Source organism: Rikenella microfusus DSM 15922 (genome assembly GCF_000427365.1).
In the GTDB taxonomy this organism is placed as follows: domain Bacteria; phylum Bacteroidota; class Bacteroidia; order Bacteroidales; family Rikenellaceae; genus Rikenella; species Rikenella microfusus.
In genome coordinates this window covers 230,686-288,356 of record NZ_KE386488.1, presented here as the reverse complement: position 1 = coordinate 288,356, position 57,671 = coordinate 230,686, and the positions used below count along the sequence as shown (strand labels likewise).

Here is a 57,671-nt window from a genome sequence, read left to right as displayed (position 1 = left end):
TTGCAGCCGCTGAGCCGGCTGGTGGCGGGGGCGTTCCGTTTCCGTCCGCTCGGGGCGAGGCTTTACCTCAGCCTGCTGCTATGGTGCTACGGCATATTCCTGAGCTTTAGAAAACAGCGCGGAAAGGCATGATACGGACAGGCATCGTAATCGTCAGCTATAATACGTGCGACCTGCTGCGGGACTGCCTGCGGTCGGTATTCGCACAGACAGACAGACAGAAGGAAGGCGGGTTCCGGGTCGTCGTGGTGGACAACGGTTCGGAGGACGGATCGGCGCAGATGGTGCGTCGCGAATTTCCGGAGACGTTGTGCGTGGAGGCGGAAGAGAATCTGGGTTTCGGGCGGGCCAACAACCTGGGGGTCGAACGGCTCGAAGCTCTTTACGGCCGGGCGGAGTACCTGTTTTTCCTGAATCCCGACACGGTGCTGCTCAACGACGCCGTGGGGATATTGGCCGGCTTTCTGGACCGCCGCCCGGAGGCGGCGGTCGCGGGCGGGAACCTGTACGGAGCTGACGGCGTGTCGCCGGCCCAGTCGTTTTCGCCCGTGCACGGCCTGGGCTGGGAACTGACGGGGCTGATGCCCGAAGGTTTCAAACGGTTGGTATGGCCTGCCGGAACGTGGTTCAATTACGGTACGGAGCCGCGGCGGGTGGGCTACGTCTCCGGAGCGGACCTGATGGTGCGGCGGGAGGCTTTGGACGGCAAACCGGCGTTCGACCCGGATTTCTTCATGTATTACGAAGACATGGAGCTGTGCGTGCGTCTGCGCCGGGACGGGTGGGGCGTGTGGTCGGTGCCGCAGGCGCGGATCGTTCATCTGGCAGGGCAGTCCTGCGCGGTGTCGAAACGCAAGTTCCGGATGTTGTCCGAGGCGAAGTACATCTATTACGGGAAGGTGCGCGGCCGGTTTTACGCGCGGGCGGTTTACGCGCTGACGCAGGCGGGGTACCGGTGCCACGAACGGCTGGGACGGCTGACGCGGAACGCGGCCAAAAGCGGGCGGTACGGAGAGTGGGCGGCGGCGAACCGCAGCGCGTGGAGACATTTTACCGAAGGGATCTAAATACCGGGGATTGCCGATGTCGAGGGTATCGTACAGCATCAAGAATGTGAAGGTGTCGCTGACGTTTTATATGTTGGTGCTGCTGCTCAATTTCTTTTCGCGGCGTATTTTTCTCGAGACGCTGGGCAACGATCTGGTGGGGCTGTCCGAAACGGTGATGGGGTACATCGGGTTCCTGAATCTGGCGGAGATGGGGATTCCGGTGGCGATCGCCAACGTGCTGTATGCCCCTCTTTTCCGCGACGACCGGGAGCGGGTGACCGAACTGGTGTCGCTGCTGGGATGGCTGCTCCGTCTGGTCGGGATACTGATCGCGGCGGCGGGCCTGGTTTTCGCCGTTTTCATTCCGTGGATTTTCGCCAGGGAGATCGCCGCGGGCCTGGACGCGGGGGTGATTTATGCGGCTTATTTCACCTTCCTGATCACGACGCTGTTGAGCTATCTGGTCAATTACAAGCAGAACCTGCTGGTGGCGGACCAGAAAGGGTACGAGGTGGCCAGGGTGTTCAACTTGTGCCTGATCGCGAAAGTGCTGTTGCAGATGGCCTTGCTGAAATGGGCGGGAGCCGGTTACCTGTCGTGGCTGTTGCTGGAGGTGGTGTTCGGGGTGGTTTTCGCCGTGTGGCTGGAAGCGGTGATGCGGCGGGTCTATCCGTGGCTGCGTTCGTCGCCCCGGCTCGGCCGGGGCGTGGTGCGCAAATACCGGGAGGTGTTCGCAGGGGTGAAACGTATCTTTTCGCACCGGATCGCCGGTTTCGTGCTCACGCAGTCGGACAAACTGGTGGTCGCGCAGACCCTCTCGCTGACCGCGGTGACTTTCTATACGAATTATTCCCTGATCATCAACCGAGTGACGGCGTTTATCACGGCGACGCTGCAAAACAGTTACGCGGGGGTCGGCAATCTGGTGGCCGAGGGGGACCGCGGGAAAATCAAACTGGTATTCTGGCAGTTCAATGCCATGTATTTCTGGTTGGGGGGGACGCTGGCGTTCGGGTTCTACATGCTGGTCAATCCGTTCATCGAACTGTGGCTGCCTCCGGACAGGTACGAGCTGTTTTCGGGGTTGATCGTGCTGATGCTGGTGGGGACGCTGTTCGTCGGGCTGGTGCGCCAGACGGTGCAATATTTCCTGAATGCCTACGGGCTGTACCATGACGTATGGGCGGCCTGGACGGAGGCGGGGTTGAATGTGGCGGTGTCGGTCTGGGCCTGTCTGCATTACGGCGTGGCGGGGGTGATCGTGGGCAAGTTGCTGAGCACGGGGTTGTTCATGCTGTTGTGGAAGCCGTATTTCCTGTACCGCAGGGGCTTTAAGGAGTCGTCGGCGGAGTATTGGCTGACGCTGGCCAAGTATTTCGCCCTGATTGCGGGGACCTGGTTGCTGGTGGGGTGGGTCGTCGGTCTGGGCTGGCTGCCGCCGATGACCACGTGGGGCGGCTGGGCGGTCAATGCGCTGGCGGTTCCGCTGCTTTACGGGCTGGTCTGCGGGGGGGCGATGTACGCCGGCTCGGAAGGAATGCGTTGTTTCGTCAGGCTGGCGGCGGGGCTGGTGCGGGGCGCCGTGGCGAAACGGAGACGATAAGTCGTCCTTCTCTTCTGCGGGCGGGGCGCCGCCGTTTTTTACGATACGGCGTTTCTTTGCCGCCCTGCGGACGGGACGGCGATGGCATGGTCGGTACGTTCGTTGCGGGACTTCCCCGCTCAGAATTGTATATAGTTGCCAAAAAGGTATCTTTGCAGAATAACTTTCGCGGGGGACAGAGATGTTTCTGGAACGGATTTCGATACTGAATTTTAAAAATATACCGGAGGCGGAGCTGGAGTTCTCGGCCAATGTGAATTGCCTGGTGGGGGACAACGGCACGGGGAAGACGAACCTGGTGGATGCGGTGTGGTACTTGTCGATGAGCAAGAGCGCGGTGGGGCTGACCGACGGGCAATCGATCCGGCACGGGGAAGATTTCTTCATGCTGGACGGCCGCTATTCGCTCGGCGGAGGAGAGCGGCGCGAGGCGGTGGTGTGCAGCTTCAGGCGGGGCGGCGGCAAGGTCATCAAACGGAACGGCAAGGAGTACGACCGGGTTACGGAGCATATCGGACTGCTGCCGATCGTGATGGTATCGCCGGGCGATACGGCGTTGATCCACGAGTCGGGCGAGGAGCGCCGCCGGTTTCTCAATTCGTTCCTTTCGCAGACGGACCGGGAGTACCTGACGGCGATGGTGAAGTACAACCGGCTGTTGCAGGAGCGCAACCGGTTGCTCAAAACGGGGCCTCTGACGGGATTCGACGAGATTCTGGAGGTGCTGGACATGCAGCTGGAGCAGACGGGGACGCTGGTGTACCGCAAGCGGGCGGAGATGGTCGGGAGGCTGGCGCCGAAGGTGGCGGAGTATTACGCGGTCTTGTCGTCGGATCGGGAGGAGGTAGAGGTGTCGTACCGTTCGGAGCTGGCGGAGGCGCCTTTCGGGGAGCTGCTGGCGGCTTCGCGGGAGAGGGACCGGATCTGCGGGTTCACGAATTGCGGGGTGCACCGCGACGACATGAAGCTGGAGATTATGGGGTTCCCGATCCGCAAATACGGTTCGCAGGGGCAGCAGAAGTCGATGTTGCTGGCGCTGAAGCTGGCACAGTTCGACATTATCCGGGAGTTGAGGGGGGTAAAACCGATCCTGCTGTTGGACGATGTGTTCGATAAGCTGGATATGGCACGGGTGGAACAGCTGATCGGAATGGTGTCGTCGGATCGTTTCGGCCAGATTTTCATTACGGACAGCAACAAGGTGCGGCTGGAGGGGATTTTGGCGAAAATGACGGAGAATTACAAGCTGTTCGGGGTCGGCGGGGGAACGTTCACTGAGTTGTAGCCGCGACGGGCGGCACGGTGTGCGGCAACTGAGGCGTGTCGTTATTCTCCTGCGGCAATTTTATGGCGGTTCGGAATCTCGCCTGTGCCGACATATGACGGCAGGATTTTCCAGACGGCTCCCTTTTGTCTGGCCGGTGCCGCCTCCGATGAAGATATGCAGGCTGTCCTCGCTGGCTCCGGCCGGTGCGTATCATCCTAAGATGAACCGACGGACAGGTCGTTCTCCTGATAATAAAAGTCCCGTACCGCAAAAGACCGACCGGAAACTCTCCCTGTCGCAAAGGGGGGCGGCATGGGCCGAAAAAGCGTCGGCGAAAACGATCGGTATATCGGAACATAGCCGGGAAGCCCAAATGATCCCCGCCCCCGGACAAATCCCCGTATATTCGGACATACCAAGGTTTCCGACTATATGCCGGTACCCGGTCCCGCCTCTCCTGCAAAGCCGTAAAGCTGTGCGATTTCGTCGGGCCAGCGGCTTTCGTCCGGCGTTTCGAGGATCAGCGGCATGTCGTCGAAACGGGGGTCGGCGGCGATGTAGCGGAACGCTTCCAGCCCCAGCGTCCCTTCGCCCAACGGAGCGTGGCGGTCTACGCGGCTCCCCTGAGCTTTCATATCGTCGTTCAGGTGCATACCCTTGAGGTACTTCAGGCCCACCACCCGGTCGAGCTCGGCGAAAGTCCGTTCGCAGGCCGCGGCGGTACTGAGGTCGTAACCGGCCGAATAGGCATGGCAGGTGTCGATGCAGATGCCCACGCGGCTCTTGTCCTGCACGCGGTCGATGATGTAGGCGAGGTGTTCGAATTTCCAGCCGAGGTTGGAACCCTGTCCGGCCGTATTCTCGATCACGGCCGTTACGCCTTCGGTCGCTTCCAGAGCCAGGTCGATCGACTCGGCGATCAGCGAGAGGCACTCCTCGTCCGCGATCTCTTTGAGCGAACTGCCCGGATGGAAATTGAGCCTGTCGAGGCCGAGCAGCTCGCAGCGTTTCATCTCGTCGTTGAACGCCTGGCGCGATTTTTGAAGTCCGGCCTTGTCGGGATGGCCCAGGTTGATCAGGTAGCTGTCGTGGGGCAGGATCTGGAACGGCCGGTAACCGGCAGCCTCGCAATTGGCCCGGAAAGCGTCGATTTGCGCGGCGGAGAGAGGCGCCGCCACCCATTGACGCTGGTTTTTGGTAAAGAGGGCGAAAGCCCCGGCTCCGATTTTCCGCGCGTTGAGGGGGGCGTTTTCGACCCCGCCGGATGCGCTGACATGTGCTCCGAAATATTTCATGGCTATCGGTTATTTTTATAAATTTGCATTCGTACGGTTGCCGGGGACTTGCTGCCCGTCTGAAGATTATGATTACAAAGCTACACATTCTGCTTAAAAATCCATGGCTGGCGGCGGCATTGCTGTTTCTGGCGGCAGGGCCGGCGTCGGCGCAGTTCAATCCGAAGAAACAGGCCGTACCGCTCGAAACGGTGCCCGACACGCTGATCAAACCGGCCAAACCGACCACGGAACTGAGGTTCGAGCTATACAGCGATGCTTACGACAAGTATCTTCGCAAATTGCGTTCCAAACAGCGGAACAGTTATACGATCAAGCCGGGCCTGAGCGTCACGCAGGTCAGTTTCACCAATTGGCAGCAGGGGGGCGACAATTCGTTCTCGGGACTGGCTTCGCTTATTTTCGAACATAACTACACGGCCCCGGTGTTCAGTATCAAGACGGTATTCGACGCCAAATACGGACTGATGCGCACGACGGGAGAAACACGCAAGAACGTGGACTACTTCAACCTGTCGGTCACCCCGAGCTGGAATATCTCGGAACGCTGGAAACTCTCCAGCTCGCTGATCTGGAAATCGCAGTTCTCCAAAAGCTACGATTATCCGAAAGATGCGCCCAAAGTGTGGAAATCGTCGTTCATGGCTCCGGGCACGATCGAAATATCGGGCGGTTTCACCTATGAACCGCCGAGCAAAAAAATCAATATCTTTTTGTCGCCCATCGCCGGTAAATTCATCTTCGTGCTGAACGACTCCCTGGCGCGCAAAGGGGGGCTCGGTATCGATCCGGCCAAAGAGAACCCGAAATTCAAGGCCCAGATCGGTGCGCAGGCACGTATCATTTACAAGACCCAGTTCGCCAAGAACAAAATCGAGTACGCCACGCAACTCGACGGGTTCTGGAACTATGAGCTGCCGCCGTCGGCTACGTGGAACAATACGGTGAACTTCAAATTCACGGACGTGATCACGGCGTCGGTGATCGTCAATATGATCTACAACGACCAGATCACGACGCCGAAGGCGCAGGAGAAACGCGACCAGGGCCGGATTCCCAAACCGTGGGATTATTTGCAGATCTACCAGTCGGTGGGATTCGGGCTGAATTTCAATATCGCCTCGAAGCCGCACAAACCGATCCAGGAAAGTACGATCACACGTTCGCGGTTGAAATACAAGCAGTGAGTCCGGCTCCGGCAGGCAGGGGGGCGGAGGTCGGGACGGGGGGAGGGTCGTTCGGGACGTTCCCGCTTTTGCGTCCCGGAATCGTATGCGGCACGTCCGGGCGGAGCTGCCGGGAGGTGCCGGCGCGAAACCCGGACAGACAGGTATCGGGCGGGAAAAGCGGACGGGCCGCCGGGGATAATTTCGGAGGAATTCCGGGGACAGCCTGCCGGGAAAATCCGTATATTTGCGTACCCGAAACCGGACGTTTTATTTTGGGTAACGATATACGATTTTACCCTGATTGGCATGCGTACCTGATTCTCCGTATGTTTAGGCCCGCGCCCGCCTCCCCTTAAGCAGAGCAAAGCCCCAGTCCCCCTGTGCCGGGCGGTACCGCAGGGCCGGGTGGGAAGATCGTCGCCTGAGTTCGGGTAAAGTCGTGTAGAGTGACCGTATTTTTTAAATCCATAGCTATGTTAAGCACCAAAATGCAGGATGCGCTGAATGCGCATATCAATGCCGAATTGTGGTCGGCGTATCTTTATCTTTCGATGTCGCTCGATGCTTCGGCCAAGGGCTACAAAGGGATCGCTAATTGGTACGCGATCCAGTTCAAGGAGGAGCAAGACCATGCTCAACTCTTCATCGATTATGTGCTGGCCCGCGGCGGCCGTATCGCGCTGTCTCCGATCGCCGAAGTGCCGACCGAATGGGAGTCGCCGCTGGCGATGTTCCGCGACACGCTGGCGCACGAACAGAAAGTTACGGCGCTGATCGACGGGCTGTGCCGTATCGCGGATGAGGAGAAAGATTTCGCCACGGCCAATAAGTTAGTGTGGTTCGTGAACGAGCAGGTCGAAGAAGAGGAAAACGTCCGCGATATTCTGGACCAGCTGAATATGGTAGAAGGCAGCAAAATGGGGCTGTATATGATCGACAAGGAGCTGGGCGGGCGCGTTTATGCGGCGCCGGCGGCCGAATAAATCCTCCCTTCCGCGGATTTCGTGCGGGCCGTGCTCTGATAGCAGCACGGCCCGTTTCGTATTCTTTGCCGAGAGGTATGCCGGGATTGCCCGTATCCGGGAAAACGACGGCGCCCCTCAGATGAGGAGGATAAGAGAACTCCGGCAAGAACAGACGCGGACGGCGTCTTGTCTAATTCCGACTACGGTTTCGAAAAGCGGTGCGGCTCTTTCGGGATACGGACAAAGGGCCGAACCTTTTTGTCGAACGAGGAACCGAAAACGGGTACGGCATTTCGGATCGGCATCCCGATTCCGCGAGTGCCCCCGGTGCCACATATCACGAAATCCGCGGGAGGAATAAAACGGATAAAGGGATTGCGTTTTTCACGCAATCCCTTTATCCGTTTAAGCAGCGGTACGTATGCAGGATTTTCCCCTGTTCGATATGCACACCTGATATTCAGTCTGTCTCGGCCCGCGCCCGCCTTCATTAAGCGCAGAAAAAACCGGTTCGAATGCCGTTCGGCCCCGCGAGCCGATTCGGGGAGACGATTACCCGATTTTGGGCAAAATCGTAATAATCCTGCCCTGTATGGCCCCGATCGTAATCTTCTTCGGCCGACCGATTCCCGGCTGCGGCAAGTGGTGTTTGGAACGATCTGCGCTTTGTTCGAAATCGAATATGGCGGCCCGTCGATGGCCCGTTTCCAGGCCGCATGCCGCCGCAGGACCGATTCGGAGATCGTTGCCGGGGCGGAGCCGAAGTCGTATCCGATGATCAGGCCCCTCCGCCGATCGTATCGGTCAGTTCACGACGGCGCGGGCCGGGGCGGGTTCGCCGTTGTCTTCCATCTCCATCTCGCGTTGCAGGGCGACCATTTTGATAGCGGTCGCAGCGGCTTCGTCGCCTTTATTGCCGAGCTTGCCGCCGGCGCGGTCGAGGGCTTGCTGCTGGTCGTTCGTGGTCAGCACGCCGAAAGCGATGGGCATGTTCCAGCTGAGCTGCATCTGCTGTACGCCCATGGTGACGCCCTGGCATACGAAGTCGAAGTGGCGGGTGTCGCCCTGGATGACGCAGCCGAGCACGATGACGGCATCGACGTTGGTGTATTCGGCGAAGTATTGGGCGCCCATGGCGAGTTCGAAAGTACCGGGCACCCATTTGACGCTGATCTTTTCGTCGGGGCAGCCGGCGGCGTGCAGGGTGGCGACGGCGCCTTCGAGCAGGGCGCTGGTGATGGCATGGTTCCATTCCGCCACGACGATACCGAACGACATTTCGGCGGCCGAGGGTACGGGCCGGTCGAAAACGGAGAGGTTTTTCAGATTAGAGGCCATTGAATATGCGGTATGTTAAGTGTATGTGTGTATGCCGGAACCGGGTGCGGAAACGCAAATACGGCCCGGCCGTCTTGAACCGTCCGGGCCGTATCCGTCGTCCTTGCGCCGGGGGCTTGCGGCTCTCCCCCCTCTCTTCCTTTGTCTCCCTCTCTTTTATCACCCCCTCTCTTTGTCCCCTCTCTCCGGCCGGCCCGGCCGGTTAGAGCTGTTGCTGTACGCGGGCGATGAATTTCTCGATGTCGCGGGCCTGCATGCTGCGCGGGTAGTCGTTGCGCACGGTTTCGTATTGCTCGAGGGCTTTTTGCAGGTTGCCGAGTTTTTCATTGACCAGGCCCGCTTTCCGCAGATAGACGGGAGCGGTGGCGAGGTTGTCGCTGTAGGCGGCGGCGCGTTCGTAGTATTTCACGCCTTCTTCGAGCCGGCCCAGTTCGACGTAGGCGTCGCCTGTCAGTCCGATGTTCTGGGCGGCGATCAGGGTGCCGGCGGCGTTGTCCGTCACAGCGTCATAGGCCTCGAAAGCGTCGATGGCCTTCTGGTATTCACCCAGGTAGAGGTGGCACAGACCGGCGTAATGATTGGCCAGATTTCCCTGCGGGGTATTGCCGTATTCATCGGCGATGGTCTGGAAACCGTCGAACGAGGCATTGCCGTTCAGAGCCAGGGCGAAAGAGTCGCGTTCGAACTGGTGCTGGGCTTCGAACATGGCGGCCGACGCCTTTTCGGCCCGGGGGGCCAGATAGAGGTATTTGTAGGAGAAGTACCCGCCCACGAGGACGATGATGGCACCCAGGGCGATGAGCATCGCTTTCCCGTTGCGTTCGATGAAGAGTTCGAAACGGCCGAGCCCCTGTTCGATGACCAGTTCGGGATCCTGGGTACGCCGGTTCTTATTGGTTTCTGCCATGGTTTGTGTTGTATCGGTTTTTTGAAACTGTGGGCAAAAATAGTGTTTTTTTCCGGAAGTAGGAAACCCGGTTGCGGTTTTTTCGGCAGAGAAACCGGCCTGCACGGTATTCGGTCGGGCGGGGCGCATTCCGGACCGGAGGCGGCGTGCGGGGAACGGCAGGATTCCGCCGTCAATCGTCCAAAAACGGGTCGTTCCGATGGCCGGGCGCCCCTGTAATCCAGGTAAATATTGCCCGGCTCTCAAGGCCCGACGGCATCCCTCCCTCCTCTGTGGGAGAGTACACCCGTTCGCCGGAACGGAAACTTGTTTTTAATCGTATGGCTATTTTCGTCCGGGCGACCTCCCAGGCGTCCGTGGCTAAATGAATCCTACGGTTAAATGGCAGGGATATGCTTTGCGACCTTAAGGTCGCGCGGGCCGCAGCCTCGCCCCGCGAAGGCCCGCTCGCTCGCAAGGCTCGTTCACGGTCTCCGCAGGCTGCGACCCTTGGTAAATAACTGTACTATTAAAATAAGCCCGATTATATACACCGATATACCAGATATGACCGGACACATACTTCCCCGGTCGGCTCGGCGCCGGACGGCACGAGGCGGTGCAAACCCCGGGCAAAAGAGGCGCGAGCCGAACAAGTATCGACGCAAACGAATGGGTATAGCGAAGTATATAATCGGGTAAAATGATTCCCCTTTCTCCGAAAAGACGACCGGAGTCGTATCCCCTGTACAGTCGAACGGAGATAAAAGATGATAAGGCCGTGTGCCCTGCCGACGAAAGATGCGGCTCTGCAGGGAAATAGTTCCCTGCGGAGCCGCATCTTTCGTCGGACAGGCCGGGTATTACAGAATGCTGTACGCCACTGTCAGCCCCGCCATCACGATAGCCACCATGCTCATCAGCTTGATCAGGATGTTCAGCGACGGCCCGCTGGTATCCTTGAACGGGTCGCCCACCGTGTCGCCCACGACCGTAGCCTTGTGCGCATCCGAACCTTTGCCGCCCAGGTTGCCCTCTTCGATATATTTCTTGGCATTATCCCATGCTCCCCCGGAGTTGGCCATGAAGATCGCCAGCACGAAGCCCGCGCCCAGACCGCCTACCAGCAGTCCCAGCACGCCCGCCACGCCGAAGACGATCCCCGTTACCACCGGAGCCACGATAGCCAGAATCGACGGCAGCAGCATCTCGCGCTGCGCCCCTTTGGTCGAAATGGCCACGCACCGCGCATAGTCCGGCGTCGCCTCGCCCGTAAGGATGCCCTTGATTTCGCGGAACTGGCGCCGCACCTCCTCGACCATGCTCTGCGCCGCGCGTCCCACCGCGTTCATCGTCAGGCCGCAGAAAACGAAAGCCATCATCGAACCGATAAAGACCCCGATCAGTACCTTCGGATTCATCAGATTGACCTGGTAATACTCCATGAAATCGGGCAGCGTGGCCGTTTCGACCGGCACCGCACGGCCCAGCACCTCGATGGTCTTCACCCCGATATGCTGAAGGCCGATTTTGATCTCTTCGAGGTAAGAGGCCATCAGCGCCAGCGCCGTCAGCGCGGCCGATCCGATGGCGAAACCCTTGCCCGTCGCCGCCGTGGTATTCCCCAGCGCGTCCAGCGCATCGGTACGCTTGCGTACCTCCGGCCCCAGACCGCTCATTTCGGCATTGCCGCCCGCGTTGTCCGCGATCGGGCCGTAAGCGTCCGTCGCCAGCGTGATCCCCAGCGTGGAGAGCATCCCCACCGCCGCGATCCCGATGCCGTACAGCCCCAGCGACAGGTTCTGCGCCGTAAGCATGTTCGCCACGTCGAAATGGATGGCGCACAGGAAAGCCAGCACGATCGCCGCCGCGATGGTGATGACAGGCACGGCGGTGGAGAGCATTCCCAGCCCGATGCCGGAGATAATCACTGTCGCCGGTCCCGTTTTGGAACTTTCGGCCACCTTGCGCGTCGGCTTATACGACTGCGAGGTGTAATATTCGGTCGATTGGCCGATGATGATGCCCGCCACCAATCCGGAGATGACCGAGAACGAGATGCCGACCCAGTTTTCCAGCCCGAGCAGCCAGAGGATCACGAACGTGGCCGCGGCGATCAGTACCGAACTGGTATTCACACCGAGCCCCAGCGCCTTGAGCAGCGATTTCATCGTCGCCCCCTCTTTCGTTTTGACTAAGTAAATCCCGATAATGGAGAGCAGTATCCCCACGGCGGCGATGAGCATCGGCGCGAGCACGGCCTTGAGCTGCATCTCCGGCGCGATGGCGAAGGCCGAAGCCCCCAGCGCGGCCGTCGCCAGAATCGAGCCGCAGTAGCTTTCGTACAGGTCGGCCCCCATACCGGCCACGTCGCCCACGTTGTCGCCCACGTTGTCGGCGATGGTCGCCGGGTTGCGCGGATCGTCTTCGGGAATCCCGGCTTCGACTTTCCCCACCAGGTCGGCCCCGACGTCGGCGGCTTTGGTGTAGATGCCGCCGCCCACGCGCGCGAAGAGCGCCTGCGTGGAGGCTCCCATGCCGAAGGTCAGCATGGTGGTGGTGATGATGACCAGTTTCTGGGTCGTGGCCACGTCGTCATAGAACCATTCCAGGGCCAGGTACCAGGCCGAAATGTCCAGCAGCCCGAGGCCGACGACCACCAGCCCCATCACGGCCCCGCTCCGGAAGGCGACTTTCAGCCCCCGGTCGAGCGACTCGGAAGCGGCCTGGGCGGTACGTGCCGAGGCGTAAGTGGCGGTCTTCATGCCGATATACCCCGCCAGGCCGGAGAAAAAGCCGCCGGTGAGGAAAGCGAACGGCACCCACGGGTTCTGCACCCCGAATCCGTAGGCCAGCACGGCGAAAAAGGCGCAGAGAACGAGGAAAACGATCCCCACGATTTTGTACTGTTGGCGGAGGTAGGCCATGGCGCCTTTGCGGACGTGGCCGGCGATGGTGCGCATGGTCTCGGAGCCTTCGCTCTGCCGCTTCATGCGGACGAAGAAATAACGCGCGAATCCGAGCGCGATGAGCGCGGCCGCGGGTACGAGCCAGAAGATCATAGGAATGTTCGAACTCATAAGCGTTTGGGTTTTAGGTTGGTTTTTCCGATGAAAGATAACGATTTTTCCGATACGACGCCTGGCCGATTTCCGTTTTTCGCGTTATTTTTGCATGAACGACCGTCGCCGGGGTCGTTTTGTTTTCCGCCGTTCCGCCCTGCGGCGGACACCGGGCGACGGGCACCGAAACAGAGACGACATGCAGAAAATAACGAATGAAGAGCTGGGGCGTCCCACGCCCGAAGAGTTCGCGGCGCAGGAGAAACTGCCGGTGACGGTGGTGCTGGATAACGTGCGGAGCGCCAACAACGTGGGGGCGTTTTTCCGCACGGGCGACGCTTTCGGCATCGAACGGATCGTGCTGTGCGGCATCACGGCGACCCCTCCTTCACGCGAAATACACAAGAGCGCGTTGGGCGCCGAACTGACCGTAGCGTGGGAATACGCCCCCTCGACCGTCGAAGCCGTCGCGCGGCTGCGCACGGAAGGTTACGCCGTGCTGGCGGTCGAACAGGTGCGCGGCGCGGTGCCGCTCGACCGGCTCGACGGGGCGGATTTCGGCGGCAGCGACAGATTCGCGCTGGTTTTCGGCAACGAAGTGGACGGCGTGGGGCAGGAGGTCGTGGACCTGTGCCGCGGTGCGGTCGAAATCCCGCAGGTCGGTACGAAACATTCGCTGAACGTAGCCGTAAGCGGCGGAGTGGTTTTGTGGGAGTTTTTCCGCCGGCTGGCCGGATCGCGGTGAGGGGATTTCCGGGCGCGTTTCCGGCGGATGCTCCTGCGGAGCCGCCCGGTCTTATTCACACCGGGGGCGGAAGGAGCGGTAAAAACGGAACCCGATCAGGCGACTATATACGACTGTACACCGGTTTTCCGGCATCCCCGTTTCGGCCCGGACGGCATAAGGCGGTGCAAAACTGCCCAAAAGACCCGGAGGGGCCGTCGCGGGTCGAAAAAATAAAGGAATCATCCTCTTGGGGGGGTAAGATTAGCCGGTCCGCAGCCGGCGGAGGATGCGAGCTGGCGCAAGCGGGCAGAGCGGCCCTCCGCATCGGGCGGCTGCGGGCCGACGCTCTTCGGGGTATCCCGAAGAGCGCAACTTTCCTGCAACAACACGAATTGGGATAGTACCCCAAAATAATGCGACATGAAATAGTATATAATTATCTTCAATTATGTGCTGTTTGTGCGTAATTATCAGCGTTGCTTTCGACTCCGCGCCGAACGGCATAAGGCGGCGCAAACCCGGGCAAAAGACGCGGAGGGGCCGTCGCCGGGTCGGAACGAGGGGGAATGACCGCCGAACGGCTCCGGTATGCCGAAGCGCATAGTCGGGAGACGGAGAATCGAACGCAGCGCAAGGGGCAAAGGGCGTACAATATATTTAGGTAAGTATATACGACTTTACCCTATATCATATGCACACTTGATTTTCAGTATATTTCGGCCCGCGCCCACCCCTTTTGGGCAAAAGCGGCTCCCGGCCGGAGCGCCCGGCGGCACCGCAGGGCCGTTTAGAGAGATCATTGCCCGATTTTGGGTAATGTCGTATATACTTACCTATATTTACATGGAACTTTTCTGATTGTTATGGCAGACGGAATCCGGATAGACAAATGGTTGTGGGCGGTACGGTTGTTCAAGACCCGCAGCGACGCGGCGGAGGCCTGCAAGAGTAATCGCGTGCTGGTGAACGGGACGACGGTCAAGCCTTCGCGCGAGGTGCGTACAGGCGAAGTGGTATCGGTACGCCGGATGCCGGTGGTGTACAGTTTCCGGATTCTGGAACCGGTCGCCAACCGGCAGCCGGCCAAAAACGTGCCGCGGTATATCGAAGACGTGACTCCGCAGGAAGAGTTGCTGAAACTCGAAATGGCCCGGGCGGGAGCTTTCGCCGTTCGGGACCGGGGCATGGGCCGGCCGACGAAAAAAGAGCGGCGCGACATAGAGGAACTGCTGGCGGAGTTCGGCGAGTTGCCGGATATGGAAACGGACGAATAAAATCAGGTTCCCCCTATCGTACTGCCTCGGAGCCGATTTTCCGCTATCGGCCCGCGACGGCCCCTCCCCGGGGCTTTCCTCCGGGCTTGCGTAACCTGATGCGGCAGGGCGCCGAGCCGACCGCAATCCGGGTTCGCGATTCGGAACGCATTCGGTACGGCGGTGCATAACCGGGCGGAAACAGATCCTGCGCGGGACGATCGTCCGCGACATTCGAAAGAGATTCAGTCCCGGAGCGGGGCGACAGCGCCTGCCGGAAACCCGTTTATTCCCGACGGGGAACATCCTTGCCGTCCGACTGTGCGGCACCTTCCTCCCGCTGCGGCGTACCTGCCTTTTCCGGAACCGCTGCGTCCGCAGGCAGGACAGGTACGGTTTCACGCTCCGGCACGAAAGCGCCCGCCTTTTTCAGCTGCCGTCTCTCGAAACGTTTTTCCTGACGCACCGCCCGTCTCAGCCGCGCCGCCTCGCGCCAGCGGCGGTAACGTTCCTTCAGGTCTTTCCAGCTCTGGAACTCCTGCCGGTAATAGACCCCCACCCCGTTGTCCTGCAACCCCTGCGATTCGTCGAAACGGTCGATCGTGCGCGTGAAACCCTTGACCTTCAGCGAACCCGATTTGTTCAGCACCCACGTTACGTAACCGTCCACCGAGAGGGGGTTGTTCGTGGTCGTGTAAGCTCCTTTCTGGCCCACATCGTAATTACCCCCCACTTCGACAGACAGTTTGTTCGCGATGATGTCCGCCCCCACGTCGAAAGTCACCTCTTCCGAGGTCAGCTCGCTCGACGGCCGGTAACCGAACCGGATGTTGTAGTTCGATCCCGAAATCAGGTTGCTGATCTGGTTCGAGAGGAACTCCATGCCCGCGATCCCCGCCAGCGAACCGCTCATCGTGCCGATCGCGTTGGTCTGGTCGTCCGGCATGAAACTGTTCGAGAGCATCAGGTAGGCGAACTGCATCGTCGTCGATTCCTCCGTGTTCAGCAGGTTGCGCAGCAGGTTTTTCGTCTCCGGATCGGCCCCCGGCGCCGTGATGGAGAGCTGTACCGTCGGGTTGAACAAGTGCTCCGTCAGGTGGATGCCGCAACTCACGTTCACGTTGCCGTTTCCCGTACCGTTCCCCTGGGTGTTGCCGAGCAGCGGTCGGAGCGACGTCCGCACGCGGTACGCCGCATCGACATTCACCAACGGGTCGGCCGGGTCGCCCGTCCACTGGATCGAGCTGCCCGGCTGGATCACGAAGTATTTGTTCGCCAGCACCCCGTACAGCGTGAACAGGTACGTCCCCTCCGAAATGTCGAACTGGCCGTCCATCGTGAAAATGTCGCGGTCGGGCACGATATTCATCCGGAAACGGCCGTTTCCGCGTCCTTTGATCGCATCGCCCAGCCGAGGGTCCATTACGATCTGCCCTTCGGTATTGGGCAGTACCGACAGGTTCAGGTCCACGTTCAGTTCGCTTTTGGCCCGCTGGCGGCGTGCCTGGCGCAGCTGCTGACGGAACGACTGCACGCGGTCGGCCGGCCGCTGTCGTTCCCGCGGCTGCACGAACGAGATGAAATCCGCTTCCGAAATCGTCGAGACATCCGACAGCGGCAGTACGAAAGTCGAGCTTTTAGCCGTTTCCGCCCGCACGTCCAGCATCGTCTTGCTGTCGTCCCCCGTCACCGAGAAAGTCCCCGTACCGTACATTTTCCCGTAAAAGTCCGGATTGTCCGCCTCCGTCGTGTTCAGGCACAGAAAATCCCGGAAATCCGCCTTCACGCCGAACCGCAGGTGCCTGAAATACCGGCTGTCGAACCAGGCCGAGATCGTCCCCGCCCCGCCGTCTCCGTCCGAAAGCGGCACCGGAGGCAATTCGAACCGGTTGCCGGTTACCGTTACCGGGCCGGCCAGCCGGTAACGGGCCCGCGTATAAGCTACCGTGGCCTCGTACCGCTCCACGTCGATCGTTCCGTTCAGTACCGGCCCCCCTTCGGGGCCGCCCGTCATCACCAGTTTCGTGCGTGCCGTACCCGTTGTCTTTTCCAATACTCCTTGCAGCAGCGGTTCCAACAGGCACATGTCGAAACGCGGGAAATCGAAATCGACGCGGTAGCGTTTCCCGCCGCTGTCGTAAACGCCCCGCACGGGCGTTTCTCCCTGCGGCGTGGAGGCCTCGAAACGCACCCACCGGCGGGGCCTGTCCCATGCGCTGCGGAATCCGACGGCGCCCAGCGCATAGTCGTTCAGGGCCAGCGAATCCATCCGCAGGTCGGCCCCGAACTGCAAGGCGCCGAACGGCGCCACCAACGTCGCCTCGCCGCCCATGCGCCCGGCGATGCGGTATCCCTGCCGCGCCACCAGCTGCGTCAGCGGCGACATATCGAAATTCCGCATCCTGACCCGCAGCGTGTCGCTCTCCGAAGCCGAGGCGCGGCCGTCCACGGCCAGCTCCTGCCCCTCGCCCCGAAGCCGGAAACGGCGGAAGTCGATCCCCAGCGAATCCAGCACCACATGGCTCGGCGCGATATACCATAGTTGCCCGCCGACCGAAAAGGTCGTGGGATTCAGCGCCACGTCCATTTGCGGCGGCCCTTCCGCCGGACGGACGAAAGTCGTGGTGGTGCTCACCAGCGCGTTCGACCCGTTCTCCGGGTTGTGGAACCGCGTCGCCAGCGAAATCCGGTTGTCGCGGATACCCCCGACCACCGACAGGTTCGGCAGATCGGCCGTCCCGATTCCGAACTGTTCGGCCGAAGCGTAGATCGACACCGAGTCGCCCTGGTTGCGGCACTCCACCATCAGGCCGCCCGCGTAGAAGTTCCGCCGCAGGATATAATCCGATTTCGCGCTCAGACTGAAGTCGTTCAGATAGGGGTTGAACAGGAAAGCGAGCGACGAACCCTGAGCGATCTCCAATCCCGGCACGAAGATCGCGGCCACGTTGTTCGCCTCTTTCACGTCCACTTTCACCAGGTAGTAGCTGTTGCCGGAGACCGTCCCCGCCGAGTCCGGCGCTTCTCGCGCCGAGGCGCGTGCCTGTGCCTGCGGCGCGTCCCCGTCGGCGCCGGCCGAGGGCATGGAGGGCAGGTAGCGTTTCAGGGACTGGCCGAAGAAGCGGAAGATATTGCTGTAACTGTCGCTTCCTCTCAGCTCCGCGTCGGCGAAGTCCGACCGCATCGTCAGCCGTTTGCTGCGCTCCGTATTGCGGGCTTCGAAACGGATCGTGCCGGTACGTACCGTGTCGATGTGGTTTACGTAGCTCAGGCTGTCGATCGTGGCCGAACCGTCGATGTCGTCGAGAGTCGTGCCTGCGGCGTGCGCCCTGAAACGCATGGCCAGCCGGGAAACCGTGTCCCGGCGGTTCAGCCGGAGCGCCGCGAGGTCGGCCCGCCGCAGATCCATCTCGAAATCGTAGGCGGGAACTTTCCCGCTCAGGTCGAACCGCCCTTCGGTCGTGAAGTCCAGGTTCGGGTCGGACGAGCTGATACGTCCGTCGAACGTCCGGCCGGCGAAACGGCCGTTCATCCGGATGCCGTTGTAATCGTATTCCCTGAATTGCAGTTGCCTGATTTCGGCGTCGGTGGTCAGGGCCAGTTCGCCGGGCGCCGCCACTGCGTCCACGCCGGCGACCAGCGAGACGCTTCCCACGCCGGAGGTGCCCAGCAGGGCGCCGAGGCCGAATCCTTCCGTCTCCACGCGGCCGAGGAAGCGGATGGCGCCGCGCCGTGCCGCCGGCATGAATTGCAGACGGCCGTCCACGGCTCCCTGGTCGGTGGTCAGGCGTCCGGTAGCCGTGAAATCCCGCAGCAGGCCGTCGAACGTCCCCGAAAAACCGATCCGCCCGGCCCGTTCCAGCATCGGGCGCAGGTTTTCGAGCGATTTGCCGCCCGAAAGGTCGGTATAGGTCGTCAGGATGTCCTGCGCATCGGTTTCGAGCCGTCCGAGTTTCATCCGGAACCAGGCCTGGCTCGCGTCCGGCAGCCCGGAGATGTCGAAGTCGGCATCCAGCAGGGTACCGCCCCAGCGGGCGTTCCGGATCTTTCCTTTGAGGGCGGCCACCGGCCCTTCGACCGTCGCGCCTTCGAACCCGACGGCCGTCCGGATCGCAGCGGGCCGGCGCGAGAAGGCCGCGACGGTACGGTAGGCCAGCGACGAGGGGCCGAGGGCTGCGTCTATCCGCACGCGGTGCGTGAAGTCGCGCCAGGCCGACCAGTCGTCGCTGAGCAGTTCCAGCCGGTCGAACTGGAGCATCGACAGGGCGGACTCGATCCGCAGTTCCGCGAAGCGCAGCCCCGTGCCGCTTATGGCCGCTTTCTCCGTAGCCAGATGTTGCAGATGGAAGCCGCTTTTTTCCCGGAAAGTCAGGTGTTCGATACGACAGGCGACCGAATCGTTCCGCACGGCGATTCCGCGGGCCTGGAAATGGATTTGCCGCAGGTCGAGGTCTCGGAAATCGACGCCGTGTTCCCGCGCGGGCGGGTCGAATTGCCGGAAGGTGAAACGCATGCCGACGAGGTCCAGCTCCCGCGCCGAGAGGCGCAGGTTGATTTTGCGGGGCTTTTTCGCCCGAAACCGTTCGGTGATGCGTCTGAGGTTGGTGACGCCGGTCGAATCTTTAGCGATATGCAGCACGCCGTCGGAGAGCGATACCGCCCCGAGTGCGATGTTTCCGTTGAAGAAGTTGATGCCGTCGATCCCGACGCTGAGCCGGCGGGCGTAGAGCAGCGTGTCCTGCGGAACGGAGGGGTCCTGTACGTAAATACCTTCGAGGACGGCCCGGTTGAAGAAGCCGATATCCACGCGGTCGATCGAAATGGCGGTGCCGCCCTTTTCGGAAAGCCACTTCGTGAGCTGTCCGACCGCATAGTTCTGGATCACTCCGACCTGCAACAGCAGTCCGGCGAGGATCGGCAGCGCTACCGCCGCGATCACGGCGGTGGAGAGCACTGTCAGGAGCAGGCGGACGGTTTTTTTGACGATACGGAGGATCACGGAAAGGAAAATCTGGTCTGCGCCGTCTCTCTGCCCGCAGGTCGTGACAGACAACGCCTTGCAAATTTAACACTAATTCCCGGAGGTCTGTCTGCCAGCTCTCTTTTTCCCACTTTTTTACGGCTCCGCGTGGGGGCTGTTCTTGTCTTGTGCCGACGTGTCTTGTGCGGGCACGGATCGGGGCGGCCGGGAGAGAACGGACAGCGGGCCGTCCCTTTCTGATAAAAGGGACGGCCCGCTGCCCGGAATCGTGCGGCGGTCAGTATTTCAGCACCGCCAGTACCGGCATGTGATCCGACAGGTAGGGCACACCGTAACCGGACGTGATGATTTCATACGATTCCGGCACGAATTTCTGGCAGAAAATGTGGTCGATCAGTTCGCCCGGTTCGCCGTGCCCGAAACCCCGGTAGGTTACCTGGGGCAGCGAGTCGCCCTGAGGTCTGGTCCGGGCCGATCCGCGTACCTCGCAGAAGGTCGGGGCGTTCATGAGCGGCGCCAGCGACGAATCGGTCACCGGGAAGTTGAAATCGCCCATAATGACGGTCGGGATCGAATCGCCGAATTCGTGTACGCGGTTCAGCAGCAACTTCGCGCTTTGCTGCCGCGCCACGACTCCGACATGGTCGAAATGCGTGTTGAACACCAGAAACTCGCGTCCGGTGGCCTTTTCCTGTAATTTCACCCAGGTGGCGATACGGATGCACACGGCATCCCAGCCGAGGGCCGCGCTGTCGGGCGTCTCGCTCAGCCAGAAGTGGCCGTCGGCTACCGGGGCGTACAACGAGTCGTCGTAGAACACGGCCGCGTATTCGCCCGCCTGCCTGCCGTCGTCGCGGCCCACGCCGACGTACGAGTAGCCGGTCAGGGCTGAGTCGAGGAACGCCACCTGGGGCGCCAACCCTTCCTGTATCCCCATAACGCCGGGTTTGATCTCTTTCACCATGCGGACGACGGCTTCGCGGCGGTTGTCCCAGTAATCGGGGCCGTCGTCCGGATTCGCATAGCGGATATTGAAAGTCATCACACGCAGCTGCGAGGAGTCGGCCGTCCCGTCCGCAGCGGGGGCTGTCCCGCACGAAACGGCCGTAAAACATGCCAGCATAGCGGCTGCGGCCGCGAATATCCGGGCCGGGGTAAATTTTCCTGTCATAACGGTTGGTTTTGGTTAGTAGTCGGTTCGAAATTCCGGTAACTGTATCCGCCCCCGGAAGGCCCGATGCTGTTCGGCCGGTGTCCGTCTCTGCGAGGCCGGGCCGGGCTGTCTGTCGGGACCGGTTCGGGAGGCCGTCCGGAACTGTTGCCGGTTCGGGGGCGAAGCCGTACTAAGTTACCGAACTTTAAAGATAACTGAAATTTTCGTCCGTACCAAGTTTTTCCGTCGCAGACGACACGTGTCGCGCTCGTGCTTCCGAGGGGGCAGGCCGCAGTACCGGGCGGGCAGGGAGAATTTTACGACCCGATTATATAGATATACCGATCGTTTTTACCGGCGTTTTTCGGCCTGCGCCGAACCCTCCGGGTCTTTTGCCCGGGTTTGCCATATTCGATTCGAGCGGCGCCGCGGTGCCGATAGCGGAAAATTACTGCCGAACAGGTTCGGGTACCGAAATATATGATCCGGTCCGGTTTACGCAATCGTATTTTTCGACTTTGCGTTCGTCCTCGAAAAGGAGAGCGCAACCCGAACGGGCGGCAGCGAGCCGGGGCTGCGGGGCGGACGGGAGCGGCAGAAGGCGGTTTGCCGCAGGCCGTTATCGTCCGTGTTCCGTCTCGTCGGTATTCCCGGTTTCTCCGCCGGCGGAAGACGACGAATCGGGAAGAACGTTGCCGTCCGCTTCTTCCGCCGTCTCTTCGTCGTCCAGCGGCGCCAGCGCGGCCGGCATCTTCTTGGCCGCCTTGACACCCAGCTTGCGCAGCGATTCGGCCCGTCGCACGAGGTTGCCGTTTCCTTCGCGGAGCTGCCCGAGCGCGGCGCGGTAGGCTTTGTCGGTGCGGCCCAGAGCGTCGCCCACGGCGAGGAAGTTTTCGGCGAACCCGACGAATTTGTCGTACAGGGCGCCGCCCTGCCGCGCGATCTCCAGCGCATAACGGTCCTGGCTGTCGCGCCGCCAGAGGTCGTCCACGATCTTGAGGATCGCGAACAGGTTGGTAGGACTGCTCAGGATCACCTTCCGGCGGTAGGCGTCGTCCCACAGTTTCGGATCGCTTTGCAGCGCCACGAGGAAAGCCGGCTCGTTGGGCACGAACATGATGACGAAATCGGGCGAGGCGGAGGTCAGTTTCTGGTAGCTTTTCCCGGCCAGTTCGTCGATGTGTTTGCGCACCGAGGCCACATGGGCCGCGAGGGCCGCCTTGCGGGCGATCCCGTCGGCGCCGTCCGCTTCCGCGTAGGCGGCGTAGGCCGTCAGCGATACCTTCGAGTCGATGACCATCTGTTTGTCGCCGGGCAGCAGGAGCACCACGTCGGGGCGCACGTGGGCGCCCTCCTCGGTGCGGAAGTCTTCCTGCACGCGGAAGTGGATCCCTTTTTGCAGGCCGGAACTTTCGAGCAGGGTTTCGAGGATCATTTCGCCCCAGTCGCCCTGCGCCTTGCTGTTGCCGCGCAGGGCGGCGGCCAGGTTGTTGGCCTCGCGGCTCACCTGGTTGCTCGTTTCGTGCAGCCGCCGGATTTCGGCTTCCAGCACTTTGCGCTCGGCGGCTTCCTGTTCGATGCGCTGGCGGAATTTTTCGAGATTCTCGCCGAGGGGGCGGAGCAGGTCGCCGATGTTTTGCCGGTTGGTTTCGGTGAAACGTTTGGTTTTGTCTTCCAGAATGTCGTTCGCAAGGTTTTGGAAATAATCCGTAAACTGTTTTTCGAGTTTTCCGCGTTCGGCGGTCTGGGTTTCGAACCGTTCCGACCAGATGCGGATTTCGGCGCGGGCTTCGGCTAACCGTTTGTCGGCTTCGGCGCGGGTCTCGGCCAGCTGCCGGGCGGCTTCGGTTTGCGCTGCGGCGAGGGTACGGTCGGCGGCGGCCTGCTGTTCCGCCGACCGGGTCCGGGCCTCCTGCAAGGCCTCCCGGCATTGTTCTTTCTCGCTCAGCAGGCGTTCGTTCTCCTGAGCGGTGCGCCGGGCGGCGGCCTGTTCCGACCGCAGTCTGGCAAAGAGGGCGGCGGCTATGGCCGCCAAAGAGACGATCGTCGTAATCGCTATGATATCCATACGGGGCTGTCGTTTTCAGGTAAGCCGTATCCGGGCCGTCCGCCGTCCGGCGGCATTCTGGCGGGCTTCGTCTGCAAAAGTACGATTATAATCGCAATGGCAAGCGCGCACGGCCCCCGTCCGCATGCGATATTTCAGCCGAAGGTGCTATTTTTGTACCGATTGGCGGCGATTGGAAATATGGACCTGAAATGATGATTTATCCGAAAGATTTTGAGCAGCGGATCGGATTCGACAAGATCCGGGACGCCGTTTCGCTTTTGTGCGGAACCGAAGCCGCGCAGCGACTGGTGCGCGAAGCGGCCTTCACCTCCGACCGTACCGCGCTGGCCCGGACGCTGGGCGAAACCGCCGAAATGCGGGACGTCCTGATGCTCGAAAGCGACTATCCGGGCAGCGGATATACCGATATGAACCGATTCCTGCGCAAGATACGCATCGAAGGCACCTATCTGGAGCCGGCCCAGATGACCGACCTGGCGAAAGCGCTCGAACTGCTGGCGGGGCTGACCGCTTTTTTCCGGGGCAAACGCGCGGAGGGGAACGACCCGTATCCCCTGCTCGGAGCATTGACCGAACCGGTGGAGGATTTTTCGGCCGTGCGGCGCGAAATCGCGCGTATCCTCGACCCCGATACGGGAACGGTGCGCGACAACGCCTCGGCGGAGCTGGCGCAAATCCGCCGGACGCTGCGCGAAAAGGCGGGACAGGTGGACAAACGCCTCCAGGCGATCCTGCGGCAGGCTCAGGCGGCCGGGCTGGTCGATCCGGACAGCGAAATATCGGTGCGCGACGGACGCACGGTGATCCCCGTGGCGGCGGTCAATAAGCGTAAGATCAAAGGGCTGGTGCACGACGAATCGGCGACGGGGCGCACGGCCTATATCGAGCCGATCGAAGTGGTGGAGCTGAACAACGAGCTGCGGGAGCTGGAGAACGAAGAGCGGCGCGAAATCGTCCGGATACTTACCGCTTTCGCCGACCTGCTCCGCCCGGAGCTGCCGCTGCTGCTGGCTGCGGGCGAATACTTAGTGCGGATGGATTTCATCCAGGCCAAGGCGCGTTACGCGCTGGGCATGGACGCCGTGCTGCCGGAGCTGGCCGACGGCCCGCAGATGCGCCTGCGGCAGGCCCGGCATCCGTTGCTCGAAAAAGCGTTGAAGAAGGAGGGCAAACCGATCGTACCGCTCGACCTGGCCCTGACCCCGGAGAAATATATCCTCCTGATTTCGGGGCCGAACGCCGGCGGGAAATCGGTCTGCCTCAAGACGGCGGGCCTGTTGCAATACATGCTGCAATGCGGCTGGCTGGTGCCGGCCGACGGCGACTCGCGGATGGGGATTTTCGACAGCCTGTTTATCGACATCGGCGACCAGCAGTCGCTGGACAACGATCTTTCGACCTATTCGTCGCATCTGATCAACATGAAAACGATCCTGCGGCATGCCGACGACCGGTCGCTGGTGCTGATCGACGAGTTCGGTTCCGGCACCGAACCCGGCACCGGCGGGGCCATCGCGGAAGCGGTGCTGCAACAGCTCGAAGAACGGCACGTGCGGGGCGTGATTACGACCCACTATGCGAACCTGAAATACTACGCGGCGGGGGCGCAGGGGATCGAAAACGGCGCGATGGCGTTCGACCTGCAAAATATCCGTCCGTTGTTCCGGCTGGAGATGGGGCGGCCCGGCAGTTCGTTCGCGTTCGAAATCGCGCGGAAAATCGGGCTGCCCGAAGCGATCATCCGTTCGGCGGAGGAGAAAATCGGCTCGGCGCAGGCCAATGCGGAAAAACACATCCGCGAAGCGGCCCGCGACAAACGGTACTGGGAGTCGAAACGGGAACGCATCCGGCTGGCCGAAAAGAACATCGACCGCACGGCGGCGCAGTATGAATGGCAGTTATCCCAGATACAGGCCGAAAAGACGAAAATACTGGCCGAAGCGCGGGCCGAGGCGGAAAAGCTGCTGGCCGAAGCGAACCGTAAAATCGAGAACACGATTCGCGAGATCCGAGAGTCTCAGGCCGAAAAAGAGCGCACGCGGACTGCGCGTACCGATTTCGACGAGTTCCGCCGCCTGATCGCCGGGAGCGAGACGGTCTCCCTGTCGGAAAGAGAGGATGCGATCGAGCGCAAGATGCGGCAGCTGCGGGAGCGCGAAGCGCGGCGCAAGGAGCGCAAAGCGCAACGAGCCTCGGAAGAGGCGGACCAGCAGGGAGATGCGGTGTCTAAAAAGCTGGAAAAACCGCGTGAAATCGAACCGGGTTTCCACGTCCGGCTCAAGGGCCAGCAGGCCGTCGGAGAGGTGCTGGCCTTGCAGGGGACGAACAAGGCGACGGTGGCGTTCGGCCATGTGACGACGGTGGTGGACAAGGCGCGGCTGGAAATCGTGCCGCATGCGGAGTTCAGGAAGATCCGCCGGAACGGCGCGGCTGCGGGAAGCGATTCGTTCGGGGCGTTCGGTTCGGGGGGCGGCTCGGCCGGGGCCGAAAGTTACGATACGTCGAAACGGCGGCTCAATTTCAGACAGCAGCTGGATATCCGGGGTATGCGTGCGGCGGAGGCGTTGCAGGAGGTGCAGTCGTTCGTAGACGAAGCGATCGTACTCGGTTTCCCGCAGGTCACGATCCTGCACGGCAAGGGCACAGGGGCGTTGAAAGAGGAGGTGAGGCGCTATCTGAAAACGGTGCCGCTGGTATTGTCGGCCGCGGACGAACACGAGGAGTTCGGCGGGGCGGGGATCACCGTCGTGAAACTGGATGTCTGAACGGCTCTTCGGCGGATTGCCGGGCGGGATACGGCTCGACAATGTATTTTTACAGGATTCTTTTTGGTAATTATATACTATTTTACACGGCATGATTTTTCGGCTCGCACCGGACCCTCCGGGTCTTTTGCCCGGGTTTGCACCGCCTCATGCTGTCCGGCGCAGAGCCGAAACGGGGTTTGTGTAAAGTCGTATATAGTCGCCTTCTTTTTTTCAGCCGGAGGCCTGTCCCGGACGATAGGCGACGCCGCGAAGCCGTCCGGCAGCGGCCCTGTTTTTGTACCCGGATTGTAAACCGGAATTCGTAACTTGCTCCGGATTTCAGCTAAAACCACGGAGATGAATCATCGTTTGCTTCTGACAACTTTCGGCGCCGCCGCACTCCTCGCCCAGCCCGCCGCCGGCAAAAACCGTACGGCAGGAACGCCCGCTCCCCGGCAGGGCGAACGCCCCAATATCCTCCTTTTTCTGGTGGACGACATGGGCTGGCAGGACACCTCGGAACCTTTCTGGAAAGACACCACGCCGCTGAACCGAACCTACCGCACGCCCAATATGGAACGGATGGCCCGCCGCGCCGTCAAATTCACCGACGCGTACGCCGCCTCAGTCAGTTCCCCCTCGCGGGTGAGCCTGCTGACCGGCATGAATCCGGCCGCCCACCGCGTCACCAACTGGACGCTCCGCAAGGACGAAGGCCCCGACCCGGAAAACCCCGTACTGGAGTGGCCGGCCTGGAGCGTGAACGGCATCGCCGCGCAGCCGGGCGTGCCCGGAACCACCTGCGCGACTCCGCTGCCCGAATTGCTGCGCAGGGCCGGATACCGCACTTCGCTCGTCGGGAAAGCCCATTTCGGAGCGCTCGGCACCCCTGCGGCCGACCCGCTGACCCTGGGATTCGACGTCAACATTGCGGGCCATGCGGCAGGCAGCCCGGCATCGTATCTGGGCGAAAAGAACTTCGGCAACATACCTGGCTGGGAAGAGCAGCCGCTCAACGCGATACCGGATCTGGAAGCCTACTGGGGCGAAGACATCTTCGCTACCGAAGCGCTGACGCGCGAGGCGAAAAAACAGATCGACACGGCCCTGATGCTGGACCGGCCGTTTTTCCTCTATATGAGCCATTACGCCGTGCATGTGCCCTTCGACCGGGACATGCGTTACTACCCCGCTTACATCGAGCGGGGACTCGACCCGACCGAGGCGGCCTACGCCGCGCTCGTGGAGGGAATGGACAAGAGTCTGGGCGATCTGAGGGATTACCTCCGGGCGAAAGGCATCGACCGAAACACGGTCGTGATCTTCCTCTCGGACAACGGCGGCCTCGCGGCCTGGGGACGGAGCGGCAGACCGGGGACCCAGAACCGGCCGCTGCGCAGCGGCAAGGGTTCTCCGCTGGAAGGGGGCATTCGAGTCCCGATGATGGTCGAATGGCCGACCGTGGCGGATGCCCATACGCATTGCACGGTACCGGTCGCCATCTACGACCTGTTCCCGACCCTGCTGGAAATCGCCGGAACGGAGAAAGTCCGCACCGTACAGCGGATCGACGGGCAAAGTCTCGTACCACTTATCGGGGGCGATGCGGCGATCAGGCGCAAACGGCCGCTCGTCTGGCATTTTCCGAACATGTGGGACGCCGCGGGAGACGGTATCGGGCCGTACAGCGCGATCCGGCAGGGCGACTGGAAACTCATCTATTATTACGATACGGGGCGGACGATGCTTTTCAACCTGCGGGAGGACATTTTCGAGAAGATCGACCACGGGGCGAATCCGACTCAGGACAAACGGCGCGAACGGATGGCGAAAAAACTGACCGACGAGTTGAAGCGGATGGACGCCCAGGTACCCCGTGTCAAAACCACGGGCCGCTGGTGCCGCTGGCCGGACGGTTCGCCGTACCGCGTGCCGCGCCGCGAAAAGTCGGGCAAAGGCGATGGCATTCATTTTTAGCGGCCGGGGCCGAACCGCTTCCCGGCCGTTCGTACGGGAAATCCGCCGCTCGACCGCTAACGCGAAACCGGCGCTGCGATTTTAGCCGGCGCCGTCCGTGCGGGATGGCCGGCTTCGCATCCGGGGCGGCAGAACGGGACGGGAAACTATCGCCGGTCGTGCGGCCGATGCTGCGTTCGCGGCGATATTTTCACCCGGCAGCGCCGCCGACAGCCCTGTCAGCGAAGGGAAGAAGAGGCTTTCTCGAATCGTCCGGCGGCGGCTTCCGTCCCGGATGCGGGTTTGTAGATATCGACGATCCGCAGCGAGTCGTCCAGCAACAGCAGAATCGGAGTGCTGACGTATCTCAACTCCCGCCGCAGCAGATCGTTGCGGTCGGTGTAGATATAATCGCGGTAACGGTAACGTTCCTGCGCTACCGACGGATTCGCATCCGCGGCCGCCACCGTGCAGGGCATACCTGCGCCGCGCAATCGCAGTAACGATGCGAAACCCGCGTCCAGACAGCTGCCGCAGTCCATGCCGTGGTAGATCAGGAGCACGCTCGGACCGTGCGGCAGGGTATCCGGGGCGACGAGCGCAGCCAGCGAAGCGACCCGTTTCCCGACCAGAAAGTCGCGGATCATCGTCTCGTATTGCGCGTATGCCGAATCGGCGCGGCGGGCGGCTTCGGCCTCCGGCGAAGATTTCGGCGTGCTCGTAGAAAGATTACCGCAGGCCGCCAGCAGAAAGGCGGCGAGTACCGGATATATCTTGCGCATGGTCGTGTCTCGTTTAAGCGGGCAGGGGGTAGCGTTTGATCGAGGAGCTTTGGGGAACGAATCCATAGATATAATCGTCCGTAATACAGAATCTTTGCACGAAATCAGGGAAGTCATACTGGCGCACCCATTCGGCTCCGCCGTTCGAAAGGTCGAATTCGAGCAGAGAAGAATGGTCGAGCCTTTCGTTATTGTAAACGCTTGAGAGGATATACAAGCGGTCGCGATATACATACGAGTCGAGAAATATTTGATAAGCCATATTCGGAGATTCAGCTATCCTACGATCATTCGTCATTTTATAATACATATCCTTTACGATCGGGATTCCGGCAATGTCCGCAGATCGAAGCGTATTGCCTTTTAAATCGTAAATTTCGATGACGGGAATAGAAGTCGGCACAGTTACCAAAGTATTGTTATATAAATGAACATGACGCGCGTTTTGGCGTTTGGTTTTGTGCGGATGCCCGAAATCAGTGGCCTGCCCGAATCTCCGGAGTTTATTTGCAGTCGAATCGCGACAATAGTCCACCATGGATTTATCAGGTATCCCCTCGTTACGTGTGTAGTAAATATGGTTATCATCCATGGTAAAGCGGTAGTTGAGGGGGATTTTTTCGTCCGGATTTTCCGCTCCGCAGAATTGCCCGTCGGTGGAAAAGCGCAGAATACGCATTTTGGTCACGTCGCCGACGAAAATCGTATCCTGGTGGATGACGAAATTTTCGATATAGCCGAAGTCCTGGGGCCCGTGTCCCTCCATGCCGATCGTCCTTAGCAGGTTCAGGTTGGAATCCAGCCGGAATATCTGGCACCGTTTCTGGTCGGACATATAGATATCCCCTTCGTACTCGCTGATACAAGCAACATGGTTGAAAAACGAGGAGTCGGAGAGTTGTTGCATCGTTTTGTCCGAAAACAGTTCGACATATTCGATCTGCGTTTTCGGAGCCTGGGAACATGCCGTCAGACCCGACAGGGCGATTATTGCGAGGTAAAGATTCAATTTCATAATCGTATCTGAAAAATTATGCTCCCGTTCGCAGCAAAACGGGAGCAAAGCGAATTATTAGAGACAGGAAGCAGACATATTGCCATCGCAGATTACAAATTTCAGTCCGTCGTCATCTTTGCCACTCGAACACGAAGATGTGCCTGTACAAAAGATTTCAGCACCGTTGCTGCATGTTGTACGTGCTTCGCAGTTGTCTCCGGGTTGCCACAAATCGGGTTCGATCGGTTCCTCGAAAGCCATCGCTTCGAGATCGGCCAAGGTCAGGTTAGAGGCGATCTTTTCCGTTTGCGACATGCGGTAGTTCTGGTAGGCGCCGGCGAGTACCGCAGCTCCCAATACTCCGAAGAGCAGGCTTTTGGTCGATTTTTTCATGGTGCTTGTTTTTAATTAATGAACGAACCCGGCACCGTGTCGGATTTCTGTCGAAATAGTAATATTTTTGGGATTTACAATAATTAGTTCTAAATATAAATAAAAACCGATTGGCGTTATCCGAATGGCTGGCCGATATATAATCGGGCTCGATAATAAACAGTTCTTTACCGAAGTTTATCGGCAGAGAAAGGCGATAGCACCGGGAACCTGCGGATGTCATTCCCGAACAGCGGGCGGCGGAAACCGGCGGACAGACCGGCATTTATTCCGGCAGCGGGTAACGCCTCAGCGAAGCGTCGTCCGGCGAGAAACCGTACAAACGGTTATTCGTTACGCCGATCCGCGAAAGATGCTCGCCGGGGAGAGAAAATTTCCGGCTGACGAACCGTTCAGGACCGGAGAGGTCGATTTCCAACACCACGCTGCCAGTCTTGAACTCATCGGCGGTTCCTTCGTCCGGATTGAGCAATACATACAATTTGTCTCTGTTCAGATAGGTATCCTCCATAAAGACATACCACATGTTCGGCGACTCCCGGATTTCGCGGTTGGCTGTCATTTCCAGGTAAATTTCTTTCACCGGAGTCACTTCCGACAGGTCCAGCGTTCCGGTCGGCCGGAGGGTGGCGGCATCGTAAAATTCCACGACGGGAATCGACCACGGTACCGCGATATACTGTCCGTCGCGGAAAAAAACGGAACGTTTGTTCTGCATGTCGTTTTTGGCGGGCGTACCGAAGTCGGTCCACTGGCCGAAGCGGGTCATTGCAGCGCTTGGGCGGTCGTATTCCGCCAGCGAGGTACGCTCCTGTCCGGAGCAGGCGGCGAAACATATCGAACCTTCGTCGCGCACGCTGAACCGTTTGAAGTAGGGAAACGCCTCTTTCATGTCGATCATCCCGCACCATTCACCGGAAGGAGTGAACATCAGAACGCCCCGTTTGTAGGCGTCGCCGACGTAAACAGTGTCGTTGCGGACGGAAAAACTGATAGCGGCGCCGATCTCCTGCGGCCCGCGTCCCTGACGTCCGATCACGGAAAGGAGCCGCATATCTTCATCAAGGCGAATGATTTGGCTTCGTTTGCGGTCCAGTACATATATGCTTCCGGTTCCGTCGGTCTCGATACAGGATATGTCGCTGAAAAACGAAGAATCCGAAAAGGAGTGGATGGTTTTGTCGCCCGGCCCGAGTTCTACGATTTCGGCCTTTTTACAGTCGGGACCCCCGCAGGCTGCCAGCAGAAGCGAACCGAGACCGATAATAAATGATATGATCCGCATGTCTTGTTCGGTTAAATGGGGAAAAGAAAATTGTATATTTCGATATACCGAACCGGTTCGGGGAGGACAGTCTGTCGGGTCGCTGGGCCGTTGAGTGCCGGACCTAAAAATGCCGGCGAACAGGGCGGGTTAATCGAGTTTACGCAATAGCGTAGCGACGAGTCGTTCGTTCGCTACGCCGGTTTAAAGTCATTAGTTGCAAGACGAGCCGTATTTCCCGTCGCAAATCACATACGAGCCGCCGCTCTCGTTCGGTCCGCTTTCACAAGAACTTCCGCCTGAACAATGAATGACAGCGCCGCTCGGACAAGTGGCTTCTGCATAACAATCCATTATCAGAGCCAATGATTCAATATTGTCCAGAGTAAGATTGGAGGCGATCTTTTCCGTTTGCGACATGCGGTAGTTCTGGTAAGCGCCGGCGAGTACCGCGGCTCCCAATACTCCGAAGAGCAGGCTTTTGGTCGATTTTTTCATGGTGCTTGTTTTTATTAGTGAACGAACCCGACACCGGGTCGGATTTCTGTCGAAATATAGTAATATTTTTTGGATTTGCGCTATTTTCTTCAAACATAAATGGCGGCCGATAATGATCCGCAGGGGATATGGTCGGTATATACAGCCTATTCTATTTTAGATAAACATCTGATTTAAAACTTATTGCCATGCCCTGTCCGCAAAAAACTGCCGGTCGGAGCGCCCGGTAGTCCGTAGGATCGTCCGGGAGAGATCATTACCCGATTTCGGGCAAAGTCGTATCTATCGACCCGGCCCGTACGGAGTATGTAAGTCGGTACCCGGGCCTAAGGCCGTTTGCGCTTTCTGGCGGAATAAGCGTATCTTTGCGGAAGTTTCGATATGCAGGTATGAAAAAACGGATTGCGATCTTTTTCTCTCTGGCGGCGCTGGCCGCGGCATTCACGGCGTGCGAGAAAAAAAAAGGGCCGGAGGTGCCGCTGCCCGGAAAGAACCGTACGGTGATCGAATATATGGTGGCGGATAATAACCTGTACAGTTATGCCGAGGGCGATATCAACGAAATGGAAGCGGCCTGGAGCGAAGGATACGACGGCCGCCTGGTGGTTTTCCTCTACCCGCCGGCAGCCGCGAGCGGTTACGCATCGGGCGGAACGGATTACGACGAACGGCCCCGGTTGCTCCTGATTTCGCGGGACGATGACCAGACGACTATTTCGAGCCGGGTGCTGAAAACCTATGACCGGGAATCGGATCCGACCGATCCGGCGGTGATGGGCCGGGTAGTGGAGGATGCCATGAAGCTGGCCCCGGCGGAAAGCTATGCGTTAGTCTTCTGGTCGCACGGGTCGGGCTGGTTGCCGAAAGGGGCGGGGCAGCCGCTGAAATCCGCGCTGCCCCCGGCGGACGATCCGCTGTGGGCCGGTTCGAAGCTGGCAGGAATGGCCTCGTCGGGGGGAGCGGCGGTTTCGGACGAAGGGACGACAGCCTATTCGTTCGGCCAAAGCGGCAGCCACGGAAACAACGAAATGGAGATCGACGAGCTGGCGCGGGCGCTCCCGGCCGGGACCGTGTTCGATTTCATCCTGTTCGATGCGTGCCATATGGCGAGCATCGAACTGGCGTGGGAGCTGAAAGACCATACGGATTATCTGATCGCTTCGGCGGCCGAGACGCTGGCCGACGGCTTCCCGTATGCGCGGATGATGGAAGCGATGTTCGCCCCGCGGACGGATGCGGAGGCGATCGGCCGCGAGTTTTACGAATATTACGACGCCCGGTCGGGGGCGTACCGGAGCGCGACGGTGGGGGTGGTGCGCAGCGACAAGCTGCCGTCGCTGGCCGGGGCGGTCAAGGCGTTGTGCGACGCGGGACTGCCGGCAGCCGGCATCTCGTATGCGGGTCAGCAATACGGCCGCCGGTCTGTCAAATTTCACGATACGTTTTATGACCTGGAGGATTTTGTGGTGCGCACCTGGGGAGAGGATGATCCGCTGGTGGCGTCGTTCCGTGCGGCGCTGGCCGGGGCGGTGGTCTATGCGGCGGCTACGCCGGTGCTGTTCAATGAATTGAGGGTCAATACGCATTGCGGGGTGTCGTGTTACCTGCCGCGAAATTCGACGCCGGTGTCGCTGGAGGCTTACCGCTCGCGCTTCGGATGGAGCGCGGCGTCGGGGATGGGAACGCTGGTGCCGTAGAACATATCGGATCGTTTCCGCTTCTTTCGGACCCGTGCGGCGTCCGTTTATCGTAAGGGCATCTTCTTTTCAGAACTGCGGACGTAATACCGAGGTTCGGTACCCGAACGGATGGAACCGGTATATTTTTGGTATATATACTATCTTCCACGGCATGATTCTTTCGGTTCGCGCCGCCACCTGCGACAAGGAGAAATTCCGGTCAGGGTATTCGCAGTACGGGGGTCTGCGTTACCAAGAGGTCGTTCCATGGTTGGTTAATCCTATATTTGTTTGCCAAGGGACTGCAGCCGGAGAAGAATGGTGGTAGTTGCAGGCAGGTTCGAGTGCGAGCGGCACCGGGCTTTCGCAAGACTGCGTTCCGTCCGTTAATGCGGAAGTGCAGTTTTAACTGTACCACGACTTTCAGGTTGCACTTGGCCGGAGCTTTCCGCTGTAGCGGCCCGCTTGCTCGCAAGGCTCGTTCCCGATCTTCGCAGGCTGCGATCCGTTATAGAAACGTACGGTTAAACTGTTTTACTTTTTCGGTTTTGCGCCCACCCCATCGGAGCCAACTCCCGGTCGGAGCACCCGAAGGCACCGCGAAAGCCGGCGATTCTTGCGAATCGCATCAATAAAAATCGTACGGTTAATCGTCCGCCGTGTAACGGCCAGCCCGGAGCTGTCTTTGGCGAAAGGCTGCAACATTCGCAAAGCTCGGTCTTGTCCTCGCTGGCTCCGGGCGGCACCATTACAAATGAAATGAGTTTCCGCGATTCATAAGACTTGCCGGCTTGCACATCCAAGCGTCTCCGCCGCTTCGGGAAGCGTAAAGCCGAGATATTACGGCATTTAACCGTAGGGCTGTTTTTTTATTCGGCTCCTTTCCGGGCATCCGACCTGCTCCCTCTCCTCGAAACGACGGTATGATTCGACAGGCGACCGGTCGGCGGCTGCGGAAAATCGTTATATTTGCGCTTTCAAGATATTCAGGAAAATGGACGGTAAAAAAAGAGGATTTACGGCCGAAGTGCTCGCTACGCCTTATGGCAAACCCGATCCGCACGGGGCGCTGAATATGCCGGTGTACCAAAACGCAGCCTATGGTTTTCCGACTGCCGAGGCGATGGAGCTGGCTTTTACGGGACGTACGGCGGACCACGCCTATTCGCGTATTACCAATCCCACGGTGGAATATTTCGAGCGGCGTGTGCGGCAGGCGACAGGCGCGTTGGGCGTCACGGCGTTCAATTCGGGCATGGCGGCTGTCGCCAATCTGCTGCTGACGCTGGCGCGAGCGGGCGACAATGTGGTTGCCTCGCCGCACCTGTTCGGTAATACTTACTCGCTGCTGGCTTCGACGCTGGCGGATTTCGGCGTCGAAACCCGGTTCGCGGACATGACGGACCCGGAAGCGGTGGCGGCGGCCATCGACGGCGATACGTGCGCGGTATTTTTGGAAATCATCACTAATCCGCAGCTGGAGGTGGCCGATCTGACGGCTCTCTCGGCGGTGTGCCGGGCGGCGGGCGTGCCGTTGGCGGCGGATACGACGGTCGTACCGTTCCCGGCATTCCGGGCGCGGGAGTTCGGGGTCGATCTCGAGGTCGTTTCGAGCACCAAATATCTGGCGGCCGGTACGGGGTTGGGAGGCCTGTTGGTCGATTACGGGACGTTCGACTGGAGTCTTCGGCCGAAGCTGGCGCGGGCGGCCGAGGTGTACGGCGTGGCTCCGCGCGAGGCGTTCACGGCGAAGCTCCGGCGGGAGGTGCACCGGAATCTGGGAGCGTATATGACGCCGCAGGCGGCCTGGCAGCAATCGTTGGGGCTGGAGACGCTGGAGGTGCGTTATGCGCGTGCGTCGCGGACGGCTTCGGAGGTGGCGCGGGCTTTGGATGGATGGCCGGGCATTGCGGCGGTGAATTATCCGGGATTGCCGTCGAACCGTTTTTACGGGGTGGCTTTACGTCAGTTCGGGGAGGCGCCGGGGGCGATGCTGACTTTCGATCTGGCGTCGCAGGCCGCCTGCTATGGGTTCCTGGATCGTCTGCAGTCGATCTGCCGGGCGACGAACTTGTTCGACAACAAGTCGTTGGCCATCCACCCGTGGAGTACGATTTTCGGGACGTTCAGCGAGCAGGTGCGCCGGGAGATGGATATTTCGCCGTGTACGATCCGTCTGTCGGTGGGGCTGGAGGACGCGGAGGACCTTTTGGCGGATATTCGCCGGGCGTTGGAATAGGGCTGGTTCTCAGGGCTGTCGGCGGAGGACTGAAAATTTTTCCGCAAAATTTATGTGTCGGGGGTTGCGGTTTTTGTTTTTTTATCTACCTTTGCACTCGTCAATCGCCCCGGCGGTTTTTGCGGGGCGGAGAGAGGAGAGTTTTTTGCTGTTGTAGCTCAGTGGTAGAGCACTTCCTTGGTAAGGAAGAGGTCACGAGTTCAATCCTCGTCAACAGCTCTGATCGAGAGTTTTTTGAATGCTTTTGAAAATGCAACCTCGAAGAGGGTTGCGACGAAAGCGATCGTTGTGTCGAGTTTACTTGGCAACAATCGATCGATTACGGCGCAAGGATTCGCAGAATACTATTTTCAGAAGAATTCGAAAAAACACTAACGGGGCGCGGAGAGGATAACCAGCCTCACAAAGTGAGGCGCAGTAATCCTCGTCAACAGCTCGTTTTGCGGAAATAGCTCAGGAAAGTAGAGCACAACCTTGCCCGAAACGGCGGGACGGCGTTTCAAGAGAAACAGGATCCCCGACCTTGGCAAGTTGCCGCATCACACACACTATCGTACAAATATTTATTTACTGCGGAAATAGCTCAGTTGGTAGAGCACAACCTTGCCAAGGTTGGGGTCGCGAGTTCGAGTCTCGTTTTCCGCTCATAGGGAAAGCCGGTAATCAAACGATTGCCGGCTTTCTTGTTTTCGGAAAACGGAGACTTCGGCGAGCGACCCAGGGCCCCCTATGAGGGGGAGCGCCGTTGTCCGCTCCAGACGCCTTGAAAAAGAGGCTGTAATAAGATGAAAAATCCTTATGTATCAATGATATGTAAGGATTTTTTCTTTTCAGGCGGTTGCATGAAGAAGCAACCAAATGCAAGGTTTCTAAACCTAATTAGTGACCTTTCGGAACCAATCCTGAAATGGGTCACGAATGACGGTTATTACGCTCTCCTGCAATATCTTGCCCCGCAACATTTCTATGCTGTAAACGTATTAATCATCAAAAACGTACAGCATCATGGAAAAGAGAACGTTCTGCGTGGTTTTCTTCTGCAAGAAGACCAAGATCACCCGCAAAGGCAAAGCCCCCATCTACGTCCGCATCACCACACGAGGGCAATCCACCGAAATCTACACCCGATGCCAGATCGAACCCGAGAAATGGAACCAGAAAGCCGAACGGTCGCTGTGCCGGGATAAGATATCGGTGCAGATCAACGACATCTTAGCCAGCTACCGGGCCAGTATTCTCGCGGCCTACGACGGGCTTATCAAAGAGGGCAAAGAACCCAACTGCTTCGCCATGAAGCAGCGGCTTGTCAATCCTTACGAAAACACGAAACAGTTCTTATCTGAACTCGACAAATACTGCGAGAAGCGGCAAGCGGAGGTCGGCGTTCGCATTACTCAGCTTACGGCAAACAAGTACCATCGCCTTTTGCGCTACTTGAGGGAATATACACAGTCCCAATACAAAAAGAACGATCTGCCGTTGGAATCGGTCAGTTATGAATACATCGACGGTTTCAACACCTTTCTGCAAACGGCCCACAACTGCAAGAACAACGGAGCGGTCAATCTACTCTGTTGCCTGAAAAATTTTATCCTATACGCGATAAGGAACGAGTGGATTGAAAAGAATCCGTTTAAATATTACAAACTGAAAGAGGAGCACAACAAGGCGAAAGATCACCTGACCCAAGCCGAGTTGGAGCAGATGATTGTGAAGCCAATGCCGAACGAGCGGCTGGAGCGGATACGGGATGTGTTTGCGTTCTGTTGTTTCACAGGACTGGCTTTTACCGATGCTGACCACCGGCGAAAAAAGCATATCACGACCGCTGAAAACGGAACGGTATGGATACACAAGCCGAGAGAGAAAACGTCGGTAATGAGTCGCATTCCCTTGCTGTCTTATGCGATTAGGCTACTGCGCAAGTACGAGCATGATGCGAAATGCAGGGAGCAGGGCAAGATGCTGCCCATACCGAGCAATACGAAGATGAATGCTTACCTGAAAGAGATCGCGGACATCTGCAATATCGGCAAGACCTTGACCACCCATGTAGCCCGCCATACGTTCGCCTGCGTGGCGATCGAATACGGGATGCCGATCAACGTGCTGGCCAAGATTCTCGGCCATACGAACGTGAACATGACCCGGCACTACGCAAAAATCTCAGAAACCAATATCAGTCGCGAGATGATGAAGATCGGGGATAAGTTCAAAATAGCACAGTAGATAGCATTGGATAACAAAGAGGGCCGACTGGATAAGTAAACCACGTCGGCCCTTTGTTTAGTCAGAGACAGCCTCCCTGCAATTCCGTTCCAGTACCTCCCGTATTCCCGATTCTGGATAGAGGAACACCCGGTCGCTGACTGCCGTGTAGGTGATTTGCCGGATATCCCGGAGCGTTTGCAGCGTCCGGGGCGAGATATGCAGGTATTCGCAGAGCTCCGCCCCGGTCAGGTAGCGTTCCCCTTTGATTGAAGGCATGTAGTTGGCCTCCGCTCCTTGCAAAACCCGTTCGGTACGGTCGAGCGAGGATAAGGCTTGTCTTACCTCTTCGCTCTCCTTGGTCAGATAGTCCATTGCCATAGCTACACCTCCCGCCGTTTGGTTTTCGATTCCAGGAAAGCGGCCATGTCGCTCTCCCGGTAGAAGAACTTGCCCCCAACGCGGGAAAATGGAATGATCCCTTTCTCCCGGTAGGATTGCAGCGTCCGTTTGGTGATGCCTAATGCTTGGCATACATCCTGACTGTCGATTCACGGCTCTTTAGTTGTCGGCTGGTAGCGTTTCTCTAACCTCCGGGCTTGTGCGCCCAACGTCTCGATCTTTCCGAGCAAGGCGGTTCATACCTTCTCGTCGATACAGACGATTCCCATAATGCAATCTATTTTGGTTCACGGGCAAAGATAACGGCCTATCCCGCAATCAGTACACCGTGGAGTCTCATGGCGAGGTTTGGCCGGAAGTGGCGAAAACAGGTGCAATGAATAATGGTTGTTCGTTCAGAATTTGATTTATCCCATAGCAGTATAGCTATCTATCCGTATAGCTGTCGGGAAATTCGTTCGTTTTCACTTTCGGACGTACTGCCGTCCGAACTTCTTATCGGAAATAAGTACGGAATGGCATTGATCCGTCCGTATGGCCTTTCGTTCGGTTTTACGAACGACTGTCCTCTCGTCCGTTTGTGCTGACGTGTTTATCAAAGGCTTTTTAGACGTTCTTTCAATTGCAAATGAAACGACAATCTCCCGACATTGTACCGCTCTTTGCAGAGGTGGCGCGTGAAGTCAGGGTTTGGCGGGAGTTGGCGGGATCGCAAACAGTACAACTTGATTATACCCCCCCCCTACTTTTGTCCCGTGAGAACCATCCCCGCCGTTTCCCGCACAGGAAACAGGCACCCGAATACCTCCAATTCGGCCCCGGCCGGATTTTAATATGCGCAAGCATATAGCGAGGGGTACTTTCAGCGGGTGAATGACGATCCACCCGCTGAAAGGCCACCCCCGAAAACCATTCGGGGTGCGGGCCGGTTCTCCCAAGTCGAACCGTTAAAATGTTGTTTTATGAGAAAAGGACATCAAACAAGAAATCAGGCCGGCAATATCGTGCTGGCCGATCCGCGAATACATCGCTATTACGTCGCCTTGAACGACGAGGAAAATGAAAAATTCCTGGCTATGTTCCGCAGAACACAGGCCCGCAACGCCGCCGATTTTATCCGGGCGAGGATATTCGGCTGAGACTTTACGGTCGTCACGAAGGACAAAAACACGTTCGATTTTTACGTCCGCCTGACCGAGTTTTATTCCCAATTCAGGGCGATAGGAAACAACTATAACCAATGCGTGAAGGCGATTCACTCCATTTACGGGGAGAAGAAAGCGCTGGCTTTCCTCTACAAACTGGCGGGAGAAACGCAGAAATTGGAGCAGTTGATACAGCAGGTGATAGCCCTGATCGGGAAGTTTCGCGCCTGGCAGAAGGAGCATAAAGTCACTACACAGAATCCCGAATAGCCGATGATCCCTACCGTCGATTATGGCAGCAACGTATACGGCGTGCTGGCCTACAACAACATTAAAGTCGAAGCAAGCAACGGTAAACTGCTCTGATCTCAGGGCATTCCGGAGAGTCCCGGCGGCAAGCTCCATATCGACGAGTGCGCCGAAGCCTTCAAATACTATGCAGACCTGAATACCGACGTTAAGAAGCCGGTTATCCACTTCTCGCTCAACCCGTCGCCCAAAGACAAACTGACGGCGAACCAGATGATTATTCTGGCCCAGGAGTTTATGCAGCGCATGGGCTATGGCGAACAACCCTACATTATTTTCCAACATTCCGACATCGACCGGAAGCACATGCACATCGTATCCGTGCGGGTGGACGAAAACGGACAGGAAATCCCGTACCGTTTCGACCTGAAACGGGCCATCGCCCACTGCCGGGAAATGGAACAGAAGTACGGGCTTCACCCGCCCACCAAAAGCGACACGAAACAAGAAATCGCCGAACTAAAGCGCGTGGACTATCCAGCCGGGAATGTGAAGGAGCAAGTCAAACGCACGGCCCGTACGCTGATCGAGCGGTACAACGTCCGTTCGCTGTCGGAACTGAATACCTTGCTGGAGCTTTACAACATCCGCATCGACGAGGTTAAGGGTGTGACAGAGAAAGGCCCTTATCATGGCCTTATGTACGGAGCGTTGAACGACAACGGTTAGCGCATCGGAACGCCGTTTAAGTCCAGCAGGCTCGGCGAGGTGTTCGGGTGAAAGTCATTGGAAAAGCGGTTTGCGCGGAATAGCGAAAAGCTGAAGGAGAACCCCGAACGGCTGGCGCAGATCCGGCAGGCTATAGACCGGGCTAAAGCTAACTCCACGTCCGAGCGTTCGTTAGTCGCCAGGCTCAAGACAGAGCATATCGACGCCGTATTCCGCCGGACGGAGGACGGGCGGGTCTACGGGGCAACCTTTGTCGATCACGGCAGCCGGACTGTATTGAACGGTTCGGCGTTGGGTAAGGAGTATGCGGCTCGCACCTGGGACGAATGGTTTAAGAATCCACCGACGGAACAGTCCGAATCTCCGACTATGACCTACGAACCGATCCCGGCAGAGATGCCGAAATTGCCAGGAGGGCGGGCGCCACATCCGGGCCTGATAGCGAAACATCCCTGATCGGACAAACGCTACTGGACGGACTGGACATATTCGGGACGCTTTTCGAGCCGGGGCACGAGGTGCATGAATACATCGACCCGGAGTTCAGGCTGCTGCACCGGAAGAAACGAAAGAAGAAACAGCGAGGGCCGCGATTTTAGTCGCGGCCCTCGCCCGGTCTCTTTACCCGGTTTTCGTCGTCTTTGTTGGTCGTCCCCCTTTCCTGTCTCATTCTCCGAAACCTCGATTTCTCATTCACTTTTCCCCTTGCCACGCTCCTTTATTCTGCCTGTTTCTTTCGCTCCCTCTCCTTTGCTCTGTCCGTCCTCTGCCGTGCGGCTCCGAACTCTCCCTTTCCCCCCCGTCCGCTAAGTTACCGATTTTCCGGGGTGTCGGACAAGGCTATACGAAGCGCCCTCACCGGGCGGCCTTGCCGAACTCCCCGGAAAATCTCTGGCTAAACGCTACCGGAAAGAAAGGGAGAGGTGCGGGAAAAGCAATACCAATAGATGACGCTTCCAGTCATCAGGTAAAAGTGTATTGGAAAATGTTGTGTTATTTCGCAGGAATAGAGATTAGCCGCCTACTTGGTGTGGATACCGCGGAAGAATTCCTCTAAGGTCACGCCGTAGTAGTCACACAAATCACCAAGAGTGGAGAACGTGATGCTATGCTGGGCGGCTTCGATACGGCCAATGTTCAATTCCAAGTCAAAGCGAACATTTTCTTGGGTCAAATTACGCTCCTTGCGGAGTTCTTTTAGCCTCTCCGCAATCCTTTTGACCAAGATTTCATTCCGCCTTTGCTCTTTCATAATACAAATAACTACAATCGTGTAGTTTATTTTTACTCCACACTTGTAGGTATAAATAAAATCGCTTATATTTGTTGAAGCTGGATAAGGCATTATGAAAAAGAAACAGAGAAGAAACATTACCTTTGAACAGGTATTGACACACGGCTGAATTTAAGCCGAAACGTACCATAAAGAGACACAACTCTTTATACCTCTTCGTAAACTTAGGAAGCCTCAGATTCTGAGGTTGTTTAAATCGGGTATAATAGTCGCCAATCTTCGTTATGCCCTGACCATTCGTGTCAGGGTATGACCTGGGCGCGGGGCAGCTTCCGATTTTAAGGTTTCCTAAGACCTACGAAGAGGGGCTGTTACCACGTCCTTTTTTTATTCCGACGCGGAGCTTATCGAATCATCTATCGCTCCTGAATTATGAAATCAGATCATCCCCTAAACTCCACCTGGGAACGGCTTTCCGAGGGGCATCACATATTCGGGCCTTTCGGTCAATGCTTTCGCCAAGGCCATTGGTCTGAAAAGAAGCGAGAACATGTACCAGATCAAGAGAGGGAACAACGGTGTTAGCACGAAACTGGCTAAAAGAATCAACCGGGTATTTCCGTGTTTCTCGGTGGCGTGGCTGATTTTCGGAGAGGGGGTGTTCGAGGCGGAAAAGCCGATATTATGCGTGAATCAACCCCATGAGACTTCGATACGGATTATTCCTTTCTATCTTTCATTGGACGCTCTGAAAGAGAAGCCGGAGGAACCGCACCATTTCATTCATCTGTCGGCGGAGTTGTGCCGCAATGCGCGCTATGCTACGCTGATGACGGAGCGGGACAGCGGAAAGATCGAGACGGTCTTCCTGCTGTGCGACAAGGCTCCTACGGAGCCGGAGGATAATTTAGGCAAGTACCGCATCTGCGGGACGATTACAAACTACAGGTAATTTGCTTATCTTTAGGAGACTACTGACACCGCCATATTTTCACCTACCCAAATTTCAACATCATGGGAACAACAAGCAGGGCCATCGTCGGTATGGCCGCCGCCTCAGTTATGGCGTGGGGCGGCACGAGTGCGAATGCGCAGGAATCTTTTAAGACTAGGCTGTCGACAGGCTTTGCATTTACGCCGGAATGCTTTATGATACTGGAGTTGGAAAATACGCTCCAAGCGATGCCTACGGGCCTTACTTTAGCATTAGCAAGGATATTCGCCCGTACAAGGAGTTATTTGCCGAATTGGAGGCTCATGCAAATCCGTTTTTTAATCCTGATCATTGGGGTTCCGGATCTGCATATCGGGGAACTTATGTCGGTGTTGGCTTAAAAGTCAAATATCGATTCACACTGATTCGTTAACCACTTAGTACCCATAAGATAAATCCTATGGGCACTTGATTATTCCTTCTAAAATACAGCTTACAATACTGAATATTTGATTGTTGACAACTTGTTGAAAAATATTTTTGATCAATAATATTAACTTTCAGTAATAATCGCTATGTTTACAGTGTAGTTCTTTGACGTGATTTTTGATTTCCTTACTTAAATCCACATGCTTGAAGCAGATTAAGTTCTGCATGCCATTATGGTACTTGGGGGCCGGACGTCTTTGCTCGCCTTACCGCTCTTCACGTAACTCCTAAATATAAAGGAGCGTAAAGACTCTAAGAGCATATGCACAAATGCATATAGACGATATGGGCGTATTTATTAAACTATTAGTATATACGCTTTGCCGCAAGCTAAGACGTTGCTAATTGCACGAATTATCAATAAATAAGTAATAACAATTTTGCAGCAGGAAACTGGGGGTGGACAAACGGACAACGTTTATGGAGTTTAAGTAGGGACTATTTGTTTATGCAGTAGGAGCAATGTTGCTCCGCTTAAACAAAATCCATAAACTATGGAACACAATCAAAAATTAGCAGACCTCATGCAAGGTATTGAAGGTTTGCTGTCAAAGGGCCGTTGTCCACAAACTGACGAAGATGAAGCTCTTTTGAAATCTTGTCTTACCGAACTGAGAAAACTGGAAAGCAACAATGCAGACTGGCGTGGTTCATTCGAGAAAGCCGCAACATTGTTGTTATTACTATTCGAGGTTTATGACAAATTTAAAGAGATTCTGTAACGTCCCGCCCCATTTTTTTAGATTGACATGGATATTGGTTCTGTTATAAGAGACATTCGCAAGAAAAAGAAAATCACTCAAACTCAACTTGCTAAGTTAAGTCAGATCACACAGACATATCTTTCTCAAATTGAAAATAACCAGAAAGAGCCAACGATTCCAACACTCAAGGCAATACCGATAGTCTTTCTATTCCCCTCCCGATTCTCCTATTTTTATCTGTCGAAAACGAGGATATTCCAGAAAAAAACGGGAAGCTTATGATGCGCTATCCCCTTCTGTAAAATCTTTGTTGAATACATTTTTTAGTGATGATAAGTAACCCCGACTCTTTATTTAGGGCAATAAGCATAAAGAAGGAAGAGATTGATTTGATACTCTCCAATATTAATACTTATTATTATGAATATGAGCAAAAGAAGAAAAACAAGCAGGGACTTCATAAATTAACAAAACACGGTACGCCGGAGGTGAGAGTAATCAATCCAAGTATTAAGACGCTGAAAATAGTACAGAAACACATTAACAAAATGCTTAATGAAAAGATTTCAGCAGCTCCATATGCTTTTGGATCGGTTAAAAAACATAGCGGAATATCAAACGGACGATTTCATCAAGGAAATAAATTTATTTTTCAGACAGATTTAAGGGGATTCTTTCCATCCATTACAAGTGGAGAAGGATATCGAATGTTTACCCGATTTGGTTTTTCTCCTGATGTAGCATCTATATTAACAAAATTAACGACATATAACGGACACATACCTCAAGGAGCACCGACCTCTTCAACTGTGGCTAATTTTGTTTTTACAAAAACAGGGAATGTCATTGCCGATTTTTGTGTGCAAAGCGGACTACGATTTAGCACATATGTGGATGATTTAACGATTTCAGGCCCCTCTGATTTTCAGGAGATGATTCCCGAAATCCTTGACATTATTCGACATGATGGTTACACTATAAGCAACACTAAAACCTCATATCGAACCAATCATCCGAATATTACTGGGATATCAGTGGGGAATAATTATATTGACATTACAGATAAACTCAAAGAGAAAATCAAAAATTCTCACGGAAAAACCGAGGAACAAATCGCGGGAGAATTGAATTACAAAGATTTAGTTTTCAAATCCAATAAACCATCTCTCAAGGCAAAATCTTCTCGTTCTTAATTTCGTTTTATAATCAAAATTCTTCAACTGCTATTGGGGGGAAGGGATAGATTTTCTATTGCCTGGAGTTGGTTATAGGCTGTTTTTATTATGTTTGTATCAGTTATTTGAGGCTGTGATTCTCTACGCAATGCACGGAAAATAGAACCGTTGCCAATTCGTTACCTCATCCCAATAAAAAAGTGCAATAAGTCAATATTCAACTTGTTGCACTATTCCAAAGGAAGTCGTTCCAGGTCTTATAGAGTAATCAACATCCCAGATTTTATCGTGTTAAGAATGCCCGATATGATATTATCGAATTTTTACTCTTGCAATAACCGGCCTATATAATTCGTCCGGATATTTTTGTAATTTAGTATAATGAATTTCCTGTCAATGAGCATGCAAGATAGTATTCGTGTAATACAATCATAAAGATATGAGCGGAATTATTTACTACCCCTTTATTAGCTTGCCACCCAAAGCTTGGACGTATCGCCAGTTGCTTTACTATGATGAAATATCGACCGTCGTTCCGATGGAATATTTTCACGATCCCACTCTCTATCCGCGACATATGCAAGAATTGATTCGTGAAGAGTTGGTCATTCCTCAGAATTTCTCAGGCGACTATGATATACAGAATCAACTGCATATCCAATTTATCCGTTATTTAAGAAATAACGACCTCACGAAAAGGCAGGCGGCTTTCAGGGGGGAGCATTATATGAGTGTTTCTGCTCACGTTATGTATGCGACTAAATTCAAGCCACACGAATCCGTTCTTAGCTCACAGATATATGAAAGTAAATTTGGACCCGCAATTTTACATGAGCTTCAAGAACTTGGATTAGCCAGGCACGAAAACCACAGCATGTATTATGTGGAAAAGAAAACGGCCTTTGACTTAATGTACATGCTGACCAGTCTTATTGCAAGCAGAATAGATGCCTTTCCTATAACAGATCAGTTCCCATTCTTCGCGATCAAGAGTCAAGATGATGTAATCGTAAGAACCCGGAATGAAAAGCGCGATGTTTTATTAAAAAACATCATGCCGCTTCCGGAAGATATTGATTTAGGGCGGTTAATGCGGTTCAAAGAAAGACATAACGACTTATTAAGCCGATTTAGAACTGAGATAGAGGCGATTGTCTTGAATGACGCGATAACTGTTAATACAGAATTATTCGATACCACACTTAATCGCATCAAAGAACAACGGGATGAAATAACCCGGCGGATGGAAGAATACAATTACAGAAACATACTCAAATATTCGGTTCATGGCATGATACCGTTTGCGGCTGCGGCATTAGAAGGGGAATTCAATAGGAATGTTTTGATTACCGGATCAATTACACTCTCAATTGCAATTGCTACGGCAATTTCCAATCTTAATCCGAATCGTATTGACAATACTTCCGGAATGAAATATCTGGCGTTAGCCAACAGAACCTTTCGCAATTTTAGGGAATGAACGAACAAGATATTATCACTAAATTGATCGGGAATTATTTAGATGTCGATATTTCCTGCGATGGGTATATTACCGTTGCTCAACTTAAAACAACTGAGGACAAAGCATCCATTGACATAAACACGGCACTAATCTCCCCAGCACTTATTTCCAAAATCAAACCATCTCATATTAATCCTGTTGTTAAAGCACCAGGAGTCTATTACAATAAAGATTATATCTACAAGCCGTCATTCTGGCTGTACGCATCTCCTTCATCCGGATTAAAAAAGGCTGAACCTTTGGTTGTTTCATGGGAATCCGTCAATAAAACGGTCTTATCTATAGATCAAGGTTTTCTGAGTACCTTTCGTCTAATTCCCAGATTATTAAACGATGAAATATATTGGGATAATTTATCAAAGCCCGATTATGACGTCGTAAAAAATAAGCTGATTTCGGAATATGATTTCCCTAATCATACAGAAGCCTATGTAAAGGTAAAAAAAGAGTATTTAGACCAATATCTGTCCTATCGTAAGAAAACTGCTGTTCAACTTTTCACTATAATTAAAGAGATAAATGTTGACGACGACATTAAGGGATTGCTTAACGAAAAGGGCTATTTTATTGAAGAGTTTGGGCAATTCGAAATCCGGATTAGTGAATCCAGTCATAAAGAGGGTGTCGCCAGGCTTGAAATTAATGGCTATAAAATAATCCCTGTTGACGAATTTGAAATGGAGATATCCCCTGTAGGACATTATTGGAAAGGTATTGAAGGTATAGTTACCGAATATCGTGCCCGCCATGAAATGGCAGGCGAGTATGTTTACGTATCGGATGATGTACTGGAATTGTATGAAACCGACGACGATTATGCAGTCCATCCCGATTCTGGTGGGGTAAGATATCGAAATCAATGGGCAGTTGGCCATTGTGAACGTATCGGACGCAATGGCATTAAAGTCGAATTGAAAAAATTATATGAAGGGACACCTGACGACGTTATCGAGCATTGGAACAAATATTCAATAGATATCTCGGCAGTAGGGGACGGAGAAAATATAGCGGATAAAGCAAAACGTTTGACTCGAAAATATTTTTTATTCGGACAATTGTTCTCCCAGGTCGTTAATAAGATTTGCGACATTTCATTATCACCTGTAGAAATAATCACATTAAATCAAGGGGCAATCGATGAGACCGGATGGATGGATTTTCCTGATTATAATCCAATCACACATCATGTCAGTGTGCGGAAATTTTGCAAAGAGGATTTTATTTCCCGATGCAAAAAACTATACATTTTATTGGCGGAAAATTTACGGGAGAGTAACTTACGTAAAATCATCAACTCGCTTGGTTTTTCATCGGATAATACTAAAGACTATCGAAGTCTGAAGCTTCTGGAGTTTGTGCTAAAGTATCTGTTTGTAAGTGTCGAAACGGGGCTGAATCCTATTCATGATAAAGCAGCCATTATTGAGAGGGTTGCTGAATTAAAGGAGTTTAATATGCTGTCAAAATTGTTTGCGTTGAATGATATAAGGCAATTAGACGCTCATAAGAACCATAATTCCACTTTGAAATTTAATTCGGCATTAGAGAAATTGGGTATTGAGCCTAATTCCATTTCTAACAACTACGCAATAGCTTGCGATCAGGTATATGATGGATTAACAGACCAATTTGTGGACATGCATAATCTGCTTTTAAAATTCTAATAATAGCATATGGATTCAGTTCACACTGAAAGCGCATATTTCTATACAGATAAAACCTCCCCCAATACAACGCAAAGATTAATATAGTTCATAACCCTCAAGCCAACTTCAGTGTGAAAGTTCTATTATTATGGATGCCATAGGATTACATTTTTTCGATTGTTTTTATCAATGTTCCCTTGCTTTAAAGAAAAATGGGGCGCCACTATATTCGGATAGGGATCGTAAGATTTTGATGGAAACGTATGGATTAGCGGATTCCGAAATACATACATTTACAGAAATTGCCCAAGAATACGGCCTGAGCCGCGAACGCATTCGTCAATTACACGTCAAAATTTTCAAGAGAATGGGATTTCTACGCCGGAATAACTACCCCGCCATAGTAGAGATTGACAATCATATTTCAAAAAACCATTCTGTCTCTATCGAGTGTGATGAACAATTCGCATTATACATTGAGCAATTCCACAAAGAACATATGCCCGATTTCAATCTTAATTTGTTATTAAGATTGCTATCGTTTTACCTTTACAAGAATTCCGAGAGTGTTGATAAATGGGAAACCATTATATGCCAGAACCGACAGAACAATAGACGAAAACAAAAGGCACAAAGAAAAATACTGAAGTTAAATACCAGATTAGAGAAATTAATCGGAAGTATCATATGGTTTGATACTCCTAAAATATGGTCTGAGGCAGAAATGAAAAACTACTTGTCAGTCAGACAATTGAATTCGGATACTGAGAGAAATCGATCAAAACAAGGTGAATTCTTTTCCCAAAAGTTAAATCGCAATGTTTTTTATGAGTCATTGCTTGAGAAACAGTTTTATGGTTTCCTGGAAGAATGTCCTGACGTGATCCATTACACGGAACAAGCTGAATAGGTTCCGTATTTCATCAAAACACGGATGCATTATTACATTCCTGATGTAACGGTATTCTTGAGCGACGGACGATGTTTTGTAGTTGAAATCAAGGATACATTAGGAATGGTAGAGAGAAAAGTCCACACTAAATTTAAAGCCTTGATTGAATATTGCAAAGAAAAAGGGACGGGAGCCATCCTGACGAATGGTCATGATGATTTTTCTAAAATACTATTACACATGCCCAATAAGACATTGGAAAATGCATTGAAAGAACAACTTGAAAAAGGCTGTTTGAAATACCCTGAACTTAGAAAAATACGAACAGAATGCAACGCAACAATAATGGATATATTAAGAGCTATCGTTTCCCTCAATTTGTCATTTTTCCGGGCTCCCTTTATGGTTCAAAAATGTGATAAACCCATCTTTTGCGAGGAATTAATCAGTCTAACGAATCCGGAATCGGAGATTGTAAATTCGTGAAATTTTTCGTATATTTACAATAGCATTAGAAATGCAACGAGGCGAAAGATACGCACTACGCATTAGTGACCTGAAATTCTAAAGAACACCGAAACATACTGATACATAACGGATAAGAACCGAAGGTTCGGTTTTCGTTTTCCGCTCATGAGGGAAGTCGGTAATCAAACGATTGCCGGCTTTCTTGTTTTCGGAAAACGGAGACTTCGGCGAGCGACCCCAAGGCCCCCTATGAGGGGGAACGGGGGTGCGGACAACGGCGCGAGATACCCACGCTCTGCGTGGGTTCGAGTCTCGTTTTCCGCTCCAGACGCCTTGAAAAAGAGGCTGTAATAAGACGAAAAATCCTTATGTGTCAATGATAGGTAAGGATTTTTTCTTTTCAGGCGGTCGCATGAAAAAGCAACCAAACGCAAGGTTTCTAAACCTGATTAGCGACCTTTCGGAACCAAATCTGAAATGGGTCGAGAATGACGGTTATTACGCACTCCTGCCATATCTTGCCCCGCAACATTTCTATGCTGTAAACGTATTGATCATCAAAAACGTACAGCATCATGGAAAAGAGAACATTCTGCGTGGTTTGTTACAAAGAAAATCAGGATATGTCCTGTAAGGCCGTTCCTCGGCAGCGGGCGGGCCGAGGTCGGGGAGGGTACGTCGTATCTTGGCAGGCTGCGGACTTACTCCGAATCGTATGTTTTCGGTTCCGGCCGATGCACGACGCGACCGGGATATGGCAGCCGGAGAGAAAGCAGGACGTTGTCTCCGGCGCGTTTGCAGGTTGGCCCCGGATTATGGACAGTGCCCGAAGCGCGACGGTTCCGCTGAAAAACCGGATGCGGCGCCCGGCGGGTACGTAAATGCGGAAAAGGTGCCTGAAAAAGTGTTATCTTTACGGGCGTAACCCGATGACGACTATATACGACTTTACACAAACCCCGTTTCGGTTCCGCGCCGGACGGCATGAGGCGGTGCAAACCCGGGCAACAGACCTGAAGGGTCCGGCGCGAACCGAAAAATCATTGCCGTGTAAAAATAGTATATAATTACCTCCGATTTTTAACGGCTTCGAGCGTATGGATTTTATCGACATCAGCCTGCTGGACGTGATCGACGTGCTGGTGGTGGCGTTGTTTTTCTATCAGGTGTACCGTCTGATCCGCGGGACGGCGGCCATGACCATCTTTGCCGGCATCTTCATCGTCTATCTGCTGTGGGTGGTGGTCAAGGCACTGAACATGACCCTGCTCAGCTCCATCATGGGACAGGTGATCGGCGTGGGCGTGCTGGCGCTCATCATCGTGTTCCAGCAGGAGGTCCGGCGCTACCTGCTGCTGCTCGGCAGCCGCTATTCGAAAGTCAAGAACCGCTTCGTGCGGCGTATTTTCCGCTCCGCCGGGCGCAATGCGCAGGTACTGTGGACCGAAGACGTGGCCAAAGCGTGCCGCGACATGGCTTCGACCTATACCGGGGCGTTGATCTGCATCGAACGGCAGGGCGACCTGGAGGTGTACGCATCCACCGGCGACATTATCGACGCGCGGATCGACACCCGGCTGATCGAAAGCATTTTTTTCAAAAACAGCCCCCTGCACGACGGGGCGATCATCATCAAACAGGGGCGGATCCATGCCGCGCGGTGCATTCTGCCCTCGTCGGACAATCCCCACATCCCGCAGCATTACGGCATGCGGCATCGCGCGGCCATCGGGCTGACCGAACACAGCGACGCCGTGGTGGTGGTGGTGTCCGAGGAACGGGGCAAAATATCGATCGTCGAAGCCGGCGAAATCACCGCCGTAGCCGATCCGGCGGCGCTGGGCGAAAAACTCGGGCGGATTCTGTCGGCGTAATTTTGGCTCTTTTCCGTATCGGCAGTCCCGAAAAAATTGCCTAACTTTGCGGCCTGTGGGGTGCGCCGGTTCCAAAATTACCGGAACGCGCTCTCAGGCAACGGCTTACAAATTAAATCCAACAATTTTCGATAGCAATGGCAAATCAGAAAAAATTCATCACCTGCGACGGTAACTACGCCGCCGCGCACATCGCTTACATGTTCAGCGAAGTGGCGGCGATTTACCCGATCACCCCCTCTTCGACCATGGCGGAGTATGTGGACGAATGGGCGGCCGCAGGCAAAAAGAACATTTTCGGCGAAACGGTCCGCGTGCAGGAGATGCAGTCCGAGGCCGGCGCCGCCGGCGCCGTGCACGGCTCGTTGCAGGCCGGTGCGCTGACCACCACCTATACGGCGTCGCAGGGGCTGCTGCTGATGATCCCGAACATGTACAAGATCGCGGGCGAGCTGCTCCCGGCGGTGTTCCACGTGTCGGCGCGCGCGCTGGCCGCCCAGGCGCTCTCGATCTTCGGCGACCATGCGGACGTGATGTCCGCGCGGCAGACCGGTTTTGCCATGCTGGCCAGCGGTTCGGTGCAGGAGGTGATGGACCTCTCGGCCGTGTCGCACCTGACCGCCATCAAAGGGCGGGTGCCGTTCATCAACTTCTTCGACGGCTTCCGTACCTCGCATGAAATCCAGAAAATCGAAGAATTCGACACCGATACCCTGCGTTCGCTGGTGGATATGGACGCCGTCAAAGCGTTCCGCGAACGCGCCCTCAATCCGGAACATCCGGTAACGCGCGGTACGGCGCAGAACCCCGACATCTACTTCCAGAGCCGCGAGGCCGCCAACCGTTTCTACGATGCCGTGCCCGACCTGGTGGCCGACTATATGGCCAAGATCAGCGAAATCACCGGCCGCGAATACCACCCGTTCAACTATTACGGCGATCCGGAAGCCACCGACGTGGTGATCGCCATGGGGTCCGTGACCGAAACCCTCAAGGAGGTGATCGACATGCTCCGCGCTCAGGGCCGCAAAGTGGGGATGATTTCGGTGCATCTGTATCGCCCCTTCTCGGCCAAATATTTCCTGCAGGCGATGCCCGCGAGCGTGAAACGCATCTGCGTGCTCGACCGCACCAAGGAACCCGGCGCCAACGGCGATCCGCTCTACCTCGACGTGCGCGACATTTACTACGCGATGCCCGAAAACGAACGGCCGCTGGTGATCGGCGGACGTTACGGCCTCTCGTCGAAAGACACCACCCCGGCGCAGATGATCGCCGTGTACGAAAACCTCGCGCAGAACGAACCGAAAAACCAGTTCACCGTCGGGATCGTGGACGACGTGACCTTCCGTTCGCTGCCTGTGGGCGAAGAGGTGAGCGTGGGGCACGGTTCGACCTACGAGGCCCGCTTCATCGGGCTGGGTTCGGACGGTACCGTCGGCGCCAACAAGAACTCGATCAAGATTATCGGCGGATCGACCGACAAATACTGCCAGGCCTACTTCTCGTACGACTCGAAAAAATCGGGCGGCTACACCAGCTCGCACCTGCGTTTCGGCGACGAACCGATCCGCTCGACCTACCTGGTGACCACCCCGAATTTCGTGGCCTGCCACGTGCCTTCGTACCTCGGCAAATACGACCTGCTCAAGGGGCTGAAAGACGGCGGCACGTTCCTGCTCAACGCCGTGTGGGACGAAGAGACCACCAAGAAGCATCTGCCGGACGATATGAAGAAGTATCTGGCCGAGCACCACATCAATTTCTACATCATCAACGCGACCAAAATCGCCGCCGAACTGGGATTGGGGTCGCGCACGAACACCATCATGCAGTCGGCCTTCTTCAAGGTCTCGGAGGTGATCCCCTACGACCAGGCCGTCGAAGAGATGAAGAAAGCCATCTACAAGTCCTACGGTAAGAAAGGCGAAGATGTCGTCAATAAAAACTACGCGGCGGTGGACGCCGGCGGCAAGAACGTCGTGAAAGTCGAAGTGCCGGCCGAATGGGCCTCTATCACGGTAGCCCCGAAACAGACCGACCCGAACCGTCCGGAATTCATCACCGGGATCGTCGATCCGATCAACGCGCTCGAAGGCGACAACCTGCCGGTATCGGCTTTCGCGGGCCGCGAAGACGGTACTTGGGAAGCCGGTACGGCGGCTTACGAAAAACGCGGTATCGCCGCGAACATTCCCGCCTGGAAACCGGAAAACTGTATCCAGTGCAACCAGTGCGCCTATGTCTGCCCCCACGCTGCGATCCGTCCGTTCCTGCTGACGGAGGCCGAAGCGCAGGCCGCCCCGGCCGGCACGCCGATGGTGCAGGGCATCGGGCCGTTCAAGGAGTACAAATTCAAGATCCAGGTGTCGCCGCTCGACTGTACCGGCTGCGGCAACTGCGCGAATGTCTGCCCGGCGCCGAAAGGCAAGGCGCTGGTCATGGAGCCGATGGAAGCCCAGCTGGCCGACGAAGAGCCGCGTTGGGAATACATGCACGGCAAGGTGGGTTACAAATCGACCGTGGCCGATAAGACCAAATCGGTCAAGAACCTCCAGTTCGCCCAGCCGCTGTTCGAGTTCTCCGGCGCCTGCGCCGGTTGCGGCGAAACGCCGTATATCAAGTCGATCACGCAGCTGTTCGGCGAACGGATGATGATCGCCAACGCGACGGGCTGTTCGTCGATCTACGGCGGTTCGGCCCCCTCGACCCCGTACTGCAAGGACCTTGTGTCGGGCCACGGACCTGCCTGGGCCAACTCGCTGTTCGAGGATAATGCCGAATTCGGCCTGGGTATCCACATCGGTGTCGAAAAACTGCGCGACCGCCTCAAACAGATTATGACCGAGGCGATTGCGAATTGCGGGGAGTGCTCGGCCGAAATCAAGGCGGCGATGCAGGCGTGGATCGACGGCAAGGACGACGCGGCCGCTTCTGTCGAGGCGACGAACAAACTGTTGCCGCTCGTCGAAACCTGCGGCTGCGACTGCTGCAAGCAGATCGTGGAATTGAAACAATACCTCGTCAAGAAATCGCAGTGGATCTTCGGCGGCGACGGCTGGGCCTACGACATCGGATACGGCGGTCTGGACCACGTGCTGGCCTCGGGCGAAGACGTGAACGTGCTGGTGCTCGACACCGAAGTGTACTCCAATACGGGCGGCCAGTCTTCTAAATCGACTCCGGTCGGCGCGGTGGCCAAGTTCGCTTCGTCGGGCAAGCGTATCCGCAAGAAAGACCTCGGCGCGATGGTGATGACTTACGGCTATGTCTATGTGGCTCAGGTGGCCATGGGCGCCAACCACAACCAGTACATGCAGGCGATCAAGGAAGCCGAAGCGTTTCCGGGTCCGTCGCTTATCATCGCCTACGCTCCGTGTATCAACCACGGGAACAAGAACGGTATGGGTGTGTCGCAGCTGACCGAGAAACGCGCCGTGGAATGCGGTTACTGGCACCTGTGGCGTTTCAACCCGCAGCTGGAAAAAGAGGGTAAGAATCCTTTCGCGCTCGATTCCAAAGAACCCGATTGGAGCAAATTCCAGGAATTCATCCATCAGGAGGTGCGTTACACTTCGTTGCTGAAAGCTTTCCCCAGCGAGGCTCAGGAGCTGTTCAACGCTTCGGAAGAGAACGCGAAGTGGCGGTACAACAGCTACAAACGCTTCGCTGCGATGCAGTACCAGCCTGAAACGGCTGCCGAAGCCGAAGCGGCGGTGGTGAAATAATGCGATTCGGTTCCGGGCGGGGCAACCCGTTCCGGTGAGCATAGGCCGGGGCGTCCATTTTTAATGGACGCCCCGGCTCGTTTTTCGGGGAGGGGGAGGGAAGGGGCAGGGTGGAGGAGCGGTTGGCGGAGGCGGCGTGCTTTGTTGAGGATATGCGGGTCGGCACGGTGAGGACTGGGGACTTATCGGGGGATATTCGGGGTAGGGGAGGCGAGTGATGTCCGCCATGTGTCAGGTCTCTAACAGGCTCGTCTGTCGTAATCTCTTGTCGTCGCGAGGGCCCCCTGATGGAAACGGGAAATCGGCAGAGCTGAGCGAAATAGGCCCGATAAGATGCTCCCGGATATGCGGGATGCGGAGCTATGTAGCAAACGTTATATGAATTGTATGTTTGTTTGCCGAGGGGCGCAGGCTGCGGGGAACCACGCTGGAACTGCCTGAGGCCTCCCGGGCGCCTGTTCGAAATGAGTACAATTGTACGGTTAATTATGGCCGGAGCCATCCCCGACAAAGGGCTGCAACTCGCAAAACTCGTTTGGCCCTCGCTGGCTCCGGGCGACAACATATAAATTTAACTGTACGATTTTGTGTACAGTTTTCCCTTTGGCAGGCCGGAGCTACTCCCGGCGTAGGCCTGCAACTGCGCGGTGCCTGTTGCGGCCCCGCTGGCTCCGGCCATAATTAACCGTACGGTTTACAAGTACTCTCGACTTTTTACTTGGTGTCGAAGCAGGGTAAAATCTGCCGGCCTGGGAATGTGCGATTTCCCGATCCGACAGAAGTCGGGAGCGGGGAATTGCATTCTCGGCGACTTTTTTGCTTACTTTTTTGGTCGTACAAAAAAGTAAGTGCCCCGCCGGCATGAGGCGTGCGGCACAGTTGCTGTCCCCGCGGCACGAGCGGGCGAAGAAAAAACAAACGCCTGTCGGCGAAAGACAGTACATTTAAACCTATGATTTATTTCAATATTCTTCCTTAGTCAGGCCGGAGCCACCCCCGGCGTAGGCCTGCAACTGCGCGGTGCTTGTTGCGGCCCCGCTGGCTCCGGCCATAATTAACCGTACGTTTTTATTGATGCGATTCTTCCGAATCGCCGGCTTATGCGACCAAGCGGCTATGCCGATCCGGGGGATCGGCGCAAAGCCGAAGGAGTGAAACAGTTTAATCGTACAGTTATTTGTGAAAAATCCGCGTCAGCGGGCGGGCCGAACCGACACTGCAGCCGAGCGCCATCGAACTCGTTCGTATGGCCGATGCACCGGGAGGAAGCCGGAACGGTAACCCAACCACCCCTGGCGAACCGACACTGCAGCCGAGCGCCATCGAACTCATTCGTATGGCCGATGCACCGGGAGGGAAACGAACGAAGCGAAGTTATCGGCTGCAACTCGCCATTCTGCGGGGCGGTTCGCATTTCGACGGACGGCGGCTGCGGGCGGTACCGGGGTGCGGCGTGTTTGCTAGCGGTTGCGGAGCCCGGGTACGAAAAGGGCTGCCGTCCCGAAAGACGGCAGCCCCGAGGATCGTTTCCGAAGCCTGTTATTTCGCCTCGTGCGTCAGTTGCGACGGAGTTACTTTCACATATTCGTCCGACGACGGCGCCTTCACGTAGAACGTGATCTCGTTCCAGTCGTTCGGCCAGCCGTGTTTGATCATGTTGTTGAACACCATTTTGAACGGATGCTTGCCCGCCGCCATCGCTCGGGTGGTCTTGTGGCGCTGGAAGCGGCTCGCGCACTCCTGGCCGTTCTTCACCAGCAGCTCGCCGTCGATCCACAGTTCGTCCATGTCCGTCGTGAAGCCGTACACGCCGTCCTCAGGCAGTTCCACGAAACCTTCGTACACCGCCAGCGAATTCGGGCTGACCCCGGAATCAGGCACGCGGCCGCGCATGAAGTAACGTACCACGGTATCCTGTCCGAACTCGGCGCCCGCCATCTGTTCGTCCGTCACGTACAGTCCCGGAGCGACGCGCATCACGATGCCCGAATCCGCCCCGGCCACTTCCGTGGCCGGTTTCAGCGTCTGTTTTTCGACGCGGATCGTCCGAACGCGGCTCATTTTACCTTGCGGCAGCAGCGTCGCGATACGGATCGTCACCGGCTTGTCGCCTCCGATCATCAGGGTATCGGTATAGACGGCGGATTCCGGCGTCGGAACGGAACCGTCCAGCGTATAGACCATCGGCAGGTCGCGCGTATTGGCGAACGGTACGGCTGCCGAATCGCCCGTGAAGGCCACCAGATCGACCAGCGTGCCTTCCGGCATTGGAATGTGGTAGTTGATATTGTGGTAATCCAGCCGTACCTGCGCGTTGGTCAGGCGTCGCTGGAAATCGTCCCAATCCTTGCGGCTGTTCGGCGACCAGTCCACTTCGGCCAGCGCCAGCACGCGCGGGTAGTACATGTATTCGCGGTGCTCGTCCGAGAGGATGTATTCCGACCACAGGTTGGTCTGTACCCCGATGATATATTTACCGATCTCGGCAGGCATCGTATCGGGCACCGGGTTGTAGGCGTACACTTTGCCTACGGTCGAGTAACCTCCGATCGATGCGGGTTCCACCTCGGCCGCGCCTTGCAGGAAGTCGATGTAAAAACCGGCGCTGTTCGGGGTCATGATCACGTCGTGCTGCTGTTTGGCGGCCGCGATGCCTCCGGCTTCGCCGCGCCAGCTCATCACCGTGGCCGAGGGGGCCAGCCCGCCTTCCAGTATTTCGTCCCAGCCGATGATTTTCTTACCGTGGGCGTTGGCGAATTTTTCCATCCGGGTGATGGTATAGCTCTGCAACAGCTCTTCGGGGCTGTGCCGTTTACCGTCCTTGCCGGGTTTGAGCGCTTTTACGTCCAATCCTTCCGCCTTGATGCGTTTCTGGCAGTCAGGACACTCTTTCCAGCG

Annotated in this window: 45 protein-coding genes and 2 tRNA genes (2 of these 47 only partly in view); 31 read left to right on the top strand and 16 right to left on the bottom strand. The window is 56.1% G+C overall.

The window, feature by feature from the left end:
* From RIKMI_RS0102090 to recF, 4 genes are all read left to right on the top strand, one after another.
* On the top strand, positions 1-132 hold the 3' end of the coding sequence (locus RIKMI_RS0102090) for a glycosyltransferase family 2 protein (protein ID WP_027290270.1). 897 nt of this gene lie to the left of the window's left edge; only the last 132 of its 1,029 coding nucleotides appear in the window; its start codon lies off the left edge, out of view; it ends in the stop codon at positions 130-132.
* The gene (locus RIKMI_RS12710) at positions 129-1,067 is read left to right on the top strand and encodes a glycosyltransferase family 2 protein (RefSeq protein ID WP_051214247.1); all 939 of its coding nucleotides are present in this window, start codon (positions 129-131) and stop codon (positions 1,065-1,067) included. The genes RIKMI_RS0102090 and RIKMI_RS12710 overlap by 4 nt, the downstream gene beginning before the upstream one ends.
* 16 nt (positions 1,068-1,083) lie before the next feature.
* Positions 1,084-2,652, top strand: a complete 1,569-nt coding sequence (locus RIKMI_RS12705) for a lipopolysaccharide biosynthesis protein (protein WP_051214244.1) — start codon at positions 1,084-1,086, stop codon at positions 2,650-2,652.
* Between the two features lie 181 nt (positions 2,653-2,833).
* Entirely contained in the window at positions 2,834-3,937 is a 1,104-nt protein-coding gene (gene recF, locus RIKMI_RS12700) for a DNA replication/repair protein RecF (RefSeq protein WP_037291349.1), read from the top strand.
* 410 nt (positions 3,938-4,347) lie between these two features.
* On the opposite strand, the gene nfo is transcribed toward recF, so the two are convergent.
* Positions 4,348-5,214: a deoxyribonuclease IV gene (gene nfo, locus RIKMI_RS0102070; protein ID WP_027290269.1), complete on the bottom strand. Its 867-nt coding sequence runs from the start codon at positions 5,212-5,214 to the stop codon at positions 4,348-4,350.
* Between the two features lie 68 nt (positions 5,215-5,282).
* Between nfo and RIKMI_RS0102065 the strand changes: the two genes are divergently transcribed.
* Positions 5,283-6,401 carry a DUF3078 domain-containing protein gene (locus RIKMI_RS0102065; RefSeq protein WP_027290268.1) on the top strand — a complete coding sequence of 373 codons (1,119 nt, stop codon included), beginning with the start codon at positions 5,283-5,285 and terminating at the stop codon, positions 6,399-6,401.
* Positions 6,402-6,856: 455 nt separating this feature from the next.
* On the top strand, positions 6,857-7,366 hold the full coding sequence (locus RIKMI_RS0102055) for a ferritin (protein WP_027290267.1): 510 nt from the start codon (positions 6,857-6,859) through the stop codon (positions 7,364-7,366).
* Positions 7,367-8,152: 786 nt separating this feature from the next.
* Here the strand turns inward: RIKMI_RS0102055 and ribH are convergent.
* The 3 genes from ribH to RIKMI_RS0102030 all read right to left on the bottom strand — a co-directional run bounded on the left by ribH (position 8,153) and on the right by RIKMI_RS0102030 (position 12,652).
* Positions 8,153-8,686 carry a 6,7-dimethyl-8-ribityllumazine synthase gene (gene ribH, locus RIKMI_RS0102040; RefSeq protein WP_027290265.1) on the bottom strand — a complete coding sequence of 178 codons (534 nt, stop codon included), beginning with the start codon at positions 8,684-8,686 and terminating at the stop codon, positions 8,153-8,155.
* Positions 8,687-8,888: 202 nt separating this feature from the next.
* Complete coding sequence (locus RIKMI_RS0102035; protein ID WP_027290264.1) at positions 8,889-9,593, bottom strand: tetratricopeptide repeat protein; 705 nt, start codon at positions 9,591-9,593, stop codon at positions 8,889-8,891.
* Between the two features lie 842 nt (positions 9,594-10,435).
* Entirely contained in the window at positions 10,436-12,652 is a 2,217-nt protein-coding gene (locus RIKMI_RS0102030; protein WP_027290263.1) for a sodium-translocating pyrophosphatase, read from the bottom strand.
* A 181-nt stretch (positions 12,653-12,833) separates the two neighbouring features.
* Here RIKMI_RS0102030 and RIKMI_RS0102025 point away from each other — a divergent pair, with 181 nt between their 5' ends.
* Together RIKMI_RS0102025 and RIKMI_RS0102020 are read left to right on the top strand one after the other, a co-directional pair.
* On the top strand, positions 12,834-13,379 hold the full coding sequence (locus RIKMI_RS0102025; protein ID WP_027290262.1) for an RNA methyltransferase: 546 nt from the start codon (positions 12,834-12,836) through the stop codon (positions 13,377-13,379).
* Positions 13,380-14,224: 845 nt separating this feature from the next.
* Positions 14,225-14,635, top strand: coding sequence for an RNA-binding S4 domain-containing protein (locus RIKMI_RS0102020; protein WP_027290261.1), 411 nt, complete (start codon positions 14,225-14,227; stop codon positions 14,633-14,635).
* A 265-nt stretch (positions 14,636-14,900) separates the two neighbouring features.
* Here the strand turns inward: RIKMI_RS0102020 and RIKMI_RS0102015 are convergent, their stop codons facing one another.
* The 3 genes from RIKMI_RS0102015 to RIKMI_RS12695 all read right to left on the bottom strand — a co-directional run bounded on the left by RIKMI_RS0102015 (position 14,901) and on the right by RIKMI_RS12695 (position 22,816).
* Entirely contained in the window at positions 14,901-19,667 is a 4,767-nt protein-coding gene (locus tag RIKMI_RS0102015) for a translocation/assembly module TamB domain-containing protein (protein WP_027290260.1), read from the bottom strand.
* Positions 19,668-19,872: 205 nt separating this feature from the next.
* Positions 19,873-20,766, bottom strand: coding sequence for an endonuclease/exonuclease/phosphatase family protein (locus RIKMI_RS0102010; RefSeq protein ID WP_051214242.1), 894 nt, complete (start codon positions 20,764-20,766; stop codon positions 19,873-19,875).
* Between the two features lie 601 nt (positions 20,767-21,367).
* Positions 21,368-22,816, bottom strand: coding sequence for a DNA recombination protein RmuC (locus tag RIKMI_RS12695; RefSeq protein WP_051214240.1), 1,449 nt, complete (start codon positions 22,814-22,816; stop codon positions 21,368-21,370).
* Between the two features lie 194 nt (positions 22,817-23,010).
* On the opposite strand from RIKMI_RS12695, the gene RIKMI_RS0101995 reads away from it, so the two are divergent.
* Together RIKMI_RS0101995 and RIKMI_RS12690 are read left to right on the top strand one after the other, a co-directional pair.
* Positions 23,011-25,584 (top strand): endonuclease MutS2, encoded by a 2,574-nt coding sequence (locus RIKMI_RS0101995; protein ID WP_027290257.1) that lies wholly within the window; start codon positions 23,011-23,013, stop codon positions 25,582-25,584.
* Between the two features lie 339 nt (positions 25,585-25,923).
* Positions 25,924-27,543, top strand: a complete 1,620-nt coding sequence (locus tag RIKMI_RS12690; protein ID WP_051214238.1) for a sulfatase — start codon at positions 25,924-25,926, stop codon at positions 27,541-27,543.
* A 218-nt stretch (positions 27,544-27,761) separates the two neighbouring features.
* On the opposite strand, the gene RIKMI_RS0101985 is transcribed toward RIKMI_RS12690, so the two are convergent.
* The 5 genes from RIKMI_RS0101985 to RIKMI_RS14775 form a co-directional block, all read right to left on the bottom strand.
* Positions 27,762-28,304: a hypothetical protein gene (locus RIKMI_RS0101985; protein ID WP_027290256.1), complete on the bottom strand. Its 543-nt coding sequence runs from the start codon at positions 28,302-28,304 to the stop codon at positions 27,762-27,764.
* A 13-nt stretch (positions 28,305-28,317) separates the two neighbouring features.
* Positions 28,318-29,319 carry a 6-bladed beta-propeller gene (locus RIKMI_RS0101980; protein ID WP_027290255.1) on the bottom strand — a complete coding sequence of 334 codons (1,002 nt, stop codon included), beginning with the start codon at positions 29,317-29,319 and terminating at the stop codon, positions 28,318-28,320.
* Positions 29,320-29,376: 57 nt separating this feature from the next.
* Positions 29,377-29,694, bottom strand: coding sequence for a hypothetical protein (locus RIKMI_RS0101975; RefSeq protein WP_027290254.1), 318 nt, complete (start codon positions 29,692-29,694; stop codon positions 29,377-29,379).
* 265 nt (positions 29,695-29,959) lie between these two features.
* Positions 29,960-30,979, bottom strand: coding sequence for an NHL repeat-containing protein (locus tag RIKMI_RS0101970; RefSeq protein WP_027290253.1), 1,020 nt, complete (start codon positions 30,977-30,979; stop codon positions 29,960-29,962).
* A gap of 192 nt (positions 30,980-31,171) precedes the next feature.
* The gene (locus RIKMI_RS14775) at positions 31,172-31,456 is read right to left on the bottom strand and encodes a hypothetical protein (RefSeq protein WP_027290252.1); all 285 of its coding nucleotides are present in this window, start codon (positions 31,454-31,456) and stop codon (positions 31,172-31,174) included.
* 389 nt (positions 31,457-31,845) lie between these two features.
* On the opposite strand from RIKMI_RS14775, the gene RIKMI_RS0101960 reads away from it, so the two are divergent.
* The 5 genes from RIKMI_RS0101960 (at position 31,846) to RIKMI_RS0101940 (ending at position 37,603) form a co-directional block, all read left to right on the top strand.
* Positions 31,846-33,153: a clostripain-related cysteine peptidase gene (locus RIKMI_RS0101960; protein ID WP_027290251.1), complete on the top strand. Its 1,308-nt coding sequence runs from the start codon at positions 31,846-31,848 to the stop codon at positions 33,151-33,153.
* A gap of 976 nt (positions 33,154-34,129) precedes the next feature.
* Positions 34,130-35,374, top strand: a complete 1,245-nt coding sequence (locus RIKMI_RS0101955; RefSeq protein ID WP_027290250.1) for a PLP-dependent transferase — start codon at positions 34,130-34,132, stop codon at positions 35,372-35,374.
* A gap of 147 nt (positions 35,375-35,521) precedes the next feature.
* Positions 35,522-35,593: transfer RNA gene (locus RIKMI_RS0101950), tRNA-Thr, on the top strand.
* Between the two features lie 353 nt (positions 35,594-35,946).
* Positions 35,947-36,019: transfer RNA gene (locus tag RIKMI_RS0101945), tRNA-Gly, on the top strand.
* A 360-nt stretch (positions 36,020-36,379) separates the two neighbouring features.
* Positions 36,380-37,603 carry a site-specific integrase gene (locus RIKMI_RS0101940; RefSeq protein WP_027290249.1) on the top strand — a complete coding sequence of 408 codons (1,224 nt, stop codon included), beginning with the start codon at positions 36,380-36,382 and terminating at the stop codon, positions 37,601-37,603.
* Between the two features lie 57 nt (positions 37,604-37,660).
* Here RIKMI_RS0101940 and RIKMI_RS0101935 read toward each other — a convergent pair whose 3' ends face one another.
* Together RIKMI_RS0101935 and RIKMI_RS14520 are read right to left on the bottom strand one after the other, a co-directional pair.
* Positions 37,661-37,963 (bottom strand): helix-turn-helix domain-containing protein, encoded by a 303-nt coding sequence (locus RIKMI_RS0101935; protein ID WP_027290248.1) that lies wholly within the window; start codon positions 37,961-37,963, stop codon positions 37,661-37,663.
* 2 nt (positions 37,964-37,965) lie between these two features.
* A complete protein-coding gene (locus tag RIKMI_RS14520; RefSeq protein WP_084135307.1) occupies positions 37,966-38,133 on the bottom strand; it encodes a helix-turn-helix domain-containing protein in 168 nt (55 codons plus the stop codon).
* 813 nt (positions 38,134-38,946) lie between these two features.
* Between RIKMI_RS14520 and RIKMI_RS15330 the strand changes: the two genes are divergently transcribed.
* From RIKMI_RS15330 to RIKMI_RS14190, 4 genes are all read left to right on the top strand, one after another.
* The gene (locus tag RIKMI_RS15330) at positions 38,947-39,123 is read left to right on the top strand and encodes a plasmid mobilization protein (protein WP_440590516.1); all 177 of its coding nucleotides are present in this window, start codon (positions 38,947-38,949) and stop codon (positions 39,121-39,123) included.
* Positions 39,124-39,228: 105 nt separating this feature from the next.
* Positions 39,229-39,399, top strand: coding sequence for a plasmid mobilization protein (locus RIKMI_RS15325; protein WP_169715488.1), 171 nt, complete (start codon positions 39,229-39,231; stop codon positions 39,397-39,399).
* Between the two features lie 105 nt (positions 39,400-39,504).
* A complete protein-coding gene (locus RIKMI_RS14195; RefSeq protein WP_084135145.1) occupies positions 39,505-40,107 on the top strand; it encodes a relaxase/mobilization nuclease domain-containing protein in 603 nt (200 codons plus the stop codon).
* A gap of 57 nt (positions 40,108-40,164) precedes the next feature.
* A complete protein-coding gene (locus RIKMI_RS14190) occupies positions 40,165-40,563 on the top strand; it encodes a hypothetical protein (protein ID WP_051214232.1) in 399 nt (132 codons plus the stop codon).
* Positions 40,564-41,128: 565 nt separating this feature from the next.
* Here the strand turns inward: RIKMI_RS14190 and RIKMI_RS0101910 are convergent.
* Entirely contained in the window at positions 41,129-41,359 is a 231-nt protein-coding gene (locus RIKMI_RS0101910; RefSeq protein WP_027290247.1) for a helix-turn-helix domain-containing protein, read from the bottom strand.
* Between the two features lie 532 nt (positions 41,360-41,891).
* Between RIKMI_RS0101910 and RIKMI_RS14185 the strand changes: the two genes are divergently transcribed.
* From RIKMI_RS14185 to nifJ, 12 genes are all read left to right on the top strand, one after another.
* A complete protein-coding gene (locus RIKMI_RS14185) occupies positions 41,892-42,293 on the top strand; it encodes a hypothetical protein (protein WP_027290246.1) in 402 nt (133 codons plus the stop codon).
* A gap of 62 nt (positions 42,294-42,355) precedes the next feature.
* Positions 42,356-42,676 (top strand): hypothetical protein, encoded by a 321-nt coding sequence (locus tag RIKMI_RS0101900; RefSeq protein WP_027290245.1) that lies wholly within the window; start codon positions 42,356-42,358, stop codon positions 42,674-42,676.
* Positions 42,677-43,258: 582 nt separating this feature from the next.
* A complete protein-coding gene (locus RIKMI_RS0101895) occupies positions 43,259-43,486 on the top strand; it encodes a hypothetical protein (protein ID WP_027290244.1) in 228 nt (75 codons plus the stop codon).
* Between the two features lie 27 nt (positions 43,487-43,513).
* Complete coding sequence (locus tag RIKMI_RS15305) at positions 43,514-43,750, top strand: helix-turn-helix domain-containing protein (RefSeq protein ID WP_084135144.1); 237 nt, start codon at positions 43,514-43,516, stop codon at positions 43,748-43,750.
* 107 nt (positions 43,751-43,857) lie between these two features.
* Positions 43,858-44,661: a reverse transcriptase family protein gene (locus tag RIKMI_RS14510; protein WP_169715487.1), complete on the top strand. Its 804-nt coding sequence runs from the start codon at positions 43,858-43,860 to the stop codon at positions 44,659-44,661.
* Between the two features lie 421 nt (positions 44,662-45,082).
* Positions 45,083-46,123: a hypothetical protein gene (locus RIKMI_RS0101880; protein WP_027290243.1), complete on the top strand. Its 1,041-nt coding sequence runs from the start codon at positions 45,083-45,085 to the stop codon at positions 46,121-46,123.
* Positions 46,120-47,829 carry a hypothetical protein gene (locus RIKMI_RS0101875; RefSeq protein ID WP_027290242.1) on the top strand — a complete coding sequence of 570 codons (1,710 nt, stop codon included), beginning with the start codon at positions 46,120-46,122 and terminating at the stop codon, positions 47,827-47,829. Before RIKMI_RS0101880 ends, RIKMI_RS0101875 begins: the two co-directional genes overlap by 4 nt.
* Before the next feature lie 130 nt (positions 47,830-47,959).
* On the top strand, positions 47,960-48,721 hold the full coding sequence (locus RIKMI_RS0101870) for a sigma factor-like helix-turn-helix DNA-binding protein (RefSeq protein ID WP_084135142.1): 762 nt from the start codon (positions 47,960-47,962) through the stop codon (positions 48,719-48,721).
* 24 nt (positions 48,722-48,745) lie between these two features.
* On the top strand, positions 48,746-49,189 hold the full coding sequence (locus RIKMI_RS0101865) for a hypothetical protein (RefSeq protein WP_027290240.1): 444 nt from the start codon (positions 48,746-48,748) through the stop codon (positions 49,187-49,189).
* Between the two features lie 358 nt (positions 49,190-49,547).
* On the top strand, positions 49,548-49,805 hold the full coding sequence (locus RIKMI_RS14765) for a hypothetical protein (RefSeq protein ID WP_147288451.1): 258 nt from the start codon (positions 49,548-49,550) through the stop codon (positions 49,803-49,805).
* Between the two features lie 463 nt (positions 49,806-50,268).
* The gene (gene cdaA / locus RIKMI_RS12670) at positions 50,269-51,045 is read left to right on the top strand and encodes a diadenylate cyclase CdaA (RefSeq protein ID WP_037291342.1); all 777 of its coding nucleotides are present in this window, start codon (positions 50,269-50,271) and stop codon (positions 51,043-51,045) included.
* Positions 51,046-51,182: 137 nt separating this feature from the next.
* Positions 51,183-54,773, top strand: coding sequence for a pyruvate:ferredoxin (flavodoxin) oxidoreductase (gene nifJ / locus RIKMI_RS0101845; protein WP_027290238.1), 3,591 nt, complete (start codon positions 51,183-51,185; stop codon positions 54,771-54,773).
* 1,539 nt (positions 54,774-56,312) lie between these two features.
* On the opposite strand, the gene RIKMI_RS0101835 is transcribed toward nifJ, so the two are convergent.
* On the bottom strand, positions 56,313-57,671 hold the 3' portion of the coding sequence (locus RIKMI_RS0101835) for a family 20 glycosylhydrolase (protein ID WP_027290237.1). The gene runs 1,020 nt beyond the window's last position; 1,359 of the gene's 2,379 nt are visible here — the last part of the coding sequence; its start codon lies off the right edge, out of view; the stop codon is at positions 56,313-56,315.

Excerpts from the sequence above, each read along its gene's own strand:
- RIKMI_RS12710 (WP_051214247.1), top strand. The coding sequence starts at position 129 with ATGATACGGACAGGCATCGTAATCGTCAGCTATAATACGTGCGACCTG.
- RIKMI_RS12705 (WP_051214244.1), top strand. The coding sequence starts at position 1,084 with ATGTCGAGGGTATCGTACAGCATCAAGAATGTGAAGGTGTCGCTGACG.
- recF (WP_037291349.1), top strand. The coding sequence starts at position 2,834 with ATGTTTCTGGAACGGATTTCGATACTGAATTTTAAAAATATACCGGAG.
- nfo (WP_027290269.1), bottom strand. The coding sequence starts at position 5,214 with ATGAAATATTTCGGAGCACATGTCAGCGCATCCGGCGGGGTCGAAAAC.
- RIKMI_RS0102065 (WP_027290268.1), top strand. The coding sequence starts at position 5,283 with ATGATTACAAAGCTACACATTCTGCTTAAAAATCCATGGCTGGCGGCG.
- RIKMI_RS0102055 (WP_027290267.1), top strand. The coding sequence starts at position 6,857 with ATGTTAAGCACCAAAATGCAGGATGCGCTGAATGCGCATATCAATGCC.
- ribH (WP_027290265.1), bottom strand. The coding sequence starts at position 8,686 with ATGGCCTCTAATCTGAAAAACCTCTCCGTTTTCGACCGGCCCGTACCC.
- RIKMI_RS0102035 (WP_027290264.1), bottom strand. The coding sequence starts at position 9,593 with ATGGCAGAAACCAATAAGAACCGGCGTACCCAGGATCCCGAACTGGTC.
- RIKMI_RS0102030 (WP_027290263.1), bottom strand. The coding sequence starts at position 12,652 with ATGAGTTCGAACATTCCTATGATCTTCTGGCTCGTACCCGCGGCCGCG.
- RIKMI_RS0102025 (WP_027290262.1), top strand. The coding sequence starts at position 12,834 with ATGCAGAAAATAACGAATGAAGAGCTGGGGCGTCCCACGCCCGAAGAG.
- RIKMI_RS0102020 (WP_027290261.1), top strand. The coding sequence starts at position 14,225 with ATGGCAGACGGAATCCGGATAGACAAATGGTTGTGGGCGGTACGGTTG.
- RIKMI_RS0102010 (WP_051214242.1), bottom strand. The coding sequence starts at position 20,766 with ATGACAGGAAAATTTACCCCGGCCCGGATATTCGCGGCCGCAGCCGCT.
- RIKMI_RS12695 (WP_051214240.1), bottom strand. The coding sequence starts at position 22,816 with ATGGATATCATAGCGATTACGACGATCGTCTCTTTGGCGGCCATAGCC.
- RIKMI_RS0101995 (WP_027290257.1), top strand. The coding sequence starts at position 23,011 with ATGATTTATCCGAAAGATTTTGAGCAGCGGATCGGATTCGACAAGATC.
- RIKMI_RS12690 (WP_051214238.1), top strand. The coding sequence starts at position 25,924 with ATGAATCATCGTTTGCTTCTGACAACTTTCGGCGCCGCCGCACTCCTC.
- RIKMI_RS0101985 (WP_027290256.1), bottom strand. The coding sequence starts at position 28,304 with ATGCGCAAGATATATCCGGTACTCGCCGCCTTTCTGCTGGCGGCCTGC.
- RIKMI_RS0101980 (WP_027290255.1), bottom strand. The coding sequence starts at position 29,319 with ATGAAATTGAATCTTTACCTCGCAATAATCGCCCTGTCGGGTCTGACG.
- RIKMI_RS0101975 (WP_027290254.1), bottom strand. The coding sequence starts at position 29,694 with ATGAAAAAATCGACCAAAAGCCTGCTCTTCGGAGTATTGGGAGCTGCG.
- RIKMI_RS0101970 (WP_027290253.1), bottom strand. The coding sequence starts at position 30,979 with ATGCGGATCATATCATTTATTATCGGTCTCGGTTCGCTTCTGCTGGCA.
- RIKMI_RS14775 (WP_027290252.1), bottom strand. The coding sequence starts at position 31,456 with ATGAAAAAATCGACCAAAAGCCTGCTCTTCGGAGTATTGGGAGCCGCG.
- RIKMI_RS0101960 (WP_027290251.1), top strand. The coding sequence starts at position 31,846 with ATGAAAAAACGGATTGCGATCTTTTTCTCTCTGGCGGCGCTGGCCGCG.
- RIKMI_RS0101955 (WP_027290250.1), top strand. The coding sequence starts at position 34,130 with ATGGACGGTAAAAAAAGAGGATTTACGGCCGAAGTGCTCGCTACGCCT.
- RIKMI_RS0101940 (WP_027290249.1), top strand. The coding sequence starts at position 36,380 with ATGGAAAAGAGAACGTTCTGCGTGGTTTTCTTCTGCAAGAAGACCAAG.
- RIKMI_RS0101935 (WP_027290248.1), bottom strand. The coding sequence starts at position 37,963 with ATGGCAATGGACTATCTGACCAAGGAGAGCGAAGAGGTAAGACAAGCC.
- RIKMI_RS15330 (WP_440590516.1), top strand. The coding sequence starts at position 38,947 with ATGAGAAAAGGACATCAAACAAGAAATCAGGCCGGCAATATCGTGCTG.
- RIKMI_RS0101910 (WP_027290247.1), bottom strand. The coding sequence starts at position 41,359 with ATGAAAGAGCAAAGGCGGAATGAAATCTTGGTCAAAAGGATTGCGGAG.
- RIKMI_RS14185 (WP_027290246.1), top strand. The coding sequence starts at position 41,892 with ATGTACCAGATCAAGAGAGGGAACAACGGTGTTAGCACGAAACTGGCT.
- RIKMI_RS0101900 (WP_027290245.1), top strand. The coding sequence starts at position 42,356 with ATGGGAACAACAAGCAGGGCCATCGTCGGTATGGCCGCCGCCTCAGTT.
- RIKMI_RS0101895 (WP_027290244.1), top strand. The coding sequence starts at position 43,259 with ATGGAACACAATCAAAAATTAGCAGACCTCATGCAAGGTATTGAAGGT.
- RIKMI_RS15305 (WP_084135144.1), top strand. The coding sequence starts at position 43,514 with ATGGATATTGGTTCTGTTATAAGAGACATTCGCAAGAAAAAGAAAATC.
- RIKMI_RS0101880 (WP_027290243.1), top strand. The coding sequence starts at position 45,083 with ATGAGCGGAATTATTTACTACCCCTTTATTAGCTTGCCACCCAAAGCT.
- RIKMI_RS0101875 (WP_027290242.1), top strand. The coding sequence starts at position 46,120 with ATGAACGAACAAGATATTATCACTAAATTGATCGGGAATTATTTAGAT.
- RIKMI_RS0101870 (WP_084135142.1), top strand. The coding sequence starts at position 47,960 with ATGGATGCCATAGGATTACATTTTTTCGATTGTTTTTATCAATGTTCC.
- RIKMI_RS0101865 (WP_027290240.1), top strand. The coding sequence starts at position 48,746 with ATGCATTATTACATTCCTGATGTAACGGTATTCTTGAGCGACGGACGA.
- RIKMI_RS14765 (WP_147288451.1), top strand. The coding sequence starts at position 49,548 with ATGATAGGTAAGGATTTTTTCTTTTCAGGCGGTCGCATGAAAAAGCAA.
- cdaA (WP_037291342.1), top strand. The coding sequence starts at position 50,269 with ATGGATTTTATCGACATCAGCCTGCTGGACGTGATCGACGTGCTGGTG.
- nifJ (WP_027290238.1), top strand. The coding sequence starts at position 51,183 with ATGGCAAATCAGAAAAAATTCATCACCTGCGACGGTAACTACGCCGCC.